Source organism: Streptomyces sp. UC4497, assembly GCF_054871485.1.
Window position 1 is genome coordinate 1 of sequence record NZ_JBTYHB010000054.1, and the last position, 50,633, is coordinate 50,633.

The 50,633-nt window shown below is 70.3% G+C and carries 42 protein-coding genes and 2 pseudogenes; 24 read left to right on the plus strand and 20 right to left on the minus strand.

What is annotated here, in order from left to right:
- Window positions 1-132 precede the first annotated feature (132 nt).
- The 3 genes from ACYSUO_RS39895 to mce all read right to left on the minus strand — a co-directional run bounded on the left by ACYSUO_RS39895 (window position 133) and on the right by mce (window position 5,930).
- Window positions 133-1,068, minus strand: a complete 936-nt coding sequence (locus ACYSUO_RS39895; protein ID WP_426900925.1) for a coiled-coil domain-containing protein — start codon at window positions 1,066-1,068, stop codon at window positions 133-135.
- Window positions 1,069-1,260: 192 nt separating this feature from the next.
- Window positions 1,261-5,247 carry a polarized growth protein Scy gene (gene scy / locus ACYSUO_RS39900; RefSeq protein ID WP_461781104.1) on the minus strand — a complete coding sequence of 1,329 codons (3,987 nt, stop codon included), beginning with the start codon at window positions 5,245-5,247 and terminating at the stop codon, window positions 1,261-1,263.
- A 242-nt stretch (window positions 5,248-5,489) separates the two neighbouring features.
- The gene (gene mce / locus ACYSUO_RS39905) at window positions 5,490-5,930 is read right to left on the minus strand and encodes a methylmalonyl-CoA epimerase (RefSeq protein ID WP_461781105.1); all 441 of its coding nucleotides are present in this window, start codon (window positions 5,928-5,930) and stop codon (window positions 5,490-5,492) included.
- A gap of 137 nt (window positions 5,931-6,067) precedes the next feature.
- Here mce and ACYSUO_RS39910 point away from each other — a divergent pair, with 137 nt between their 5' ends.
- Together ACYSUO_RS39910 and meaB are read left to right on the plus strand one after the other, a co-directional pair.
- Window positions 6,068-7,270: an acetyl-CoA C-acetyltransferase gene (locus ACYSUO_RS39910; protein ID WP_461781106.1), complete on the plus strand. Its 1,203-nt coding sequence runs from the start codon at window positions 6,068-6,070 to the stop codon at window positions 7,268-7,270.
- Between the two features lie 59 nt (window positions 7,271-7,329).
- Window positions 7,330-8,286: a methylmalonyl Co-A mutase-associated GTPase MeaB gene (gene meaB / locus ACYSUO_RS39915; RefSeq protein WP_461781107.1), complete on the plus strand. Its 957-nt coding sequence runs from the start codon at window positions 7,330-7,332 to the stop codon at window positions 8,284-8,286.
- A 632-nt stretch (window positions 8,287-8,918) separates the two neighbouring features.
- Here the strand turns inward: meaB and ACYSUO_RS39920 are convergent.
- The gene (locus ACYSUO_RS39920; protein WP_461781108.1) at window positions 8,919-9,551 is read right to left on the minus strand and encodes a PepSY domain-containing protein; all 633 of its coding nucleotides are present in this window, start codon (window positions 9,549-9,551) and stop codon (window positions 8,919-8,921) included.
- Between the two features lie 137 nt (window positions 9,552-9,688).
- Here ACYSUO_RS39920 and ACYSUO_RS39925 point away from each other — a divergent pair, with 137 nt between their 5' ends.
- Window positions 9,689-10,360 carry a response regulator transcription factor gene (locus tag ACYSUO_RS39925; RefSeq protein ID WP_404268041.1) on the plus strand — a complete coding sequence of 224 codons (672 nt, stop codon included), beginning with the start codon at window positions 9,689-9,691 and terminating at the stop codon, window positions 10,358-10,360.
- 14 nt (window positions 10,361-10,374) lie between these two features.
- Window positions 10,375-11,790: a sensor histidine kinase gene (locus tag ACYSUO_RS39930; protein WP_461781137.1), complete on the plus strand. Its 1,416-nt coding sequence runs from the start codon at window positions 10,375-10,377 to the stop codon at window positions 11,788-11,790.
- A 5-nt stretch (window positions 11,791-11,795) separates the two neighbouring features.
- On the opposite strand, the gene ACYSUO_RS39935 is transcribed toward ACYSUO_RS39930, so the two are convergent.
- The 4 genes from ACYSUO_RS39935 to ACYSUO_RS39950 all read right to left on the minus strand — a co-directional run bounded on the left by ACYSUO_RS39935 (window position 11,796) and on the right by ACYSUO_RS39950 (window position 14,489).
- Window positions 11,796-12,272, minus strand: a complete 477-nt coding sequence (locus ACYSUO_RS39935; protein WP_461781109.1) for a MarR family winged helix-turn-helix transcriptional regulator — start codon at window positions 12,270-12,272, stop codon at window positions 11,796-11,798.
- A gap of 134 nt (window positions 12,273-12,406) precedes the next feature.
- Window positions 12,407-13,153 (minus strand): AIM24 family protein, encoded by a 747-nt coding sequence (locus ACYSUO_RS39940; RefSeq protein WP_461781110.1) that lies wholly within the window; start codon window positions 13,151-13,153, stop codon window positions 12,407-12,409.
- Between the two features lie 38 nt (window positions 13,154-13,191).
- Window positions 13,192-13,851 (minus strand): AIM24 family protein, encoded by a 660-nt coding sequence (locus tag ACYSUO_RS39945; RefSeq protein ID WP_461781111.1) that lies wholly within the window; start codon window positions 13,849-13,851, stop codon window positions 13,192-13,194.
- Window positions 13,851-14,489, minus strand: coding sequence for an AIM24 family protein (locus ACYSUO_RS39950; RefSeq protein WP_426900907.1), 639 nt, complete (start codon window positions 14,487-14,489; stop codon window positions 13,851-13,853). Before ACYSUO_RS39950 ends, ACYSUO_RS39945 begins: the two co-directional genes overlap by 1 nt.
- 130 nt (window positions 14,490-14,619) lie before the next feature.
- Here ACYSUO_RS39950 and ACYSUO_RS39955 point away from each other — a divergent pair, with 130 nt between their 5' ends.
- The 4 genes from ACYSUO_RS39955 to glxA all read left to right on the plus strand — a co-directional run bounded on the left by ACYSUO_RS39955 (window position 14,620) and on the right by glxA (window position 19,195).
- Window positions 14,620-14,964 carry a DUF3817 domain-containing protein gene (locus tag ACYSUO_RS39955; RefSeq protein WP_404083748.1) on the plus strand — a complete coding sequence of 115 codons (345 nt, stop codon included), beginning with the start codon at window positions 14,620-14,622 and terminating at the stop codon, window positions 14,962-14,964.
- Window positions 14,961-15,254, plus strand: a complete 294-nt coding sequence (locus ACYSUO_RS39960; protein WP_266714193.1) for an MTH1187 family thiamine-binding protein — start codon at window positions 14,961-14,963, stop codon at window positions 15,252-15,254. Before ACYSUO_RS39955 ends, ACYSUO_RS39960 begins: the two co-directional genes overlap by 4 nt.
- A 212-nt stretch (window positions 15,255-15,466) precedes the next feature.
- The gene (locus ACYSUO_RS39965) at window positions 15,467-17,236 is read left to right on the plus strand and encodes a glycosyltransferase family 2 protein (protein WP_461781112.1); all 1,770 of its coding nucleotides are present in this window, start codon (window positions 15,467-15,469) and stop codon (window positions 17,234-17,236) included.
- Between the two features lie 3 nt (window positions 17,237-17,239).
- The gene (glxA, locus tag ACYSUO_RS39970) at window positions 17,240-19,195 is read left to right on the plus strand and encodes a radical copper oxidase GlxA (RefSeq protein WP_461781113.1); all 1,956 of its coding nucleotides are present in this window, start codon (window positions 17,240-17,242) and stop codon (window positions 19,193-19,195) included.
- Window positions 19,196-19,274: 79 nt separating this feature from the next.
- Here glxA and ACYSUO_RS39975 read toward each other — a convergent pair whose 3' ends face one another.
- Both ACYSUO_RS39975 and ACYSUO_RS39980 read right to left on the minus strand, forming a co-directional pair.
- Entirely contained in the window at window positions 19,275-20,354 is a 1,080-nt protein-coding gene (locus ACYSUO_RS39975; protein WP_461781114.1) for a glycoside hydrolase family 6 protein, read from the minus strand.
- Between the two features lie 109 nt (window positions 20,355-20,463).
- Entirely contained in the window at window positions 20,464-21,456 is a 993-nt protein-coding gene (locus ACYSUO_RS39980) for a DUF5937 family protein (RefSeq protein WP_461781115.1), read from the minus strand.
- A gap of 76 nt (window positions 21,457-21,532) precedes the next feature.
- On the opposite strand from ACYSUO_RS39980, the pseudogene ACYSUO_RS39985 reads away from it, so the two are divergent.
- From ACYSUO_RS39985 to ACYSUO_RS40025, 9 genes and pseudogenes are all read left to right on the plus strand, one after another.
- Window positions 21,533-21,814 (plus strand): annotated as a pseudogene (locus tag ACYSUO_RS39985) (MFS transporter); the annotation flags it as partial.
- Between the two features lie 162 nt (window positions 21,815-21,976).
- A pseudogene (locus ACYSUO_RS39990) lies at window positions 21,977-22,978 on the plus strand (MFS transporter); the annotation flags it as partial.
- A 21-nt stretch (window positions 22,979-22,999) separates the two neighbouring features.
- Window positions 23,000-23,509: a MarR family winged helix-turn-helix transcriptional regulator gene (locus ACYSUO_RS39995; protein ID WP_461781116.1), complete on the plus strand. Its 510-nt coding sequence runs from the start codon at window positions 23,000-23,002 to the stop codon at window positions 23,507-23,509.
- Between the two features lie 67 nt (window positions 23,510-23,576).
- On the plus strand, window positions 23,577-23,915 hold the full coding sequence (locus ACYSUO_RS40000) for a DUF3817 domain-containing protein (RefSeq protein ID WP_461781117.1): 339 nt from the start codon (window positions 23,577-23,579) through the stop codon (window positions 23,913-23,915).
- Between the two features lie 107 nt (window positions 23,916-24,022).
- On the plus strand, window positions 24,023-24,604 hold the full coding sequence (locus tag ACYSUO_RS40005) for a sugar O-acetyltransferase (protein ID WP_461781118.1): 582 nt from the start codon (window positions 24,023-24,025) through the stop codon (window positions 24,602-24,604).
- Window positions 24,605-24,614: 10 nt separating this feature from the next.
- Window positions 24,615-25,160 (plus strand): TetR/AcrR family transcriptional regulator, encoded by a 546-nt coding sequence (locus tag ACYSUO_RS40010; RefSeq protein ID WP_461781119.1) that lies wholly within the window; start codon window positions 24,615-24,617, stop codon window positions 25,158-25,160.
- Window positions 25,161-25,228: 68 nt separating this feature from the next.
- On the plus strand, window positions 25,229-26,299 hold the full coding sequence (locus ACYSUO_RS40015) for an acyl-CoA dehydrogenase family protein (RefSeq protein WP_461781120.1): 1,071 nt from the start codon (window positions 25,229-25,231) through the stop codon (window positions 26,297-26,299).
- Between the two features lie 84 nt (window positions 26,300-26,383).
- Window positions 26,384-28,084 (plus strand): acyl-CoA mutase large subunit family protein, encoded by a 1,701-nt coding sequence (locus ACYSUO_RS40020; RefSeq protein ID WP_461781121.1) that lies wholly within the window; start codon window positions 26,384-26,386, stop codon window positions 28,082-28,084.
- 365 nt (window positions 28,085-28,449) lie between these two features.
- Window positions 28,450-29,541, plus strand: a complete 1,092-nt coding sequence (locus ACYSUO_RS40025; protein WP_461781122.1) for an alpha/beta fold hydrolase — start codon at window positions 28,450-28,452, stop codon at window positions 29,539-29,541.
- Window positions 29,542-29,571: 30 nt separating this feature from the next.
- On the opposite strand, the gene ACYSUO_RS40030 is transcribed toward ACYSUO_RS40025, so the two are convergent.
- Window positions 29,572-30,234: a TetR/AcrR family transcriptional regulator gene (locus ACYSUO_RS40030; RefSeq protein WP_461781123.1), complete on the minus strand. Its 663-nt coding sequence runs from the start codon at window positions 30,232-30,234 to the stop codon at window positions 29,572-29,574.
- A gap of 334 nt (window positions 30,235-30,568) precedes the next feature.
- Between ACYSUO_RS40030 and ACYSUO_RS40035 the strand changes: the two genes are divergently transcribed.
- From ACYSUO_RS40035 to ACYSUO_RS40050, 4 genes are all read left to right on the plus strand, one after another.
- Window positions 30,569-31,540 (plus strand): tetratricopeptide repeat protein, encoded by a 972-nt coding sequence (locus tag ACYSUO_RS40035; protein WP_461781124.1) that lies wholly within the window; start codon window positions 30,569-30,571, stop codon window positions 31,538-31,540.
- Between the two features lie 646 nt (window positions 31,541-32,186).
- Window positions 32,187-32,804, plus strand: coding sequence for a DUF6230 family protein (locus ACYSUO_RS40040; protein ID WP_461781125.1), 618 nt, complete (start codon window positions 32,187-32,189; stop codon window positions 32,802-32,804).
- A 156-nt stretch (window positions 32,805-32,960) separates the two neighbouring features.
- The gene (locus tag ACYSUO_RS40045; RefSeq protein WP_461781126.1) at window positions 32,961-33,527 is read left to right on the plus strand and encodes a DUF6114 domain-containing protein; all 567 of its coding nucleotides are present in this window, start codon (window positions 32,961-32,963) and stop codon (window positions 33,525-33,527) included.
- A gap of 106 nt (window positions 33,528-33,633) precedes the next feature.
- Window positions 33,634-34,785 carry a hypothetical protein gene (locus tag ACYSUO_RS40050; protein ID WP_461781127.1) on the plus strand — a complete coding sequence of 384 codons (1,152 nt, stop codon included), beginning with the start codon at window positions 33,634-33,636 and terminating at the stop codon, window positions 34,783-34,785.
- A 109-nt stretch (window positions 34,786-34,894) separates the two neighbouring features.
- Here the strand turns inward: ACYSUO_RS40050 and pyk are convergent, their stop codons facing one another.
- The 3 genes from pyk to pta form a co-directional block, all read right to left on the minus strand.
- A complete protein-coding gene (gene pyk, locus ACYSUO_RS40055; protein ID WP_461781128.1) occupies window positions 34,895-36,325 on the minus strand; it encodes a pyruvate kinase in 1,431 nt (476 codons plus the stop codon).
- Window positions 36,326-36,399: 74 nt separating this feature from the next.
- Window positions 36,400-37,614: an acetate kinase gene (locus ACYSUO_RS40060; RefSeq protein ID WP_461781129.1), complete on the minus strand. Its 1,215-nt coding sequence runs from the start codon at window positions 37,612-37,614 to the stop codon at window positions 36,400-36,402.
- Between the two features lie 31 nt (window positions 37,615-37,645).
- A complete protein-coding gene (gene pta / locus ACYSUO_RS40065; RefSeq protein ID WP_461781130.1) occupies window positions 37,646-39,721 on the minus strand; it encodes a phosphate acetyltransferase in 2,076 nt (691 codons plus the stop codon).
- Between the two features lie 295 nt (window positions 39,722-40,016).
- Between pta and ACYSUO_RS40070 the strand changes: the two genes are divergently transcribed.
- Window positions 40,017-41,042, plus strand: coding sequence for a 6-phosphofructokinase (locus tag ACYSUO_RS40070; protein WP_422409934.1), 1,026 nt, complete (start codon window positions 40,017-40,019; stop codon window positions 41,040-41,042).
- Window positions 41,043-41,061: 19 nt separating this feature from the next.
- On the opposite strand, the gene ACYSUO_RS40075 is transcribed toward ACYSUO_RS40070, so the two are convergent.
- The 4 genes from ACYSUO_RS40075 to ACYSUO_RS40090 all read right to left on the minus strand — a co-directional run bounded on the left by ACYSUO_RS40075 (window position 41,062) and on the right by ACYSUO_RS40090 (window position 44,984).
- Complete coding sequence (locus ACYSUO_RS40075) at window positions 41,062-41,763, minus strand: helix-turn-helix domain-containing protein (protein ID WP_461781131.1); 702 nt, start codon at window positions 41,761-41,763, stop codon at window positions 41,062-41,064.
- Between the two features lie 118 nt (window positions 41,764-41,881).
- Window positions 41,882-42,718, minus strand: a complete 837-nt coding sequence (locus tag ACYSUO_RS40080) for a carbohydrate ABC transporter permease (protein ID WP_461781132.1) — start codon at window positions 42,716-42,718, stop codon at window positions 41,882-41,884.
- A complete protein-coding gene (locus ACYSUO_RS40085) occupies window positions 42,719-43,525 on the minus strand; it encodes a carbohydrate ABC transporter permease (protein ID WP_426906801.1) in 807 nt (268 codons plus the stop codon).
- A 91-nt stretch (window positions 43,526-43,616) separates the two neighbouring features.
- On the minus strand, window positions 43,617-44,984 hold the full coding sequence (locus tag ACYSUO_RS40090; protein WP_461781133.1) for an ABC transporter substrate-binding protein: 1,368 nt from the start codon (window positions 44,982-44,984) through the stop codon (window positions 43,617-43,619).
- Between the two features lie 195 nt (window positions 44,985-45,179).
- Between ACYSUO_RS40090 and ACYSUO_RS40095 the strand changes: the two genes are divergently transcribed.
- The gene (locus ACYSUO_RS40095) at window positions 45,180-46,217 is read left to right on the plus strand and encodes a YncE family protein (protein WP_461781134.1); all 1,038 of its coding nucleotides are present in this window, start codon (window positions 45,180-45,182) and stop codon (window positions 46,215-46,217) included.
- Window positions 46,218-46,239: 22 nt separating this feature from the next.
- Here the strand turns inward: ACYSUO_RS40095 and ACYSUO_RS40100 are convergent, their stop codons facing one another.
- Both ACYSUO_RS40100 and ACYSUO_RS40105 read right to left on the minus strand, forming a co-directional pair.
- Window positions 46,240-46,920, minus strand: a complete 681-nt coding sequence (locus tag ACYSUO_RS40100; protein ID WP_461781135.1) for a response regulator — start codon at window positions 46,918-46,920, stop codon at window positions 46,240-46,242.
- Complete coding sequence (locus ACYSUO_RS40105; protein WP_461781136.1) at window positions 46,913-48,694, minus strand: ATP-binding protein; 1,782 nt, start codon at window positions 48,692-48,694, stop codon at window positions 46,913-46,915. Before ACYSUO_RS40105 ends, ACYSUO_RS40100 begins: the two co-directional genes overlap by 8 nt.
- Before the next feature lie 214 nt (window positions 48,695-48,908).
- Here ACYSUO_RS40105 and ACYSUO_RS40110 point away from each other — a divergent pair, with 214 nt between their 5' ends.
- Window positions 48,909-50,246 (plus strand): cation:dicarboxylate symporter family transporter, encoded by a 1,338-nt coding sequence (locus tag ACYSUO_RS40110; RefSeq protein ID WP_461781138.1) that lies wholly within the window; start codon window positions 48,909-48,911, stop codon window positions 50,244-50,246.
- Window positions 50,247-50,633: the final 387 nt, after the last annotated feature.

The following is a 50,633-nucleotide window of genomic DNA, read 5'->3' on the forward strand; positions in this document are numbered from 1 at the left end:
GGGCCGCGGGGGGCCCCCCCCCCCCCCCCGCCCACAATGCGCGGGGGGGGCTTTAAGTGGGGCCCCCCCGCCGACGCGGTAATTCCCGCGCGGGGCCCCGGCATCCATCGGCCCCCCCGCGGCGTGGAAAAACTATCGGGACTGCTGCGCCGGAACCCCGCGGGAGATGGGCTCCTCCTCCGCCGGGGCGCCCGCCGCGGCGACCGCCGCACCGGTCAGGGTGGCCAGCATCTCGCGGACGTTGGTCAGCTGCGCGTTGATCGAGTCGCGGCGGTTCGTCAGCGCCGCCAGCTCGCGCTCGGACTCGCTACGGATACGGTCCGCCTTGGCGTTCGCGTCCGCGACGATGTCCTCGGCCTGACGCTGCGCCGTCTCCACCGTCTGGCGGGCGCGCCGCTCGGCGTCCGTGCGCAGCTTCTCGGCCTCCAAGCGGAGCTGCTCCGCGCGGTGCTCGATCTCGGCGAGGCGCTTCTCGGCCTTGGCCTGACGCGAGGCCAGGTCACGCTCCGACTGCTCGCGGCGCTTCGCCAGGTTCGTCTCGAAGTCGGCGGCGGCCTGGGCGGCCTTGGCGCGCGTCTCCTCGAAGAGGGCGTCCGCCTCCTCGCGCTTGGACTGCGCGTCCTTCTGCGCCTCGGTGCGCAGCGCGGTGGCCTCGCCCTTGGCCTTCTCGACGATCCGAACGCCCTCGTCCTCGGCCTTGGACTTGCGCTCGGCGGCGAACGACTCCGCGTCGTTGCGCACCTGCTGGGCCGCGGACTCGGCGAGCTCCCGGTGCTGCTCGGCCGCCCTGCGGGCCTCTTCGCGCAGGTCCTTGGCCTCCTCCTCGGCGAGGCGGAGGATCTTCTCGACGCGGGCGCCGAGGCCGGCGTACGACGGCTCCGCGTCGTTCACCTGCGCCTGAGCGTTCTGCGTCTCGAGGTGGAGTTCCTCGATGCGCTTTTCCAGAGCAGTGATACGGGCAAGAGCACTGTCACGGTCGGAGACGAGCTTGGAGATCCGTTCGTCCACCTGAGCGCGGTCGTACCCACGCCGCACAAGCTCGAAGCCGTAGGGGGAAGTGTCGCTCATGGGGTTCCTGTCGAATGAGACCGGTGAGGTGATAGGGGGAATCCTAGGGGGCGTAGCGGCGTGTCATCGGGCAGATGTCGTATTGATCAGCCTTCGACTCTAGAATGTCACCCCTTTTGAGTGGCGTAGGGACGGAGTGCTTGCCAGAACAGGGCCAAAGGTCCTTGGCGAGCACGGTAGTTGGCCGAAAGGCTAGCCCTCCGAGCCCTTGCCACCCGAACGTGTGGCCCCCGCGGCAGCCCCCGCCTTGACGCCGCCGTCCTTGCCTCCCCCGCCGGACGGAGCCTCAAAACTCTCCAACGCCTCCAACACGTCCTGGACACGGGAGATCTCGGCATTGATGTCCTCGCGGCGCCTGACCAGCACGTCGAGCTCCCGCTGACCCTTGTCGATCATGGCGGTGGCCTCCTGCTCGGCGTCCGCCTTGATCTTGTCCGCCTCGCGGGACAGCTCGGCCTTCTTCTGCTCGGCTTCCTTGAGAAGTCCTTCGGCCTTCTTCACGGCCGCGATCCGGACCTTGCCGGCCTCCGAATTCGCGTCGTTCAGAAGCTCCTTGGCCTTCGCCTGCGCCTCGGAAAGTTGTTCCTCCGCGGCCTTGACCAGAGCGTCGCAGCGTTCGCCCGCGTTCTTCATGGCCTCCGCCGACTCGCGGCGCGCGCGCTCGTGCAGCTCCTCGATCTCGGCCGTGATCCGGTCGCGCAGCTCCTCGGCGCGCTCCCTGATCTGCGTCGCGTCCCTGCGGGCGCCGACGAGCAGCTCGTCCGCGTCCGTACGGGCCTTCTCCACGATCGAGTTGCCCTCGACGGTGGACTCCGCGACGAGACGCTCGGCCTCCGTGCGGGCCGCGCCGACCATCGTGTCGGCCTGCGACTCCGCGTCGGCGGTCGTCTTCTGCGCCGTCTCCTGCGCCTCGCGGGTCAGCTTGTCGGCCTCGGTCGCGGACTCCGTGATGAGCTTGTCGACCTGCTCCGCGGCCTCCGTACGCCGCTTGTTGGCGTCCTTGCGGGCCTCGTCCAGCGTGCGCTCGGCCTCCTCGCGGGCGGCCGCCGTGATGCTCTCGGCCTCCGCCGCGGCGTCCGCCTTGACGCGCTCCGCCTCGGTGCGGATCCGCTCGGCGTGCTGCTGCGCGGAGGCGACCGTCTCGGCGGCCTCGGCGCGCAGCCGCTCCGCATCGCCGGACGCGTCCGAGATCAGCTTCTCGGCCTTGGCGACGGACTCGGTCCGTACGCGCTCGGCCTCGGCCCGCGTCTCGTTGGTCAACTGCTCGGCGGCGGCCGTCGATTCGGCGCGCAGCCGCTCGGCCTCCGTGGTCGCGTCGCCGACGAGCTTCTCGGCCTTCGCCGTGGACTCGGAGCGGACCCGCTCCGCCTCCGCGTTGGTCTCCGCCGTCAGGCGCTCGGCCTCGGTGGTCGCCTCGGTGATCAGCGTGTCGGCCTGCTCGGCCGCGTCGGAGCGGATCCGGTTGGCGTCCTCGCGGGCGTCCGCGCGGGTGCGTGAGGCGTCCTGGTCGGCTGCCGCGCGCAGATCGGAGGCCTCCGTACGGACCTGCTGGGCGTGCTCGGACGCGTCCGAGCGCAGCCGCTCCGCCTCGGTGAACGCCTCCGAAACCGTGCGCTCCGCCATCGCCTTGGCGGCCTCCGCCTCGGCGGTGGCCTCGGAACGGACCCGGTTCGCGTCCTCGGTGGCGCGCTCGCGCTCCGCGTAGGCGTCGGAGCGGACCCGGTCGGCCTCCTCCTGCGCCTCCGTCCTGGTGCGCTCAGCGGCGTGCTCGGCGGCGGACCGCAGCCCGGCGATCTCCTCCTGCGCCTGCTCCTGGAGCCCGGCCACGGAGTCGCGCACCTGCTGAGCCGTCTGCTCGGCGGTGGAGACCATCTCGGTCGCCCGCTGGTCCGCCTCCTCGACCAGACGTGCGGCCTCGGTCTGCGCCTCGTCCACGCGGGCGCGCGCCACGGCGAGCAGTTCCTCGCTCTGCTCGCGGGCCCGCTGGCGCTCCTGGTCGGCCTCCTCGCGCGCGCTGCCGAGCGTCTCCTCGGCCTCGCGGCGGCGCCGCGCCGCCTCCTCCTGCGCGGCGGCCAGCGTCTCGGCGGCCTCGGTGGCGATCCGCTCGGCGGCGGTCTGCGCCTCGGCGCGGATCCGGTCGGCGGACTCCTGCGCCTCCGTCTTGAGCCGCTCCGCCTCGTTGGACGCCTCGGACCGCAGTCGTACGGCGACGTTCTCGGCCTCGGCACGGGTCGTCGAGGCGTCGGCCGCGGCCTCCGTACGAAGGCGCTCGGCCTCCGTCTCGGCCTGAGCCTGCACCGTACGGGCGCGCTCGGCGGCCTCCGCGCGCAGCCGCTCGACCTCGTCGGCGGCCTCGCGGCGCAGCGTCTCGCCCTGCTCCCGCGCCTCGTTCAGCGCCGTCTCCGACGCGGTCAGGCGCTCCTCGGCCTCCGTGTGCAGGCGGGTCAGCTCGCGGGCCGCCTCCTCCTGCTTGGCCCGCATGGCCTGCTCGGCCTCGTCCTTGAGCTCCTGCGCCGCGCGCTCCGCCTCGGCCCGGGTGGCCTCGGCCTGCTCCTCGGCCTCGGTGCGGTACCGCTCGGCCTCCGCGCGCGTGCGCTCCAGGGTCTCCTCGGCCTGCTTGCGCAGCGACGTGGCCCGCTCGATGGCCTCCGTACGGACGCGCTCGCTCTCCGTCGTCGCGGCGGTCCGCAGCTCGTCGGCGTCCGCCTTCGCCTTGGCGAGCAGCTGCTCGGCGGTGCTGGCCGACTCCTCGATCTGCTGGACGGCCTCGCGGCGGGCCTCGGCCCGGATCCGCTCGCCCTCCTCGACGGCCTCGGCCCGCAGCTGCTCGGCCTCGCCGCGCAGCCTGCGCGCCTCCTCCTGGAGCTCGACGGTCTTGGCGCGGTACTCCTTGGTGTCGTCCTTGGCCGCGCCCTTGAGCTCCGTCGCCAGATCGTGCGCCTCGGCGCGCAGCCGGTCCGCCTCGGCCTCGGCGTCGGCGCGGAGCCGCTCGGCCTCGTCGGCCGCCGCCTTCGTCGTCGCCTTGGCTTCCTCGGACGCCTTGTTGAGCACGTCCTCCGCGGTGCGCGCGGCCTTCGCGAGCTCGCCCGCGGTCTCCTCGGCGGTGACCGTACGGGCCTTCTCCTTGGCCTCGGCGATCAGCTTCTCGGCCTCGGCGCGCGCGTCGGCGACGACCTGCTCGGCCTCCGACTTCGTGGCCTCCGCGTCCTTGGTGGCCTCCTGGACCAGGCGGGCCACCTGCTCCTTGGCGGTACGGGTGCGCTGCTCGTTGGTCGACTCGGCGGTCGCGAGCTGCTTGGCCGCGGCGTCCTTCGCCTCCGCGAGCACCTTGTCGGCCTCGGCGCGGGCCTCGCGCAGCGCGCTGTCCGCCTCGGCGATCTTCTGCTCGGCGGCGCGGCTCAGCTCGCCGGACCGGCGGCGGGCCTGCTCGGACTCCTCGCTCGTCGACGTCCGCAGCTGCTCGGCGTGGTCGGTGGCCTCCTGCGCCTGCGTCGACGCGGCGTTCAGCAGGCGCTCGGCGTCCTGCCGGGCGCGGGCCAGGATCGACTGCGCCTCGGCGCGCGCCTCCTCGGCCTCCGAGGTGAGGCGCCGGCGGGCCTGGTCGGCGACGCGCTCGGCCTCGGCGCGGGCGGCGGCGAGCGCCTGGTCGGCCTCTGCGCGCGACTCGTCGAGGAGGCGGCGGGCCTGCTGCTCGGTGCGGGCGCGCAGCTGCTCGGCCCACTGCACGTTCTCGTTGACGTGCGTCTCGACCGTGCGGCGGCGCTCGGAGAGTTCCTGGTCGAGCTGCTGGCGCCGGTTGACGGCCTCCGTGTGCAGCTCGGACTGGAGCCGGGACTGCTGCTCGGCGTGCTCCTGGAGGATCCGCTGGGTCTGCGCGCGGGCCTCGCGCAGTTCGCGCTCGGCGTCGGCGCGCAGCTGGTCGGCCTGGATCTGCGCGTTACGGAGGAGCTGCTCGGCCTGGTAGCCGATGTCCGACCCGTCGTAGGCAGGCCGGGACGCGAGGCTGCGGCGCGCCTCGTGCAGCTTGGCGCGCAACACCTCCACCTGGTAGCCGAGGTCCTCGGCGTGCTGGACGGCCTTCTCCCGATCGGTCTTCAGCCGGTCCATCTCGGCTTCGAACCGCGAGAGATGGTCGGTCTCAGCCGGCCGTCGGCCGTCCTGGCTCTCATAGCCCCGCACTGCGCGGTCCCATCCGTCCCCTGGTCGCAAGTTCTTCTTACGAGCCCCGCCCATCCCGCGAACGGCGCCCCCGGGGAATGGTGTCAGATCGAATGGGACGGCGCCGTCGGACCGTTACGGCTGATGCCGTGTGCTGCCCGACTTGCCCCGACCCTCGTCCCCCGATACCCGGACCCCGGCCCGCGACTGGCCGTTGGAGACGGCAGCCGCCCCACAACCCTACCGGCCCGGCTATGTGGAGGTCAGTGCTCCACCGAGTCCTTCGGGGCTGCAGTGACGAGTTCGGTCAGTACGCCGTGACAGTCCTTGGGGTGCAGGAACGTGATGCGGGAGTCCATCGAGCCGCGTCGGGGCTCGTCGTAGAGGACGCGTACGCCCTTGTTCTTGATGTCCGCGGCGTCCGTGTCGACGTCGGCCGTACCGAAGGCGATGTGGTGCACACCCTCGCCGTTCTTGGCCAGCCACTTGCCGACGGCGGAGTCGTCGCGGGTGGGTTCGAGCAGCTGGAGGTAGGTGGCGCCCCCGTCGCTCGTCTCGTTGACCTTGAGCATGGCCTCGCGTACGCCCTGCTCCTCGTTGACCTCGGAGTGGTACACCTCGAAGCCGTACGTGGCCCGGTAGAACTCGACGGTCTTGTCGAGGTCGAAGCAGGCGATCCCGATGTGGTCGATTCGCGTCAGCATGCTGTAAGTGCAGCGCGGTTCGAGGTGGTTACGCAACGTGCGCGCGATCACACCGCCGTGGCGATGACGTGCGCCATACCGGTCAGTACATTCGAGTAAACCCTCGTTCACATCTCACCTCCAAGGGGCCGTGCCTCATGTCAGGAACGACCGGTACCACGTCAGTGATCGTCGCGGGCGCGCGGACGCCCATGGGCCGTCTGCTCGGCTCGCTCAAGTCCTTCTCCGGAGCCGACCTCGGCGGCTTCGCGATCAAGGCCGCCCTCGACCGTGCGGGAATCGGTGGCGACCAGGTGCAGTACGTGATCATGGGCCAGGTGCTGCAGGCCGGGGCGGGGCAGATCCCGGCGCGCCAGGCCGCGGTCAAGGCGGGCATTCCGATGAACGTCCCGGCGCTCACGATCAACAAGGTGTGTCTGTCCGGGCTCGACGCCATCGCGCTGGCCGACCAGCTCGTGCGCGCCGGTGAGTTCGACGTGGTCGTGGCCGGCGGCCAGGAGTCCATGACGAACGCGCCGCACCTGCTGCCGAAGTCCCGTGAGGGCTACAAGTACGGCGCGGTCGAGATGCTCGACGCGATGGCGCACGACGGCCTCACCGACGCCTTCGAGAACATCCCGATGGGCGCGTCGACGGAGAAGCACAACACGCGCCTCGGCATCGCCCGTCCCGAGCAGGACGAGGTGGCCGCCCTGTCGCACCAGCGGGCCGCCGCGGCGCAGAAGAACGGCATCTTCGAGGCCGAGATCACGCCCGTCGAGATCCCGCAGCGCAAGGGTGAGCCGGTCGTCTTCAGCAAGGACGAGGGCATCCGCGCGGAGACCACCGCGGAGTCCCTCGGCAAGCTGCGTCCGGCCTTCGCCAAGGACGGCACGATCACCGCCGGCACCTCCTCGCAGATCTCGGACGGCGCCGCCGCGGTCGTGGTCATGAGCAAGGCGAAGGCGCTGGAGCTGGGGCTTGACTGGATCGCCGAGATCGGCGCGCACGGCAACGTCGCGGGACCGGACAACTCGTTGCAGTCGCAGCCCTCGAACGCCATCCAGCACGCACTCAAGAAGGAGGGCATCGGCGTCGAGGACCTCGACCTCATCGAGATCAACGAGGCCTTCGCGGCGGTCGCCGTGCAGTCAATGAAGGACCTCGGAGTGTCCTCGGAAAAGGTGAACGTCAACGGCGGGGCCATCGCGCTGGGTCACCCGATCGGGATGTCCGGCGCGCGCATCGTGCTGCACCTCGCCCTGGAGCTGAAGCGGCGCGGCGGCGGTGTCGGGGCGGCGGCCCTGTGCGGTGGCGGCGGTCAGGGTGACGCGCTGGTCGTGCGGGTACCCAAGGCATAACGCCTTCGGATTCGAATGACGTCTTCGTCGGTGTACGAGAACTGGTGAACGGAGCTGTGATGCAGGACGTCCCCACGTTGGTCGCGCAGGCGAGGGAGGGCAGGCCGCGTGCCGTGGCCCGGCTGATCTCGCTGGTGGAGGGGGCGTCCCCGCAGCTGCGCGAGGTCATGGCCGCGTTGGCTCCGCTCACGGGTGGGGCCTACGTGGTCGGGCTCACCGGTTCGCCGGGTGTCGGCAAGTCGACCTCGACGTCGGCGCTCGTGAGTGCGTACCGGCGGGCCGGGAAGCGGGTCGGCGTGCTTGCCGTCGACCCGTCGTCGCCGTTCAGCGGGGGCGCGCTGCTTGGTGACCGGGTCCGGATGTCGGAGCACGCGTCCGACCCCGGGGTCTACATTCGGTCGATGGCTACGCGGGGTCATCTGGGCGGCCTCGCATGGGCGGCGCCGCAGGCGATCCGCGTCCTGGACGCGGCGGGCTGCGACGTCGTACTCGTCGAGACGGTCGGCGTCGGTCAGTCCGAGGTCGAGATCGCCTCGCAGGCGGACACGTCGGTGGTCCTGCTGGCGCCCGGCATGGGTGACGGGATCCAGGCAGCCAAGGCCGGAATCCTGGAGATCGGTGACGTCTACGTGGTCAACAAGGCCGACCGGGACGGGGCGGATGCCACGGCTCGCGAGCTGAACCACATGCTGGGTCTCGGTGAGTCCCGCGCCCCCGGTGACTGGCGCCCGCCGATCGTGAAGACGGTCGCCGCGCGCGGGGAGGGCGTCGAGGAGGTCGTCGAGGCGCTGGAGAAGCACCGGGCGTGGATGGAGGAGCGGGGTGTCCTCGCCGAGCGGCGCGCGGCACGGGCCGCCCGCGAGGTCGAGACGATCGCCGTGACGGCGCTGCGCGAACGCATCGGCGACCTCTCCGGCGACCGCCGCCTCGGCGCCCTGGCCGCGCGCATCGTCTCCGGCGACTTGGACCCGTACCGGGCGGCGGACGAGTTGGTGGCGGGCCTGACGGGTCAGTGACCGGTGCCGGGGTCGGCGCTCGAGGTGGGTGTGGCCTGCGCCGGGGCGTTTACCTGCACCGGGGTCGGCGCCTTCGTGACGTGCGGCCTGCACCGGGGGCCGCCTTGCCCACCCTGCCGCCCAAGGCGGCAGATTGCCCAAGGCGGTGGCGGCTGACCGCAGTGGGTGGGGAGCCGTGCTTGCGGCAGATTGCCCAAGGCGGTGGCGGCTGACCGCAGCGGGTGGGGAGCTGTGCTTGCGGCGGATTGCCCAAGGCGGTGGCGGCCGACCGCAGTGGGTGGGGAGCCGTACTGGGCGGCAGATTGCCCAAGGCGCGGGGCGGCATCTCATGCCTCGCCCCGCGGTGGGTGCGCACAATCGGGCCTCAGTGGCGGGTGGGCCAATTTAAGCCCCTGCGGCGATTGAGCAGCGGAGCCCCGAGGGCGTAACGCCGGTTCAGGGTGGGAAGACGTGCGGTGCCCCGTCGGGCCGACGCCCCCGGAGGGGGCGGGTGGGTGGGAGATGGGCGGAGGCAAAGTCGTTGCCGTCAGCGGGGTGGGCTGAGCCGTCGCGCCCCGCCCCGCCCTGGGGTGGCCCAACGCGGACCGGGGCGGAGCCTCGTGGCCCCGCCCCGCCCCGGTGCCCGGTAGGCGTCAGTCGTCGTCGCCGTCGTCGTCCGACGAGTGGTCCACGGACACCGCACCCGACTGGAAGTCCACGTGCCAGTCGTGCTCCGCCCCGTTCGCCGACGTCGTCTCGACCTCCCAGACCTTGACCGAGCCGTCGTCGTCCGCGTCCACCGACGTGACCGTGCCCTTCGAGCCCGCGGCCTTCGCCGCGTCCTCGGCCGACGTCGACGCGTCCTTCAGGGTCGCCGCGACCCGGGAGGCACTGTCGTCACCGTCGTCGTCGCGCTCCGTGTGGGAGCCCAGCACCTTGCCCGTGCCCGGGTCGACCTCGACGTGCTGCCACTTGTTGCCGGAGCCGATCACGTCGACGTCCCAGACGAGCCGGCCGTCGTCGGAGTCGAGATCGGCGCCGACGGCCGTGCCGGACGTGTGCTTCAGGGCGGCGGCGATGGCGTCCTCGGCCTTCACCTGGGCGCCCTTCACCTCGTTGATCTCCTCCTGCTTGTCGCTCACGCCGTCGTCGTCCTTGACCCGCACGGACGACTGGGCCGCGCTCGACGAGCCGTCGTCGCCGGTGACCGCGAACGCGGTGGCCGTGCCTCCGCCGAGCAGGGCCACGGCGGCGATGGCGGAGATGACAGTGGTACGGCGCTTCATGAGCTTCTCCCGTGGTTGGTGGGGCGGCTTCGGGCCGCCCTGTCCGTCCTTCGAGAAACACACTGCCCGGACGACCCTGAAGCCCCGCTGAAGGACCCTGAAGGGTTCTTCAGGTTCGACCTGCCACCCTTGCTCACATGCGCTTGTTGATCGTCGAGGACGAAAAGCGGCTCGCCCTGTCGCTCGCCAAGGGGCTCACCGCCGAGGGCTACGCCGTGGACGTGGTCCACGACGGCCTGGAAGGCCTGCACCAGGCGAGCGAGGCGGCGTACGACCTGGTCGTGCTCGACATCATGCTGCCCGGCATGAACGGCTACCGGGTCTGCGCCGCCCTGCGCGCCGCCGGCAACGACGTGCCGATCCTGATGCTGACCGCGAAGGACGGCGAGTACGACGAGGCCGAGGGGCTCGACACCGGCGCCGACGACTACCTGACCAAGCCGTTCTCGTACGTGGTCCTGGTCGCGCGCGTGAAGGCGCTGCTGCGGCGCCGGGGAAGCGCCGGTGGCGCGAGCCCCGTGCACACCGTCGGGCCCTACGCCGTCGACACCGCCGCGCGCCGCGTCACCCACGCCGAGGACGGCGAAGTCGCGCTCACCACCAAGGAGTTCGCGGTCCTCGAGCAGCTCGTGACCCGCGCCGGTGAGGTCGTGTCCAAGAGCGAGATCCTCGACCACGTATGGGACTTCGCGTACGAGGGGGACCCGAACATCGTCGAGGTGTACGTGAGCGCTCTGCGGCGCAAGCTCGGCGCCTCCCTCATCCGCACGGTGCGCGGCGCCGGATACCGACTCGAGGCGCCCCGATGAGCGCGATGAGCAGGCTGAGGAGGCCCTTCAGCTCCGTACGGGCCCGCGCCGCCCTCGCCGCCACCCTCGTGGTCGCGGTGGCCCTGGTCGCGGCCGGCGCCACCGTGCTGCTCTCGCTGCGCGGCAACCTCACCGAGCAGGCGGGCCGCGACGCCGATGCCACCGCCCGCCGCGTCGCCACCTCCCTGGCCACCGGCACCGCGCCCGACGCGCTCGACCTGGACGACGAGGACCCGGTCCAGGTCGTCGACGAGGACAACAGGGTGCTGGCCACGTCCGAGGACCTGGAGAAGATCTCCGGCACCGGCGTGAGCACCGTGAAGCCCGTCGCGGCACGCCCCGACGACGACGGCGACGACGGGGGAGATCAACAGAACGAAAGCCAACAGAACGGCAGCGTCTCCAACGACACCGACTACACCGACGGCAGCGCCACCATCGACGGCGACAGCGCCGACTACCGGTTCGCCGCGGTCGAGGTCGAGGACACCGCGTACGGGGATCTGACGGTCCACGCGGGCGCCTCCCGCGAGGCCGAACAGGGCGCGGTCAGCACGGCGTTGACCTCCATGCTGATCGGTTTCCCCGTGCTGCTCGTCATCGTGGGCGGCGTGACGTACCTGGTCACCCGGCGCGCGCTGCGGCCCGTGGAGGGCATCCGCGCCGAGATGGCCGCGATCACGGCGTCGCAGGACCTGGGAAGGCGGGTGCCGGAACCGGACACCCACGACGAGGTGGCCCGGCTCGCCGGCACCACGAACGAGACGCTCGCCGCGCTGGAGTCCTCCGTGGAGCGCCAGCGCCGCTTCGTCGCCGACGCCTCGCACGAGCTGCGCAGCCCGATCGCCTCGCTGCGCACCCAGCTCGAAGTCGGCGCGGCCCACCCGGAGCTGCTCGATGTGGACGGCGCCGTCGAGGACACGGTGCGGCTCCAGGAACTGGCCGCCGATCTGCTCCTGCTGGCCCGGCTCGACGCGGGGGAGAAGCCCGGCGGCGGCGAGGTCGACCTGGGCGCCCTGGTGCGCGAGGAGCTGTCCCAGCGCGTCGGCGACCGCGTCCCCGTCGCCGTGGACGTGGCGGCGGTGCCTCAGGTCAGCGGCTCCCGCGGCCAGTTGGCACGGGTCCTCGGCAACCTCGTGGACAACGCGCAGCGGCACGCCCGCGCCGGGGTCCGGGTGGCGGTGCGCGCGGAGGACGGCCGGGTGCTGCTGAGGGTCGCCGACGACGGGCAGGGCGTGCCGGAGGACGAGCGGGAGCGGATCTTCGAGCGGTTCGTACGGCTCGACGACGCGCGCACCCGGGACGGCGGCGGGGCCGGTCTCGGTCTCGCCATCGCCCGGGACGTGGCGGAGCGGCACGGTGGCTCGCTCACGGTGCGTTCCGCGCCGGAGGGCGGGGCGCTCTTCGAGCTCGCGCTGCCCTCCGGCTGACGGATTTACGGTTTGCCGCGTTGCGAACGCAGGTGTTCCGCGATGGGGGACAGGGCCTGGCGCAGGGCGCCCAGCTCCTGCGGGGAGATCAGGTCCACGAAGTGTCTGCGGACGGACGCCACGTGGTGCGGGGCGACCTTCCGCATGGTCTCCATGCCGTAGTCGGTGAGCACGGTGTAGAGGCCCCGGCGGTCCGACTCGCAGTTCTCACGGCGGACCAGGCCCGCGTTCTCCATGCGGGTGATCTGATGCGAGAGCCGACTCTTGGACTGCAGGGTCGCGGCCGCGAGGTCGCTCATCCGCATCCGGAGATCCTCGGCCTCGGAGAGGTTCACGAGGATCTCGTAGTCGTTCATCGTCAGGCCGAAGGGCTGGAGATCCTTCTCCAGCTGGTAATTGAGCAGTCTGTTGACCTCCAGGTGGGTGCGCCAGGCGCACTGCTCCTCGTCGGTCAGCCACGGCGTGGCCGTCTCGGTCTCCATGGAATCGATTCTACCTAAGAAGTTGAAAGGCGAACGAATGTGGGGGGTGACACTGCGCACCCCGGGCACCCGAGGGGTGCGGACCAGAACGTAATGGGGTCACGCGTTCGACGTCACACTCCGCAGACTACCGCTCACAGCCCGAAGCGACGCTGGAGGTCGCCGAGCTGTCCGGGAAGACGCGGTGCCCCCGGTTGACCCGTGGACGCCCCCGGTCCACCGGGAACTCCTCCCTGGTGAGGTACGTCACCCACCGACTGTTCGGGCATCAACGACTCGCTGGATTGCAGGAGCACCGTCCCGGCGCCCACGAACTCGAACTGATGCTCCTCGCCCGAGACCCCGCCGACGCCCGTCATCGCACGTAGACCGCCGATCACGCCCGTCAGGTATCCGTGGTCGTAGTGGTGGCAGGGCGAGGGGCAGTCGGCCCAGCCGACGAGCGCCTGTGGATCAACCCGGATCGGCGGCTCCATGAACACAACCGGACCGTTTGATGCCGCGACGAATTTGCCAGTGCCAATGAGTGTGAGGAAGCCGGGAACGATGGATTGCTTCAGCGCGAGAGTTGGCTGAAAAGCGAGCAGATTTCCCGCGCGGATGGTCAGGTTCCCGTTGTCGAGGTCGTACGAGTTCACATCGAACGCCCGGTCCGCGAGCAGCATCTTGCCGCTGCCCTCCGCGACCACCCAGTCGCTCGCGTGCAGCGGCGAGTGGAACGAGGTGCGCACGAGCCGGTCGAGCCGGCCGTGCCCGATGCCGTTGAAGTCGATCCGCCCGTAGTGGGCGATCATCTTCCCCTTCTGCAGGAACCACTGGCTGCCCCGCAGCTCCACGCAGAAGGTGTACGCGTTGACGTTGTCGTCGACCGGCAGGGTCATGGGGTCGAAGATCGCCGGACCCCCGGCGGTGTGGGTGCTCACAGTTTCTCCTCCGACGCCTGTACGTACACCGCGCCGCTCCCGCTCAGCTCCAGCTGGAACGCCTCGCCGCTGCCCCGCCCCACCATGTCCCGCCAGCCGAGCGCCGTGGACAGCTTGTTGCGTACGTCGCCCTGGTGCGCCACGTACGCCTGCGGGTCGACGTGCACCGACCGGCCGGGAGTGATCGGGAGCTCGATGACCCCGCCGTGCGCCATCACCGCCACCGAGCCGTGGCCCTGCAGCGTCGTCGTGAACAGGCCCTGCCCGGAGACCTGGCCGCGCACCATGCCCATCACGCCGCCCTGCGCGCCCAGGAACATCGTCCCCTGGCGCAGCGCACCGTCGAAGGCGAGCAGGCGGTCCGCCTCCACGTACAGGGTGTCGCCGGACAGCGTGATCACCTGCACGTGGTGGCCGCCGTGCCCGAACAGCACGGTGCCGCTGCCCTCGACGGTCATCAGCGGCGTCGACTCGTTCGCGACCCGCCGCCCGATCATGGACATCACCCCGCCCTGTCCGCCCTGGACGTTGGGCGTGAAGGAGACGTCGCCCTGGTACGCGAGCATCGCGCCGCGTTGGCTGTAGAGCCGCTGCCCCGGCACGACGGTCGCCTCGACCATCTTCGAGTTGATCTCTCGGAAGCCCGGTGCCGGCATCACACATCCCCCGCGATCGTGTTCCGCTCACTGGGCTGTACGTAGACGAGCCCGTCGCCCTCGAAGAGGATCTGGAAGGCCTCGCCGCCGCCCTCTCCCAGGAACGTACGGAAGGTCACGCCCGACTGGAACGACTGCCGCAGGTTGCCCTGGTGCGCGATGTACGCGCCGGGGTCGACGGTCAGCGGGTAGTCGTGGCCGACGCGCAGCACGACGGCCGGGCCCTCGCTCATGATCGCCGCCTGCCCGTGGCCCTCGACGGTCGTCGTGAACAGGCCGTTGCCCTGGGAGGCGCCGCGGACGCCGGTGAAGGAGGTGCCGGTGCGCAGTCCCGCGTCCGTGCAGAGCAGGTTGCTCGACTCGACGTAGAGCTTGTCGCCGCGCAGTCCGACGAGGTTGATCTCGCTCGCCCGGTCCGCGAACCAGCAGGTGCCCTCCCCTTTGACCTCCATCACGGTCAGCTGCTCGCCGGTGACGCGCCGGGTCACCATGCCCCGGATCCCCTCGCCACCCCCGCTCAGCTTCTTGAACGCCATCCGGCCGTCGTAGGCGACCATCGAGCCGTTCTTCGCCTTCACGCTGTCGCCGCTCATGTCGACGGCCAGCACCTTGCTGCCCTGCAGTCGGAACGTAGCCACGAGGTCGACGGTAACCGCCAAGGAGAGCCCGCCGACAGGGCTCCATCGGCGCGATGCCACAATGGGAAAACGCTTGTGCGTACATTCACAAGATCAACGACCGTCCGCCCCGCTTAGCCGAAGGTGCACCGTGGACCTCAAGACCGCCTCCGCCCTCCGACGCCTCCGCCTGGTCTCCGCCCCGGAGGCCGTCTCCTTCCTGCTGCTGCTGATCTGCTCGGTCCTGAAGCGGACGACGGACTTCAACGCGGTGCCCGTGATGGGCATGGTCCACGGCGTCCTCTTCGTCCTGTACGTGATCTTCTGGCTCGACGCCTGGAACCGTACGAAGTGGAGCTTCGGCACGGCCGCGCTCTACTTCGTCCTCTCGGTCCTGCCCACCGGCGGCTTCTTCGCCGAGCGCAAGCTCAAGCGCGAGGGCGAGGCCGCGGTGATCGCGGGCCGCGCGCGCCAGGAAGGTGTCGTGAACGCATGATCGTCGCCTTCTCCGTGACCCCGCTCGGGGTCGGCGAGGACGTGGGGGAGTACGTCGCCGAAGCGGTCCGCGTGGTCCGCGAATCCGGCCTCCCGAACCGCACCGACGCGATGTTCACCTCCGTGGAAGGTGAGTGGGACGAGGTGATGGCGGTGGTGAAGCGCGCCGTCGCGGTGGTCGAGGCGCGCGCGCCGCGCGTGTCGGTCGTCATGAAGGCGGACATCCGCCCCGGGGTGACGGACGGCCTGACCTCGAAGGTCGACACGGTCGAGCGCCACCTCTCCGAGTAGCTGCGCGCTGCCATTCCGGCCCGGACCCCTGCGGGGTGCCGGGCCGGTCGCTTTTGTGGCCGGGGAAACCGTGCGGCGCCACCTGTCCGGCGGCTGACTGGCGTAGCCCTCCCCATACCTCACTCGTACGCGCCCCTCTGGTCGACACGCCCGGGAAAGTCCCCTTTTGTTGGGGTACCGAGACGGTCGAACACCAGATCCTGGAGGGCGCTGTGCGGCCTGACGAGGGCTATGACTACGACACCTACAGCCGGCTCGCCGGGCCGCTCACCGAGCCGCCCGGCGACGGCGATTACCGGGTGCAGTACACCTCGCTTCTGGCGAACGAGCCCCACCGAATACGAGCCGTCCTGCTGATGACGCTCGCGCCCCTGCTCACCGGGGCACTCCTCGTGTACCTGGTGTGGCCCACCCACTGGGTGGAACGCGAGGGCGGCGAGCGGTGGTTGGTCTCGCTCGACATCGTGATGCTCGTCGCGATCGGGCTCATCGAGCTGTTCATGGTCGTCAACGTCATCTCCATCGCCCACGCGACGATGGTCGCCAGGGACCCGGTCCCGGTCCGCGCCGAGCCCGGCACCCGCGTCGCGTTCCTCACCACGTACGTCCCCGGCAAGGAACCCCTCGCCATGGTGCGGGCCACCCTCGAGGGCGCCGTGCGCATCACGCACGATGGCCCGCTGGACGTCTGGCTCCTGGACGAGGGCGACGACCCGGACGTGCGGAGGCTCTGCGACCGGCTCGGCGTCCACCACTTCAGCCGCAAGGGCATCCCGGAGTGGAACCAGAAGAAGGGCCCCCACAAGACCCGTACCAAGCACGGCAATTACAACGCCTGGCTCGCCGCGTACGGCGCGGACTACGACTTCTTCGCCTCCGTCGACACCGACCACGTGCCGCACCCCGAGTTCCTGGAGCGGATGCTCGGCTACTTCCGCGACCCCGACGTCGCGTTCGTCGTCGGCCCGCAGGTCTACGGCAATTACGACTCCCCGGTCACCAAGGCCGCCGAGTCCCAGCAGTTCCTCTTCCACGCCCTGATCCAGCGCGCCGGCAACCGCTACCGCGCCCCCATGTTCGTCGGCACCAACAACGTCGTACGGATCTCCGCCCTGAAGCAGATCGGCGGGCTCGTCGACTCGATCACCGAGGACATGGCGACCGGCTTCGAGATCCACCGCCACCGCAACCCGGACACCAACGAGCGCTGGCGCTCCGTCTACACGCCCGACGTGCTCGCGGTCGGCGAGGGCCCCGCCTCCTGGACGGACTTCTTCACCCAGCAGACCCGCTGGTCGCGCGGCACGTACGAGACGCTGTTCCGGCAGTACTGGAAGGCGCCGGCCTCGATGCCGCCCGGCCGCCTCTTCTCGTACTCGATGATGCTCGTCTACTACCCGATGACGGCCGTCAACTGGCTCCTCGGCGTGCTGAGTTGCGTGCTGTTCCTGTGGACGGGCGCCTCCGGCACGCAGGTCTCCGCGTCCGTGTGGCTCATGCTCTACAGCGACGCGGCCGCCCTCCAGATCGGCCTCTACCTCTGGAACCGGCGGCACAACGTCTCGCCGCACGAACCCGAGGGCTCGGGCGGCCTCGCCGGCATGGGAATGTCGGCGATCTCCGCGCCCATCTACCTCAAGTCGCTCGGCGCGGCCCTTCTCGGCCGCCCCAGCCGCTTCGTCGTCACCCCCAAGGGCGGCGACGCCAGCGCCGACCAGCCGCTGACCTTCCGTATCCATCTGTGCTGGGCGGGCGTGCTCGCCACGTCGCTCGTGGCGTCCGTCGTCCTCGACCACACCCACGTGGCCATGCGCACCTGGGCGGTCCTCGCCCTGTGCATCGCGCTCGCGCCGCCCGTCGTGTGGTTCGCCTCGCAGCGCCGCGAGGCCGCGGCAGCCGCGACCGCCAGGAGGGCGGAGGTCGAACGGGTCCGGGCCGTGCAGCCGGCGACCCCCAGCACGTCGACCACAGGAGGCAACTGACCCATGGCCCACAGACCTTCGCGCCGGACGAGGAAGACCGTCCTCGGAGCGGGCGGCGTCGCCCTCCTCGTCGGCCTGAACGCCCCGGCCGCCTGGACCTTCGCCAGCGAGCGGTACGAGGACTGGAAGATCGCCCAGCCCGGCTACAAGGCCAAGTACGGCTCCTGGTCGCAGATCGACATCCCCGAGGAGTACCGTACCAACGCCATCCACGCCGCGCTCCTGCACACCGGCAAGGTCCTCATCGTCGCGGGCTCGGGCAACGAGCAGAAGAAGTTCGACGCGGGCACCTTTGACACCGTCCTGTGGGACCCGAAGGCGAACACCTTCAAGAAGATCCCCACCCCCGCCGACTTCTTCTGCGGCGGCCACGCCCAACTCCCCGGCGGACGGCTCCTGGTGGCGGGCGGCACCGCCCGCTACGAGCGGCTCGACGGCGAGGTCGAGAAGGCCGGCGGCGGCATGCGCGTCAAGAACGAGAGCCCCGACAAGGCGGTGCACCTGAAGAAGGGGACCACGTTCCGCTCTCCCTCCGGCACCCAGTACGTCTCGAAGTTCGACGTCACCGTGCCCAGGGCGAAGCGCACCTTCGACCGGCAGCGCAACGCCGCCGGCGTCATGCAGCCGTGGAAGACGAAGATCACGGCGAGCGAGGCCCGCGTCTTCGTCGAGGCCGCCCAGCAGGGCGAGCAGTACGTCACCGACGACAACGCCCAGTACGAGATCGAGGGCCTGCGCGGCAAGGACGCCGACAACACGTACGGCCTCTCCGAGAAGATCACCATGGAGAAGCAGGACTTCCAGGGGATCAAGGAGGCGTACGAGTTCGATCCCGTCGCCGAGCGGTACGTGCCGGTCGACCCGATGGAGAAGGCCCGCTGGTACCCCACGCTCGTCGGTCTGGAGGACGGCAAGGTGCTCGCGGTCTCCGGGCTCGACGACGTCGGCATGATCGACCCCGGCGACAACGAGATCTACGACCCGAAGACCAAGAAGTGGTCGATGGGCCCCAAGCGCTACTTCCCGACCTACCCGGCGCTCTTCCTCACCAAGGGCGGCAAGCTCTTCTACCCGGCCTCGAACGCCGGTTACGGCCCCGCCACCAAGGGGCGCGTCCCCGGCCTGTGGGACCTGAAGACCAACAAGTTCGAGAAGGTCCCGGGCCTCACCGACACGGACCAGACGGAGACCTCGTCCTCGCTGCTGCTGCCGCCCGCGCAGGACCAGCGGTTCATGATTCTCGGCGGCGGCGGTGTCGGCGAGTCCAAGAAGTCGACGTCCCGCACGGCGGTCGTGGACCTGAAGAAGGAGAACCCCTCCTTCCAGACCGGGCCCCAACTCCCTCAGGGCACCCGCTACTTGAACTCCGTCATCATGCCGGACGACTCCGTCTTCACGACGAACGGCTCCAAGGACTACCGCGGCCGCAGCGCCAGCAACATCCACAAGGCGCAGTTCTACGACCCCCAGCAGAACGCCTTCCAGGAGGCCGCCGCCCCCAAGGTCGGCCGCAACTACCACTCGGAGGCGCTGCTGCTGCCCGACGGCCGGGTCGCCAGCTTCGGCTCCGACCCGCTCTACGACAACCAGCAGAACACCAAGCTCGGCCACTTCGAGCAGCGCATGGAGATCTACACGCCGCCCGCGCTGCACCGCGGCGGCGACCAGCGGCCCGTCCTCGGCGCGGGCCCCGAGACGCTTCCGGCGAGCGGGCGGGCCACGTTCCGCACGAAGGACGCGGACGGCATCGTCAAGGCCCGCCTCATGCGGCCGTCCGCCGTGACCCACACGACGGACGTGGAACAGCGCTCGATCGCCCTCGACGTCACGAAGTCCAAGGGCTCGGTGACGCTGGACGTCCCCAAGGACAAGACGCTGGTCCCTCCGGGCTGGTACATGGTGTTCGTGTCCGACGCGGACGGGGTCTCGTCCGAGGCGAAGTGGATCCAGGTGGAGTAGACGCCGGCAAATACAGCCCCGCCGGCGATTGAGGCGCGGGGTCCGGGGCAGAGCCCCGCGACCCCGACCCCGGCGGGGCTCAGCGCTTGGCGTTTCGCGTCAACCCCAACGCGTAGTCCGCCCACCAGGTCCCCGCGGCGGGGCCGCCACGGCACTTGCCGTCCGATTCGCCCGGCCGCTTCACCCACAGGTTCGCGTCGTGCAGCGCGTCGCCCGTCCTCGTGGTCGGGGCGGAGCCGAGCGCGCGGCCCGGCGGGTTGCACCACGCGTCGCCCTGCCCGTCCCCGTAGGGCCCCGCACCGTTGCGGCTCGTGTCGACCACGAAGTGCGCGCCGTCGAGCAGACCGGACAGCCGGCGGCCGTACGCCGCGCTGGCCTTGTCCGTCTGGAAGTTGGACACGTTCAGGGAGAACCCGTCCGCCTTCCCGACCCCGGCCCGCCGCAACGGCTCCACCAGCTTGTTCGCGTCGGGGATCCACGCCGGGTTCCCTGCGTCGACGTACACCTTCGTGTTCGGCTGCCGCTTCAGCCGGTCGACCGCCGACGACATCAGCTCGTACCGCTCGTCGTCGTACTGCTTGGGAGTGCAGCCGCTGACGATGTGCGCGATCGCGTCCGGTTCGAGGACGACGACGGCCTTCGCCTTCCCGATGCCGGAGGCGAACGCGTCGATCCACTGGTGGTAGAAGTCCGCGCTGTGCGCCCCGCCCGCCGAGTGCTGCCCGCAGTCGCGGTGCGGGATGTTGTACGCGACCAGCACCAGCGTCTTGCCCGCCTTCCCGGCCTGCGCTGCGGCCTCGGAGATCGGCGGGCGCGGGTAGTCGCCCGGCGCCCACATCGCCTGCGGGTGCGCGGCGATCCGCTCGATCATGGCGGCGTCGGAGCCGCGCCCCTCCCGCTTCCACTTCGCGACCTGGTCGGCGGCGTCGGAGTCCGGGTCGACCCAGAACGGCGAGGAGTCGCTGGGGGCGCCGGACGGGGCGGTGCGCCGCGCGGCCTCCGCTGCGGAGTCGCGACCGCCGCCGCTGCTGCCCGCGCCGCCACCGCCACCGCCGTCGGAGCAGCCGATGACGAAGGTGGACAGCAGGATCGCGGCGCCGGTGAGCGCGAAGGCGCGGGTGGGGGTACGGGCGGGCGTGTGGGCGGGTGGGACGGGCATCCTGCCCCCTGGTTCGGAGCGCGTACAGGGCGTAGAAAGGCGTACGAAAGCGTAAATACCGGGCAATCGTTGCACAGGGTTGTCGTCCCGCCGTGCATTAGGCGCCGCGTCAGGCGCCCTGATCGCCCGTCACGAGCGCGCTGCCCAGGGGCGTCTGCTCGTACAGCACCTGGTGCCCGTGGCGCCGCGACGAGAGCAGCCCCGCCGCGCGCAGCGCCGCCAGATGCGCCGACACGGACGACGGCGCCCGGCCGAGCCGGTGCGCGAGCGCGCTGGTCGAGGCGGGTTCGGCGAGCGCGCACAGCACGTCGGCGCGGCCCCGGCCGAGCAGGTTCGCCAGCGAGTCGGGGGCCCTCGCGGCCGGCGCGGACCACAGAGCGCCGACACCCCGCGCCGGGTACGCGACGGTGGGTTGCCACGGCGGATCGAAGCCGCTGACCACGTCCGGCCAGCAGAAGACGCTGGGCAGCAGCACCAGACCCCGGCCGTCCAGGTCCCGACTGTGCTCGCTCGCGCGGGCGGTGAGGGTGAGCGTGCCGGGCTCCCAGCCGACCCGGGGATGCAGCTCCCGGAGCAGTCCTTCGAGGCCGACCTCGGCGAGGCGCCGCGAGTGGTGCGCCACGTCCGCTTCGAGCAGCGCCCGCAGCCGGGGCCAGTCGGGTTCGACCAGGACGTGCCAGGCCCGCTCCACGAGATCCGCCAACTCCCGTACGGCGCGCGCCGGTTCGGCGAGCAGGGAGCGGCCGAGCGGGGTGCCGGCGGCGCCCGGAGTGCACGCCAACGACTGGGTGATGCCGTGCAGCGCCTCGTCGGGCCCGGTCGCCCGCAACGCGGCGATCTCCTCGTCGAAGGTGGCCGCGGGGCCGATCGGGGGCGGGCCGAGGAAGTCGGGGGTGTGCCCCCGCTGCGGCATCAGCAGCCAGACCGGCGCCAGGTCGAGCCCCCGCGCGGCGTCCCGGATCCGGCGCAGCCACGGCAGGTGATAGCCCTGCCGGTCAGGACGCCTGAGCGTACGGATCGCCTCCTGCGTCTCCCACAGCGGCGAGATCGCGAACCGGCACCGCAGCAGATCCTCCTGCCCGAACCGAAGATGCAACGGCATCCCGCCCCCTCCCCACAACATTCGCCGCAGGCCGAAACAGTACGACCGGCGCGGAGCGGGCGGCAGGGTGCGGCCCATGACCAGCGACACGACCAGTGCAGGGGCCGGCGACAAGGCCCGCGAACGCCCCGGGTACACAAAGCTGTTCCGTATCGCCGAGTTCCGTGCGGTGTTCCTCGCGCACGCCGCCTCCCTCTTCGGCGTCGTCGTCGCGGAGATCTCGCTCAGCGTGCTCGTGTACGGGCTGACCGGGTCGCCGCTGCTCAGCGCGCTCACCTTTACGCTCGGCTTCCTGCCGTACCTCGTCGGCGGGACGCTGCTGTCCGGGATCGCCGACCGGTTCCCGGCGCGGCGGGTGCTAGGGCCTGTCGTTTGGATCAGGCCGGGCTCGCGGGGCCTGGCACGCACGCTCGCGGCGTTGTCGTCGGTCGCCGACGCTCCGCGTCGACTCCCTCCTCCGCCTTGCGATCGCACGCACCAGACCCCGCTCCCTGATCCGGCCTGATCCAAACGACAGGCCCTAGTCGTCTGCGACCTCGTGTGCGCCGGGTGCGCGGCGCTGATGGCGCTGCCGGCCAACCCGGTCGGCGGACTGCTCGCGCTGCGCTGTGTCATCGCGCTCGTGTCGCCGGTGTTCAACGGCACCCGCATGGCCACGCTCACCGATGTGCTCGGGGACGGCGATTTGTTCGTGCTCGGCCGCTCGCTGCTGCGCATCGTGTCGCAGAGCGCGGTCCTCGTCGGCTTCGGCCTCGGCGGCGTACTCCTCACGGTCGTGTCCCCGCGCGGCGCGCTCACCGTCACCCTCGTCACCTTCCTGTGCTCGGCGACCCTGCTGCGCCTGGGCACGAAGGCCCGCCCCGCGCGAGCGCGGGAAAAGGGCGAAGAGGGCGCCCTGCTGCGGTACTCGCTGGCCGGCGCCCGCCAGGTCCTCGGCCACCGCCGCATCCGCGCCCTGCTCCTCCTGCTCTGGGTGCCGCCCATGTTCGTGATCGCGCCGGAGGCGCTCGCGGCGGCGTACGTGGACGAGATCGGGGCAGGTCCGGCGGCCGTCGGGTTCCTGATGTGCTCGATGGCCGTGGGGACCGTCGCGAGCGAACTCGCCGCGGGCTCGCTGCTCTCGCCGTCGGCCCGCTCCCGTATCGCGCTGCCGCTCGCGTCGGTGACCCTGCTCCCGCTCATCGGCTACGCGGTGGTGCCCGGCCTCGCCTGGGCGGTGGTGCTCCTGCTGCTCGCCGGGGCCGGATCCGCGTACACGCTCGGGCTCGACCGCTGGTTCGTGGACGCGGTGCCCGAGGAGCTGCGCGGCCGGGCCATGACGCTGCACAACGCGGGCCTGATGACCATCCAGGGCGTGGGGACCGCGCTCGCCGGGGCGGCCGCCGAGGTCTTCGACGTGTCCACGGTGGTGGCGGGCGCGGGGCTCGTCGGCGGGCTGTGCTGCGCGGCGCTCGCCCTGGAAGTACGGGCTTCGGCGCGCTCCGTGGGCCCAAAGGCCGAGACGGGGCTGACCGCCATATGACCGCCCGGTAAGGTCGGGGACGTGCCGAAGCCCCTCTCTCTCCCCTTCGATCCGATCGCCCGCGCCGACGAACTCTGGAAGCAGCGCTGGGGGTCCGTGCCGTCCATGGGCGCGATCACCTCGATCATGCGTGCGCACCAGATCCTGCTCGCCGAGGTCGACGCGGTCGTCAAGCCGTACGGGCTCACCTTCGCGCGCTACGAGGCGCTGGTCCTGCTCACCTTCTCCAAGGCGGGCGAGCTGCCCATGTCGAAGATCGGTGAGCGGCTCATGGTGCACCCCACGTCCGTGACGAACACGGTCGACCGGCTCGTGAAGTCCGGCCTCGTCGACAAGCGCCCCAACCCCAACGACGGGCGCGGCACGCTCGCCACCATCACGGAGAAGGGCCGCGAGGTCGTCGACGCGGCCACCCGCGACCTGATGGCGATGGACTTCGGCCTCGGCGTCTACGACGCGGAGGAGTGCGGCGAGATCTTCGCGATGCTGCGCCCTCTGCGGGTGGCGGCGAAGGACTTCACGGACGAGTGATCCCCGGGAGGCGCCGTCCACCCGGCCCGCCCGAAGATCGCGCAAAACGGGCGGTTACCCTCGACCCATGAAGAAATCCGTGCTGACCCGCTACCGGATCATGGCCTACATCACCGGTGTGCTGCTGGTCCTCCTCTGCCTCGGCATGATCGCCAAGTACGCGCTCGGCATGGACGGCGCCGCGGACGTCACGCGCGTCATCGCCATCGCGCACGGCTGGCTGTACGTCGTGTACCTGGTCTTCGCCTTCGACCTGGGCTCCAAGGCCAAGTGGCCGGTCGGCAAGCAGCTGTGGGTGCTCATCGCGGGCACCATCCCGACCGCCGCCTTCTTCGTGGAGCGCAAGATCTCCGCGGAGCTCGAGGGCAAGGTCGCCGGCGACGAAGCGAACCTCGCCAAGGCGTAACCCCGGTCGGGCACCGGACTTCGCGCGCGTCCCTCTCCGGAGCGGATGCGCGCGTTTTCTCGACCAGGAGTGTACGTTCGTACGCTCCTCGGTGTACGTTCGTCCGCATGCCCACGGACCACTTCGCCGACGACCCGCGCAGCAACCTGGAACGGATGCTCGCGGGCGACCTCTACATCGCCGACGACCCGGAGATCGCCGCCCGCCAGCAGCGCGCCATGCGACTCGCCGCCCGGTACGAGGAGGCCTTCCTCGACGACCCGGGCAAGGCGGCCCCGGTGCTCGCGGAGCTGCTCGGCCCGGTCGGCGAGGGCGTCGAGCTGCGGCCGCCGCTGTACGTCGACTACGGCAGCAACATCTCCATCGGCGCCCGCACCTTCGTCAACTACCGGCTCACCGCCCTCGACGTCGCCCGCATCACCATCGGCGAGGACTGCCAGATCGGCCCCGGCGTCCAACTCCTCACGCCCACCCACCCGGTGGAGCCCGGCCCCCGGCGCGACAAGCTGGAGGCCGCGCTGCCCATCATCATCGGGGACAACGTCTGGCTCGGCGGCGGCGTCATCGTCTGCCCGGGCGTGACCATCGGCGACAACAGCGTGATCGGCGCGGGCGCCGTGGTCGTCAAGGACGTACCGGCGAACGTCGTCGCGGTCGGCAACCCCGCCCGGCCGATCCGCGACATCTGAGGCGCGCGGCATGGCCACAGGACAGGCGGACCCGAAGCGCCGCGAGCGCATTCTCGCCGCGACGCTCGACCACATCGCCGACGAGGGCGTCGCGGGGGTCTCGCACCGGAAGATCGCCGCGCGCGCCGGGGTGCCGCTCGGCTCGATGACGTACCACTTCGCCGGTATCGACGACCTGTTGCGCGAGGCGTTCACCGGGTTCGCCGACCACATCGTGGCCGTCTTCGAGCGCCACCTGGCGGGCGTGGAGACGGCGGACGAGGCGCGGGAGGCCGTCACGGAGCTGATCCACGTGCTCTCCGAAGGCCCCCGGCGCGACCTGGTCCTCACGCAGGAGCTCTACACCCTCGCCGCCCGCCGCCCGGAATACCGGGAGCTGACACGGGCATGGATGGCACGCAGCAGGCAGCTTCTGGAGCGGCACTTCACCCCGGCCACGACGCGGCAGCTGGACGCCCTCATCGAGGGGCTCGCCCTGCACCGGGCGCTGGGCGGGGCCGAGCCGTACACCCGCGAACTGACCGGTGAGGCGGTGCGGCGCCTCACGGTCATGTAGACCGCCTGTGGGGGCACGGACCTGACACCGTGTCCCCACAGGCACGTACGGCCCCGAGGAGCACCCGCATGACCGCCACCGCACCCCGCCTTGAGGACCACCCGCTGGTGGCCGCCGCCCGGCGGCTCGCCGACGACGTCCTCGCGCCCGCCGCCGAGGCCCACGACCGCACCGGGATCACCCCGGAGGCCATCGCCGCGGTCAAGGCCTCGGGCGTGCTCGGCGTCAACGCGCCTGTCGTGTACGGGGGTTCGGGGGCGCCGGCCGCCGTCGGGCGGGAGGTCGCGGAGATCCTGGCGGGCGCGTGCTGCTCGACGTTCTTCGTGCAGGCACAGCACCACTCTCCGGTACGCGACCTGGCCGCGGGCAACACGGCGGCCCGCGAGCGGTGGCTGCGTCCGCTGGCCGAGGGGGCCGCGCTCGGGGGCATCGCCTTCTCGCACCTGCGGGCGTACCCGAAGCTGCCGGTGCGGGCGACGCCGCTCGCGGGCGGTGGGGTGCGCTTCGACGGGCGGGTGCCCTGGTATACGGGCTGGGGCCTGAACGACGTGTTCCTGCTCGGCGGCGCGACCGAGGACGGCGAGGTCGTCTTCGCCGTCGCGGAGCCGCGCGAGCAGCCCGGCCTCACTCCCACCGAACCGCTCCAGCTCGCCGCGCTCACCGGCACCCGCACCGTCGGCCTGGTCCTGGACGGGCTCACGGTCGCCGAGGAGGACATCGTCGTACGACAGCCGTACGAGGAGTGGGCGCGCGCCGACCGCCCCAAGAACACCAACACCAACCCGGCCGTCTTCGGTGTCGCCCGCGCCGCCCTCGACCTGCTCGACGCGTCCGGCGACGCCGAGGCCAAGGAGACGGCGGGCGTGCTGCGCGAGGGCCTCGACGGCGCGCGCCGGGACGCGTACGCGCTGGTGGACGAGGTTCCGGCGGGGGAGCGGCTGGAGGACCGGCTCGCGGTGAAGACGCGCGCGTACGACCTGATGAGGGCGGCGACGACGGCGGCGATCGTGTCCGGGGGCGGCCGGGCCTTCGCCCTGTCGGAACCGGCCCAGCGGCTCGCCCGCGAAGGGCTGTTCCTGGTGGTGCAGGGCCAGACGGCGGAGGTGCGGGCGGCGCATCTGGCGGCGCTGCGGGGCTGAGTCGGTCCGGGGCCGCCCGGTTTTACGTCGATCGGCCGCCGTGGGCCATCGACATTTAGTAGGACGTCCAAGTAAATTTGAAGCATGGACGCTGACGCGATCGAGGAAGGCCGCCGACGCTGGCAGGCCCGCTACGACAAGGCCCGCAAGCGTGACGCGGACTTCACCACGCTCTCCGGGGATCCGGTCGAGCCCGCCTACGGGCCGCGGCCCGGGGACACGTACGAGGGCTTCGAGCGGATCGGGTGGCCGGGCGAGTACCCGTTCACGCGCGGCCTGTACCCGACCGGGTACCGGGGGCGCACGTGGACCATCCGCCAGTTCGCGGGGTTCGGCAACGCCGAGCAGACCAACGAGCGCTACAAGATGATCCTCCGCAACGGCGGTGGCGGACTCTCGGTCGCCTTCGACATGCCTACGTTGATGGGGCGGGACTCCGACGACCCGCGTGCGCTCGGCGAGGTCGGGCACTGTGGTGTCGCCATCGACTCGGCGGCGGACATGGAGGTCCTGTTCAAGGACATCCCGCTCGGTGACGTCACGACGTCGATGACGATCAGCGGCCCGGCGGTGCCGGTCTTCTGCATGTACTTGGTGGCGGCCGAGCGCCAGGGCATCGACCCGTCGGTCCTCAACGGCACACTCCAGACCGACATCTTCAAGGAGTACATCGCGCAGAAGGAATGGCTCTTCCAGCCCGAGCCGCATCTGCGCCTGATCGGCGACCTGATGGAGCACTGCGCGGAGTCCATCCCCGCGTACAAGCCGCTGTCGGTCTCCGGGTACCACATCCGTGAGGCGGGCTCGACGGCCGCGCAGGAGCTGGCGTACACGCTGGCCGACGGATTCGGTTACGTGGAGCTGGGGTTGAGCCGCGGCCTCGACGTGGACGTCTTCGCGCCGGGCTTGAGCTTCTTCTTCGACGCGCACGTGGACTTCTTCGAGGAGATCGCCAAGTTCCGCGCGGCGCGGCGGATTTGGGCGCGGTGGATGCGGGACGTGTACGGGGCGCAGAGCGAGAAGGCGCAGTGGCTGCGCTTCCACACGCAGACGGCGGGCGTCTCGCTGACGGCGCAGCAGCCGTACAACAACGTGGTGCGCACGGCGGTGGAGGCGCTCGCCGCGGTCCTCGGCGGCACCAACTCCCTGCACACGAACGCGCTCGACGAGACGCTCGCGCTGCCGAGCGAGCAGGCGGCGGAGATCGCGCTGCGGACGCAGCAGGTGCTGATGGAGGAGACGGGCGTCGGAAACGTGGCGGACCCGCTGGGTGGTTCCTGGTACGTCGAGCAGCTCACGGACCGGATCGAGGCGGACGCGGAGAAGATCTTCGAGCAGATCAGGGAACGGGGCCAGAGGGCGCACCCGGACGGGCAGCACCCGATCGGGCCGATCACGTCCGGGATCCTGCGGGGGATCGAGGACGGGTGGTTCACGGGTGAGATCGCGGAGTCGGCGTTCCGGTACCAGCAGTCGCTGGAGAAGGGCGACAAGAGGGTCGTCGGGGTGAACGTGGCGGAAGGTTCCGTCACGGGTGACCTGGAGATCCTGCGGGTCAGCCATGAGGTCGAGCGGGAGCAGGTTCGAGTGCTCGGCGACCGGAAGGCGGGGCGGGACGACGGGGCGGTGCGGGTGGCGCTGGACCGGATGCTGGCCTCGGCGCGGGACGGCTCCAACATGATCGGCCCGATGTTGGACGCGGCGCGGGCGGAGGCGACGCTCGGCGAAATCTGCGGGGTGCTGCGGGACGAGTGGGGCGTGTATACGGAGCCGCCGGGGTTCTGAGGTGGGCCGGGGCGGGGGCCGTGGGGGCTGGTGCGCGGCGCCGGGGGCTGCTTGCTCGGCCGGGGTCGGCGCCTCAGTTCGGTGCGGCCTGCACCGGGCGCCGCCTTGCCCACCCTGCCGCCCCAGGCGGCAGATTGCCCAAGGCGCGGGGCGGCAACTCACGCCCCGCCCCGCGGTGAGGTGCGCAAAATCGAGCCTCAGCGGCGGGTGGGCAAATCCAGCCCCGCCGGCGTTTGAGGCGCGGGGGCCGGGGCGGAGCCCCGTGGCGTGAGGGCGGGGGCCCGGGCCGGTGACAGGTGTCACCACGTGATCTTGGGGTAGGCGCGGACACGCCAAGTGCCCGCCCACCAACCCCAGGAGCCCCCGTGCGCCTCGCGCTCACCCGCACCACAACCACCACCGTCGGCATCGCCACCGCCGCCCTCCTCGGCGGCATCGCCATCGGCGGCACCGGCGCGGTGAGCGCGAGCCCGCCCGCCGAGCCGAAGGTGCAGAACAGCTTCGACTCGCTCGGCGCGGACGTGCACGCCGCCGACCTGTCCTCCGGCCGCACCGCGCACTACACGGACTCCGGCCCGTCCGACGGCACCCCCGTGCTCTACATCGGCGGCACCGGCACCAGCGCCCGCGCCGTCCACATGACCGACTTCATGCAGACCACCAGAGCGAACCTGGACCTCCGCATGATCACGGTCGAGCGCAACGGCTTCGGCGACACCGACTACGACCCGAAGCTCGGCAAGGCCGACTACGCCAAGGACGCCCTGGAGGTCCTCGACAAGCTCGGCGTCAAGAAGTTCAAGGTGATCGCGATATCCGGCGGCGGCCCGTACGCCGCCGAGATCGCAGCCAAGGCCCCCGAGCGGATCAGCGCCCTGCACCTCGCCGCCGCCCTCCCGCCGTACGGCACGAAGCCCGACTACTGCGGTCTGTCCGACGACCAACTCGCCGCCGCCGTCAAGGACGAGATCAAGGACCCGCGCAAGTGGTGGGCCTTCCCCGACGACAGCCCGGTCAAGTCGATCCCCGGCTTCGCCGACACCGCGTACGAGGAGGGCGCGCGGACCTACAACCAGCGCGGCCAGCAGGCCGATCCGGCGCCGCAGGTGCACGAGCAGCGGCTGTACTGCGACCGTCCGGGCCCTGACCTGGCGAAGCTGAAGGCGCCGGTCTTCCTCTACCACGGCGACAAGGACACGACCGTGCCCGCGAGCACGCTCAAGGCCTGGCGCGACAACCTGCCCGACACGGCGTCGGTGAAGACCCGTACGTACGCGGACACCGGTCACGACGTCCAGTACCGCCACTGGGACCAGATTCTGGTCGACCTGGCCGGCCGCTCCGACCGCACCGTGGTCTGCCACGACAAGCGGACGCGCGCGCTGCCGGCGGGCGAGGCGGACGCCCTGGTCGCCAAGAAGCGGGCCACGCTGGGCAGCTGCGCCTGGAACAAGTAGGGCCGCCCGTAACCCCACCCGTACACAGCACTAATCGGTCGCGGCGGCCGCGAGCCCTCCCAGCAGGAGGGCCGTGAACCGCCGCACCCACTCCGCGTCGGCCGGCTCCGCGCTCACCAGCGTGCGGTGCACGACCGCCCCCGCCGCCACGTCGAAGATGAGATCCGCCGTGGCCGCGGCGGCGGCCGGGTCGGGGGCCGGCGGGAGTTCGCCGCGGCGCTCGGCCCGCGCCCGCCCCTCCAGGACGAGCCGCTTCTGGCGGTCGACGATCGACGTACGGATCCGGTCCCGCAGCGGGGCGTCACGGGTGGACTCGGCGACCACGGCCATCAGCGCCGTCTTCGTCTCCGGCCGGTCCAGGATCGCCGCGAACTGCCGCACCACGCCCTCCACATCGGCGGCGAGCGAACCCCGGTCGGGCAGTTCCAGCTCGTCGAAGAGGACCGCGACCGCGTCCACGACGAGCTCGCTCTTGCCCGGCCAGCGGCGGTACAGCGTCGTCTTCGCGACACCCGCGCGCGTGGCCACGTCCCCCAGCGTCAGCTTCGTCCAGCCGAGCTCCACGAGCGCCGCCCTGGTCGCCTCGAGAATCGCCTCGTCCGCCGCTGCGGAACGCGGACGCCCCGTCCGTGCGTTGGAGGGGGGAGAGGCATGAGACGGGGCAGATGTGGAAGACGGAGTGCGGCTCTGCATGGTCGTCGACCATACCGGCGGGTACGGCCGAAAGATCGCGTGAGGCAGATCACCGGTTGATCACCGGGGCCCGGTTCCCGCGTCCCGCCCATGGCAGTTACGCTACGAGTCGTAGCGAAAGCTGCGAAAGCTCGATCTCGTACGAGCGTCTCGGATCTGCACCCCGGGGCGGCCCGGACGAGCGGCAACCACTAGGCGCCGGGTGGGGACCCGGTGCCGAAAGCACACCAGGCCGAGTCCGCTCCGTGCCTCCAGATGCGTCTCGCATTCCGGCGGGAGGTGCACGGGGCAGGACCCGGCCCACAACTGTCCGCGGAAGGGGGAGACTGTACGCATGCAGCCACGGAACATGTCCATGAGTGGAGTCGTCGATCTCGCCGCGGTGAAGGCGGCCCAGGAGGCCAAGGCGAAGGCGGAGCAGGCGCGCGCCGAAGCGGCCAGGAACGGCGGGGGCGGGGCCGTGTCCCCTTCGAGCCTCGTCATCGACGTCAATGAGGCGGACTTCGAGAGCGCCGTTCTGCAGCGCTCCGCCGAGGTGCCCGTCGTCATCGACTTCTGGGCCGAGTGGTGCGAGCCCTGCAAGCAGCTCAGCCCGCTGCTCGAGCGGCTCGCCGCCGAGTACAGCGGCCGCTTCGTGCTCGCCAAGATCGACGTTGACGCCAACCAGATGCTGATGCAGCAGTTCGGGGTCCAGGGGATCCCGGCTGTCTTCGCCGTCGTCGCCGGGCAGGCTCTGCCCCTCTTCCAGGGGGCCGCCCCCGAGGAGCAGATCCGCGGCACGCTCGACCAGTTGATCCAGGTCGCCGAGGAGCGCTTCGGACTCACCGGCATCGCGGTCGACCCGCAAGCGGAGGGTCAGGCACCGGTCGTGGAGGAGGCCCCGGCGGGCCCCTACGACGCGCTCCTCGAAGCGGCCGTGCAGGCCCTGGACGCGGGCGACCTCGACGGCGCCGTGCAGGCCTACAAGAACGTCCTGTCCGACGACCCGGGCAACACCGAGGCCAAGCTCGGCCTCGGCCAGGCGCAGCTCCTCCAGCGCGTGCAGGGGCTCGACCCCCAGCAGGTCCGCAGGGACGCCGCGGAGAAGCCCGCCGATGTGCAGGCGCAGATCGCGGCGGCCGACCTGGACCTGGTCGGCGGTCACGTCGAGGACGCCTTCGGGCGACTCGTCGAGACGGTGGGGCGCTCGGTCGGCGAGGACCGGGACGCGGCGCGTGTACGACTGCTCGAACTGTTCGAGGTCGTGGGGGCCGACGACCCGCGCGTGACGACCGCGCGTACAGCTCTGGCCCGAGTTCTCTTCTGAGTCGTCAGTGACCAGTTGTTAAACACTGCGGCTTGTGATGCCGGAGTGAAAGTTCTGTCCCCGGAGGCGCACAGCGGCCGCGTTTTACCAAAACTTGGTAATCGCGGCCGCTGTTACTTGGAGTAAGTCGGACTCGATCTTCTGTCCGATTCCGTCCCGTATTCAACCTGTATAAAAACTAGGTTGACTGCACCCTCAGTTGTTGTTCGGACTCGCTCCGTCCGCGTTCGGTTACCCGTCCGTTACCCGCGAGTAACGAACCCCCTTGTGTCAGCGCCTCGAATGCACCACGATCGGGCACGCTCGGTCCTCTCCCCACCGTCCGACAGCCAATCGTGCGGCGGGGTTTTTGGGTCCCCACCGGGTGGTCGACGGCGAACCAAGGGGAGCGCCGGCGGTCCAAGGACAGGGGGGTCTCAACCATCCGGTTGAGCCTGTCCGGCAGGTTGCGCGTGATGGCTCAGGTGCGACCAGTGGTTGTCGCTCGGGGGTGATCGCCGGTGATCAAGGTGCGGAACAGACCAAGCACTTCCGATGCGGGCGCTCTCCTTCCCGAGGACGTAGCACTTCTCCCATCCCTGCCCGGCTGAGCCGCCTCTAGGGGCAGTCAGGGCCGGAGATGTACGTCCGAGAAGGAGGAACAGTCATGAAGTCCGTGACTCGTGGCGGAACCAGATGGAAGCGGTTCGCCGTAGTCATGGTGCCGAGCGTCGCGGCGACTGCCGCGATAGGCGTGGCCCTGTCCCAGGGTGCGCTCGCGGCATCGTTCAGTGTGTCGGGTCAGTCGTTCAAGGTGACGGCGGACTCCCTCGACGGCAAGGGCTTTGTCCAGTACGGCGCCATCGACTCCGGCAAGACGGGTAACCACCCGGTCGCCGTCGTCGGCATGAAGACCGCGACGATCAACAACCTGTGCCAGTCGGTTGTTGTCCCCGTCCCGGTCTTCGGCGATGTCTCGATGAAGCTGTCGGCGGGTGCGGACAAGAGCGCTCCCGTCGAGGCCAAGACCCTCTACATCGACGCCGATGACCTGAAGGCCGATGCGACCTTCAAGAACATCGACATCGGTGTGGCGGCGGGTGACGCCAAGAAGGGCCCCGGTATCCACCAGGGCGACAAGGCAGACCCGAACGCGTTCTCCCAGCAGGCCGACTCGGTGCACTTCGAGAACGTCCAGCAGCGCGCGTGGGCCACGACGGCCGGCACCTTCAAGCTCTCCGGCCTCAAGATGAAGGTCCAGAAGGGCAAGCACGAGTGCTACTAGGCCCACAGGGCCCGTGTACGGGCCGGGGTCTTGGCACTTGATGTGCTGAACGGCCGGGCGCGGGGGCACTCGCAGTGACGTGGGGTCGTCCCCGTGCCCGTTTCCGGACAGCCACCATCACCACAGATCAACGCCTTTCCCGAGGAGCTGTACGACATGAGCGCCGAAGCGCACGCAGGACTGGGCCCCAAGCTTGGTCAGATGCGCCAATCGTTCCGAGGGTGGCGCGGTCAGCGCCCGTTCTGGGGCGGTCTGCTGTCAATCCTCGGCGGCCTCCCGATCATGTACTTCCCGTACGCGAACCTCGCGATCGGCAATATGACGATCAAGATGGCGACCACGGCCGGTGCCGGTTCGCTCATCATCGGCATCTTGCTGGTCGTGCTCGGCCTGACGATGTGGTTCCAGCCGCACTCCCGTGTGTTCGCGGGTGTCGCGGCGATTCTTCTCGCCCTGGTCTCCCTCGTGGTATCGAACTTCGGCGGCTTCGTCATCGGTTTCCTGCTCGCCCTCGTCGGTGGCGGCCTCGGTATCTCCTGGGCACCCGCGGAGCAGCAGGACGAGTCGGCAGGGAAGGGCGGTGACCACGCCACGTCCTCCCAGGACGCGGCGCCGGTCGTGCCGCCGGTTGCGGGAGCCACCTATCAGGTCGCGGGCGTAAACGACGACGTGTCAGGGACGAGCCCGAACAACGGGACGAACGGGAGGCACCGTGCCGGCTGACGAGGTGCACCACGAGGGCTCCGCGGAGCCCCGTGCGAGAACCGGGCCGCGGCATGCGGCGCGGCGGCATGCGGCACCAAAGAAGCATCTCTTCACCAAGATCCACATGCCTGCGGGCAAGGCGGTGGCGATCGCGGCCATGCCCACGGCCGTGCTCATGGGACTTGGTCTGACGCCGACGCTCGCGTCGGCGAAGGACAACCCGACGAAGTTCTCCGTCGACGACTACAAGGCGTGCGCCGACGCCATCGACGCGAACAAGGACGACGGGTCCGACGAGTCCAAGGACAAGGCCAATGAGTCGGCGACGCCGACGCCGTCCGCCTCGGCCTCCAAGGACGGCTCCGCGGAGAAGAAGGAGAAGGCGACCCCGACTCCTTCGCCGTCCGCCTCCGAGTCCACGGCCTCCGACGACAAGTCCGCAGAGGATTCGGCCACGCCGTCGCCCTCGGCTTCGGAGACCAAGAACCCCCTGGACCCGCTGGGCGTCGGCGACGCCCTGAAGAAGGCGTTCACGCCCGACGACAAGGAGTCCGAGAGCGCGACTCCTTCGCCGTCGGCGTCGGAGTCCTCCGGCGGCCTGCTCGGTGGCACCACCGACAAGGTGGACGACACGGTCAAGGACACGACCGGGTCGGTCAAGGACACCACCGACAAGCTCGGCGACACGGTCAAGGACACCACCGACAAGGTCAAGGACACGACCGACAAGGTGGGGGACGCGGCCAAGGACGCGACCAAGAACGTGGGCAACCCGCAGGGCTCCGGCGATGTGCCGGAGAACTGTCCCGCGGCCACGGACGCGTCGGGCGCCAACGAGGACACCCCGGCCCAGCTTCCGGACAAGACCTGGAAGCTGGAGGCCAGTTCGCTCCTGCTCAAGGGCGCGGACTACAAGGGCCTGGTGGACGTCCGGATGGCCGACGGGTCGACCAAGCGCGTCATGAAGTACATCATCTCCAAGGGCACGGACATCGGTGATCTGCACCAGATCGCCCCGGGCCCGGACGGGAAGTTCTTCCACATCCGTTCGGACAAGGGCTCCACGTCCACCATCCGTGACGGGCAGACGACGATGTACACGGAGGAGCTGTCGGGCAATCTGTTCGGGCTCGTTCCGCTGACGTTCAACGCCAAGAATCCGCCGCCGCTCAACCTGCCGACCCTGTTCTTCACGAACGTCAAGGTCACGCAGGCCTCGCAGTTCGGCGGGACCCTGCACGTGCCCGGTCTGCACACCACGGTCGAGGACAGCTGACCGTAGCCCCAAGGCCCGTTCGGGAGCCGCACACGACAAAGGGCGCCCCCCTCAAGGGGGCGCCCTTTGTCATGCGCTCAAGGTTCCGCGCTCGGGCGAGAGCAGCGCGTCAGTCGCGCTCGCTGCCGCCCAGGTGGTGCACCCGGACCATGTTGGTGGTGCCGGGGACGCCGGGGGGCGAGCCGGCCGTCATGACCACGGTGTCGCCGTCGTTGAAGCGGTTGAGCTTCACCAGCTCGGCGTCGACGAGGTCGACCATCGCGTCCGTGGAGTCCACGTGCGGGACGACGTGCGCCTCGACGCCCCAGCTCAGCGAGAGCTGGTTGCGGGTCTCGTCGTCCGTGGTGAAGGCCAGGATCGGCTGGGCCGCGCGGTAGCGGGAGAGCCGGCGGGCCGTGTCACCGGACTTGGTGAAGGCGACCAGCGCCTCGCCGCCCAGGAAGTCCGCGATCTCGCACGCGGCACGGGCCACCGAACCACCCTGCGTACGCGGCTTCTTGCCGGGCACGAGCGGCTGCAGGCCCTTGGAGAGCAGCTCCTCCTCGGCCGCCGTGACGATCTTCGACATCGTCTTGACGGTCTCGATCGGGTAGGCGCCGACCGAGGACTCGGCCGACAGCATGACCGCGTCGGCACCGTCCAGGATCGCGTTCGCGACGTCGGAGGCCTCGGCGCGCGTCGGGCGCGAGTTGGTGATCATCGACTCCATCATCTGGGTCGCGACGATCACCGGCTTGGCGTTGCGGCGGCACATCTCCACGAGGCGCTTCTGCACCATCGGGACCTTCTCGAGCGGGTACTCGACGGCGAGGTCACCACGGGCCACCATGATCCAGTCGAACGCCGCGACGACGCCCTCCATGTTGGCGACGGCCTGCGGCTTCTCGACCTTGGCGCCGACGGGGACCCGACGGCCCTCCTCGTCCATGATCTTGTGGACGTCCTTGACGTCGTTGGCGTCGCGCACGAAGGACAGGGCGACCATGTCGCAGCCCATCTTCAGGGCGAAGCGCAGGTCCTCGATGTCCTTCTCGGACAGGGCCGGGACGTTCACCGCCGCGCCGGGCAGGTTGATGCCCTTGTGGTCGGAGATGACACCGCCCTCGACGACGATCGTCTTCACGCGCGGGCCGTCGACCTCGACGACGCGCAGCTCGACGTTGCCGTCATTGATCAGGACCTGGTCGCCCTTGGAGACGTCGCCGGGCAGACCCTTGTAGGTCGTGCCGCAGATCGACTTGTCACCGGGCACGTCCTCGGTGGTGATGGTGAACTCGTCACCGCGCACCAGCTCGACGGGGCCCTCGGCGAAGGTCTCCAGGCGGATCTTCGGGCCCTGGAGGTCGGCGAGCACACCCACGGCGCGGCCCGTCTTCTTGGCGGCGGCGCGAACACGGTCGTAGCGACCCTGGTGCTCGGCGTGGGTGCCGTGGCTGAAGTTGAATCGGGCCACATTCATGCCGGCCTCGATCAGCGAGACGAGCTGCTCTTCGGAGTCGACGGCGGGGCCCAGCGTGCAGACGATTTTGGAACGGCGCATGGGGGCGATCCTATCGGTTTGTTTCGCTACGGAATATTCCGTCTGGTGGAATCTACAAATGGGCGGGTGGGCGCTCAGTCGTTGCGGTTCTGTACCAGGGCGTAGGTCTGCTGCGCGATCTCCAGCTCCTCGTCGGTCGGCACCACTGCGACGGCCACACGGGCGTATTCGGGGGAGATGAGCCGCGGTTCGTCGGAACGTACGGAATTGAGCTCTCCGTCGACCGCGAGGCCCAGCTCCTCGAGGCCCGCGACCGCAGCCTCGCGCACCGGCGCCGCGTTCTCGCCGACCCCGGCCGTGAACGCGATCGCGTCCACCCGGCCGAGCACCGCGTAGTACGAACCGATGTACTTCTTCAGGCGGTGCACGTAGATGTCGAAGGCGAGCTTCGCCTCCTCGTCGCCCTCGTCGATGCGGCGACGGATCTCCCGCATGTCGTTGTCCCCGCACAGCCCGATCAGGCCGGACTTCTTGTTGAGCAGGTCGTCGATCTCGTCCGCCGACATCTTGCCCACCCGCATCAGATGGAAGATGACGGCCGGGTCGACATCTCCCGAACGCGTACCCATCACGAGCCCCTCAAGCGGGGTGAGGCCCATCGATGTCTCCACGCACCGCCCGCCGCGGACCGCGGACGCGGAGGCGCCGTTGCCCAGGTGCAGCACGATGACGTTGACGTCCTCCGGCCGCTTGCCGAGGAGCGCGGCCGTCTTGCGGGAGACGTACGCGTGCGAGGTGCCGTGGAAGCCATAGCGCTGGACGCGGTGCTCGTCGGCCGTCTTCACGTCGATCGCGTAGCGCGAGGCCGCCTGAGGCATCGTCGTGTGGAACGCCGTGTCGAAGACGGCGACCTGCGGCAGGTCGGGGCGGAGCGCCTGGGCGGTGCGGATTCCGGTCAGGTTCGCCGGGTTGTGCAGCGGCGCCACCGGGATGAGCCGCTCCACCTCCTTGAGCACCGCGTCGTCGATCACGGTCGGCTGCGTGAACAGCTTGCCGCCGTGCACCACGCGGTGGCCGATCGCGGCCAGCTCGGGGGAGTCCAGGCCGAGCCCGTCCTTCGCCAGCTCCTCGGCGACCGCCTTGAGGGCCTCCTCGTGGTCGGCGATCGGCCGGTTCTGCTCACGGCTCTCGCCGCCGCCGGAGAGCGGCGTGTGCTTGAGCCGGGAGGTCTCCTCACCGATGCGCTCGACCAGGCCCACGGCGAGGCGGGAGTGGTCCGCCATGTCGAGGAGCTGGTACTTCACCGACGAGGAGCCGGAGTTGAGGACGAGGATGCGAGTGGCTGTCACGGGTACTGCTTTCGGTGGTGGTGGGGGGAGTTCAGTTGGCGGGCGTCTGGGCCTGGATCGCCGTGATGACGACCGTGTTGACGATGTCCTGCACGAGCGCGCCGCGGGACAGGTCGTTGACCGGCTTGCGCAGACCCTGGAGGACCGGGCCGACAGCGATCGCGCCGGCCGAGCGCTGCACGGCCTTGTACGTGTTGTTGCCGGTGTTGAGGTCGGGGAAGATCAGCACGCTGGCCTGGCCCGCGACCTCGGAGTCGGGCAGCTTGGTGGCCGCGACGGTCGGCTCGACGGCGGCGTCGTACTGGATCGGCCCCTCGATCTTCAGGTCGGGGCGGGCCGCCTTGACGATCTCCGTGGCCTCGCGGACCTTGTCGACGTCGGCGCCGGAGCCCGAGGTGCCGGTGGAGTACGACAGCATCGCGATCCGCGGCTCGACGCCGAACCGGGCGGCGGTGCCGGCCGACTGCGTGGCGATGTCGGCGAGCTGCTGGGCGTTCGGGTCCGGGTTCACGGCACAGTCGCCGTAGACGAGGACCTTGTCGGCCAGGCACATGAAGAAGACCGAGGAGACGATCGCGGCGTCCGGCTTGGTCTTGATGATCTCGAAGGCGGGCCGGATCGTGGCGGCCGTGGAGTGCACGGAGCCCGACACCATGCCGTCGGCGAGGCCCTCCTGGACCATCAGCGTGCCGAAGTAGTTCACGTCGGCGACCACGTCGTGGGCCAGCTCCGGCGTGACGCCCTTGTGGGCGCGCAGCGCCGCGTAGGAGTCGGCGAAGCGTTCCCGCAGCGCCGAGGTCTGCGGGTCGATGATGTCGCTGTCGGCGAGGTCGACGCCGAGGTCGGCGGCCTTCTTGCGGATCTGCTCGACCGGGCCGAGCAGCGTGAGGTCGCAGACGCCGCGGCGCAGGAGCACATCGGCGGCGCGCAGGACGCGCTCCTCGGTGCCCTCGGGCAGCACGACGCGGCGCTTGTCCGAGCGGGCCTGCTCCAGGAGCTTGTGCTCGAACATCATCGGGGTGAGGCGGTCGGAGGACGGCGCCTGGATGGTCTTCAGCAGCCCCGCCGTGTCGACGTACTTCTCGAAGACGCCGAGGGCGGTCTCCGCCTTGCGCGGCGTCGCCGCGTTCAACTTGCCTTCCATGGCGAAGAGTTCGGCCGCCGTGGGGAAGGAGCCGCCGGCCACCGCGATCACCGGGGTGCCGGGCGCGAGGCGCTCGGCGAGCTTGAGGATCGCCTCGCCGGGCCGCTCGTTCAGGGTGAGGATCACGCCCGCGATCGGCGGGGTCCCCGCACTGTGCGCGGCGAGCGCGCCGACGACCAGGTCCGCGCGGTCGCCGGGCGTGACGACCATGCAGCCGGGGGTCAGGGCGTTGAGGAAGTTCGGCAGCATGGCGCCGCCGAAGACGAAGTCGAGGGCGTCGCGGGCGAGCCCCGAGTCGTCGCCGAGCAGCACCTTGCCGCCCAGCGCGTGGGTGATCTGGGCGACGGTCGGCGCGGCGAGCGCGGGCTCGTCGGGCAGCACGTAGCAGGGCACCGGTAGCCGCCCCGCGAGCCGCTCGTTCACCTCGTCCCGGTCCGCCGGAGCCACGCGGTTGACGACCATCGCGAGGACGTCGCAGCCCAGGCCGTCGTAGGCGCGGTAGGCGTTGCGGGCCTCGGCGCGGACCGATTCCTCGGTCTGCTTCTTGCCGCCGACGACCGGGATCACGGAGGCGCCGAACTCGTTGGCGAGGCGGGCGTTGAGCGCCAGCTCGTCCGGGAGCTGGGTGTCGGCGAAGTCGGTGCCGAGCACGAGCACGACGTCGAAGTCGGGGGCCACCTGGTGGAAGCGGTCGACCAGGCGCGAGACCAGCTCGTCCGTGCCCTGCTCGGCCTGGATCGCGGAGGCCTCGTGGTAGCCGAGGCCGTACACCGTCGCCGGGTCCTGTGACAGCCGATAACGGGATCGCAGCAGGTCGAAGAGCCGGTCGGGGCCGTCGTGGACGAGCGGCCGGAAGACCCCCACCCGGTCGACCTGACGGGTCAGGAGCTCCATGACCCCCAGCTCCACGACCTGGCGGCCGTCGCCGCGATCGATCCCGGTCACGTACACGCTGCGCGTCACGCGTGCTCTCCGTTTCCCTCGTGGTCCTTCTCGGTCGAACCCGACTTTTACGGGTCGATTCGGTCTCTTTTGCTTCAAAAAAAGGCGCGCAATGGAAGCCGTGCCCCCTTGACAATACCTCTGGCGGTGGCTAGGTCGCCCGCCGGACAGAAGGCCTTTTCCCCAGGGGCCAAGTGCCCATCGAACCCCTGTCGAAGCTCCCTGCACAGTCGAGCGCGAGCGCGTCCCCTCCGAGAGCGTGGAACAATCGACATCGCTCACCGACGTACCAGTAGCGAGCAGGAGACACAGCACGATGCGTATCGGAGTTCTCACCGCAGGCGGCGACTGCCCTGGCCTGAACGCCGTGATCCGGTCGGTCGTGCACCGAGCCGTCACGCACTACGGCGACGAGGTGCTCGGTTTCGAGGACGGCTACGCGGGGCTGCTCGACGGGCGCTACCGCCCGCTCGATCTGAACGCGGTCAGCGGCATCCTCGCCCGTGGCGGCACCATTCTCGGCTCCTCCCGCCTGGAGCGCGACCGATTCCGGGCGGCCTGCGAGAACGCCAAGCAGCTCGCCGAGGAGATCGGCTTCGACGCCCTCATCCCGATCGGCGGCGAGGGCACGCTGACGGCGGCCCGGATGCTGTCCGACGCGGGCCTGCCGGTCGTCGGCGTGCCGAAGACGATCGACAACGACATCTCCTCCACCGACCGCACCTTCGGCTTCGACACCGCCGTCGGCGTCGCCACCGAGGCGATCGACCGGCTCAAGACGACCGCCGAGTCGCACCAGCGCGTCATGGTCGTCGAGGTCATGGGCCGGCACGCGGGCTGGATCGCCCTGGAGTCCGGCATGGCGGGCGGCGCCCACGGCATCTGCCTGCCCGAGCGCCCCTTCGACCCGTCCGACCTGGTCAAGATGGTCGAGGAGCGGTTCTCCCGCGGCAAGAAGTTCGCCGTCATCTGCGTCGCCGAGGGCGCCCACCCCGCCCCCGGGACCATGGACTACGGCACCGGCGAGATCGACCAGTTCGGCCACGAGCGCTTCCAGGGCATCGGCACCGCCCTCGCCTACGAGCTGGAGCGCCGCCTCGGCAAGGAGGCCCGCCCGGTCATCCTCGGCCACGTGCAGCGCGGCGGCACCCCCACCGCGTACGACCGCGTGCTCGCCACCCGGTTCGGCTGGCACGCCATGGAGGCCGTGCACCGCGGCGAGTTCGGCAAGATGACGGCGCTTTACGGCACCGACATCGCGATGGTGCCGCTCGCCGAGGCGGTCACCGAGCTGAAGACGGTCCCGAAGGACCGGATGGACGAGGCGGAGTCGGTCTTCTAGACCACCGGCGGCAAGGCAGCTACGGATGACGGATCCTGGACCAGAACTCGTCCAGGATCCGCTCCAGGAACTGCCGCCCCGCGTCCCCCGACCCGGAGGACATGCCACCGCCCCAGCTCAGCGTGGCGGCCATCAGCGCCTGGTACTCCAGGTGCATCTCGTGCAGTACGTCCTCCAGCTCGCGGCGCTGCACCGGCACGAGCCGGGAGATCGGCCGCACCGCCCCCTGCCAGCGCGTCCGCGCCGCGTCCCGCAGCAGCTCCGCGAGGTGCGCGTCCCGCCCGGTCACCGTCGCGAGCGCGCGCGGGGTGAGCCGCAGCGCCTCGGCGAGCGCCGTCGACTGCCGGTCGTTGCCCTGCCAGTCGCCGGTCTCCTCCATCCGCAGATACGAGTGGATCTCCAGGCCCACGGAGCGGGCCACGTCCTCGGGGGCGAGCCCCAGCGCCAGCCGGTGCTCGCGCAAGGTCCGCGGTACACCGATGAGTTCGCTCGGTGAGCACCACAACGCCCCGGCGAGCGCGGTGAGTTCACCGGACGTCGGGGCCCCTTCGCCGCGCTCCCAGGCGATGACGATCTCCGGCGTTATGTGGGCGATCCCGTACGAGGCGCGCATGCCGTACGCGACGTGCCCCGGCGCCATCCCGAGCGCTTCTCGCAGGCGCCGGGCGGCGGGGGCGTTGAAAGGTGGTGTCGGCTGATTGGGCGTGGCGTGGGGCTGCACGGGCACAAAGTAGGGGGTCACGGGGCGTTTGGCTACGGTCTGTGCGTCCCGCGTGACAACTTGGTACCTGTTGACGGAACTTGTTGCCCACCCGCCTCATGCACATGGACGAGACGGGTCACCCCTTCACCGCGCCGCCCAGCGCGAAACCGCCGCCGAAGCGCCGCGACACCAGGACGTACAGCAGCACCACGGGCGTCGAGTAGATGATGGAGAACGCGGCGAGCTGCCCGTACACGACGGTGCCCCGGTTGCCGAAGAAGTCGTTGATGCTGACCGAGGCCGGCATCTGGTCGGGGGAGAGCAGCAGCATGAAGGGGACGAAGAAGTTCCCCCACATCATCGCGAACGAGTAGACGGTGACGACGGCGACGCCGGGCCCCATCAGCGGCAGCACGATCCGCACCAGACCCTGGAAGGTGTTCGCGCCGTCCGTCCAGGCCGCCTCCTCCAGCTCCTTCGGCACGCCGTCCATGAAGTTCTTCATCAGCCATACGGCGAACGGGAGTTGGGACGCTGCGAAGAAGTAGATCGTGCCCGCCATGGTGTCGATCAGGTTCACCTGGACGAACAGCGCGTACACCGGGACCATGACCGCCGTGATCGGCAGACAGGTCGCGAACAGCGTCGTCGTGAGGAACGGGTTGTTCAGGCGTGAGCGGTAGCGGGAGAGCGGATACGCGGCGAGCGCGGCGCAGCCGACCGTGAGGGCCGTCGCGCCGCCGCACAGGATCAGCGAGTTGAGCAGCGGCGTGAAGGTGACGTCGGGCTTCAGGACGTCGTCGAAATTTCCGAACGTCAGCTGCGAGGGCCACTTCACCCGCAGATTCGCGTCCGCGTCGACCGAGGACAGGACGACCCAGGCGAGCGGCAGAATGAAGGTGAGCGCGACGAGGAGCAGCGCCGCGTCCGCCGAAAGCCGTCTGCGGACACGGGTACGGATTCGGGTCTTCACTCAGTCCTCCGTACGCAGCAGACGCATGTAGACCAGCGAGAACAGGGAGCCGACCACGAGCAGCAGCAGCGCGACCGCGGTGCCGTAGCCGATCATGCTCTTCTGGAAGGCCTGCTCGTACATGAACAGGGGCAGGGTCTGGCTGTCGTTGCCGGGCCCGCCGCGGGTCATCACCCAGATCAGGCCGAAGACCGACAGGGTCTGCAGGGTGTTCAGCATCAGGTTCGTGCCGATGGAGCGGCGGATCATCGGCAGCGTGATGTGCCACAGCCGCTGCCAGGCGTTCGCGCCGTCCACCTGGGCGGACTCGGTGACCTCCGTGGGGATCTCGGCGAGCGCCGCCGAGTACACGAGCATCGAGAAGGCGGTGCCGCGCCACACGTTCGCGAACGACACGGCCAGGATCGGAAGCGTGAACAGCCAGTTCTGGTGCGGGAGTTGGAGCCAGTCGAGGATCGCGTTGAGGGTGCCCTCGCGGCGGAAGAACGCGTACATCAAAAAGCCCGCGACGACCTCCGGCAGCACCCACGCCGTCACCACGACGGCTCCGGTGACCGTCCTGACCGGCTTCGACGCGCGCTGCATCAGCGCCGCGAGCGCGAGCCCCAGCGTGTTCTGGCCGACGATCGACGACAGGAGCGTGAAGACGAGCGTCAGCCAGACGGCGTTCAGGAACGCGGGGTCCTTGAACGCCGCCGTGAAGTTGTCGAAGCCGACGAAGGACGACTCCGCCTGCCCGGTCAGCTGAAGGTCGGTGAAGGCGATATAGGCGCAGTACGCGATCGGGCCCGCGAGGAAGAGGGCCATGAGGATGGTCGCCGGGGCGATCGGTACGAGCCGGAAGGCGGTTCTGCGACGGTTCACTGTGGCGCGGCCCTCTCCCTGAACTCCCGTACGGCTAAGGCTTCTTGACAACCTTCCCGTCCGACGCCGTCTTCACCTGCTCGTCGTACGTCGCCGCCGCCTTGTCGACCGAGGCGTCCCCGGTGGTCACCGACTCCATCGCCTCCTGGATGGCGGTGGAGACCTTCGGGTACGCGGGGTAGGCCGGGCGGTAGTGCGTGCTCGCCACGAGGTCCGTGAAGAACTTGATGCCGGGCTGCGCCTTCACGTACGCGGGGTCCTCGGCCACGTCCTTGCGGACCGCGATGCCGGAGTTGGCGATGTACCAGCGCTTCGCGTTCTCCTTGGTCTGCATCGTCTTGATGAAGTCGAAGGCGAGGTCGGGGTTGGCGGACTTGGCCGGGATCGCCCAGGTCCAGCCGCCGGACATGGAGACCTTGCCGGGCGCCTGGCCTTCTTGCGTCGGCATGTGGGCGAGGCCGAGCTTCTGCGACCACTCGGGCCACTCGTGCCCGCTGCCCTTGATCCAGTCCTGCGGCAGCCAGGAGCCGTCGAGGTTGATGCCGAGCTTGCCCTCGGGCAGCAGCTCGCCGCGCACCTGCGTGGGGAAGTTCGGGTCGAGGGAGTCGGAGACGTCGGGGCCGAGCTTCTCCTTGGAGACCGTCTCCACGAACTTCAGGCTGTCCTTGAACGCCTTCGAGCCCGTGACCCACTTGCCCGAGGCCTTGTCGTAGAGCGGGTCCGCGGAGCCGGCCCCGGTCCCGTACAGGAGCATCTGGAAGCCCTGCATCGTCGAGGCCTCGCCGGCAGGCTTTCCGGTGTAGACGTTCAGCGGGGTGACGCCGGGGACCTTCTGCTTGATGGTGCGGGCGGCGTCCAGGACCTCGTCCCAGTTCTTCGGCTGCCAGGGCACCTTGATGCCGGCCTTCTTCAGGATCGCCTTGTCGTACCAGAGGCCGCGGGTGTCGGTGCCGTCCGGGACGCCGTACGTCTTCCCGTCCCGGGCCTTCGCCGCGGTCTTCGCCGTGTCGATGAACTGGCCCCAGTCCGACCACTTCCCCAGGTAGGGGTCGAGGGGCTTCAAGTACCCGCTGGCGATGTCGGAGTTGATGAGGAACGTGTCCTCGTAGACGAGGTCGGGGGCCGTCCTGGGGGAGCGCAGCATCTGCTGGAGCTTGGTGTAGTACTCCGCGTCCGGCGCCTTGATCGGGACGAACTCCACCTTCTTGCCGGGGTTCGCCTTCTCGAACTTCTTCTTCATCGCGGCCAGGTAGTCGTCCATGACCTTGACCTTGTTGTCCGTGGACTGCTTGAAGGACACCTTGATGGTGTCCGAGTCGCTTCCGGAGCCGCCGCCGCACGCGGTGAGCGTGGCGGCGGCCAGGAGGACGGTGGCGGTGAGGAGCGGGGCGGTGGGGCGCACGGGCACGACCTCCTACGGAGCATCGCGGGCTTCGTTGCCTCGCGGGGCTGCCCGTGAACGTAAGGGCGGTGCCGATCAGGGTCAATGGGTGTGCGGCGAAGCGAGTTCCGGATTTCTCTACTTAGGTAAGGCTAAGCTAAGTTAATCTTCGGGTGGCGTCGCAACGCCCCCTTCCGCGAAGGAGATTGACGCAGCATGCCTCGAATCACGCCCAGGATCCGCCGTTCCGCGGCCGTCGCCGTGGCCCTCGTCGCGGGCGCCGCGACGGCCCCCGCCGCGCACGCCGACACCCACGCCGCCGAATCCGCCTCCGCCCCCGTCACCAAAGGCCTCTACCAGTCGGCGTACTCGGAGCGGAACCACGCTCTGTGGACCACGTCCGCGGTGGGCCGTCCACCGGTGACCACCTCCGCGCTGACCAGGCTCGACCCGGTCACGCTGAAGGTCGAGGCGACGTATACGCCGCCGGTCACCGACGCCGCCACCGGCGCGGTCGAGGCGGTCTACGGCATCGCGGTCGACGACGAGCACAACACCGTGTGGGTCACCAACACCCGCAACAACACGGTCGCCGTCTACAGCCAGAAGAACGGCGCCCACCTCGCCACGCTCCCGGACGTGAACCACGCCCGCGAGGTCGTGGTGGACGAGAAGCGCGACACGGTGTGGGCGAGCGGCTTCGGCGACGGCAGCGTCGTGGGCTTCGACAGTCGTACGTTCAAGGAGAAGAAGCGCGTCACCGTGGAGGGCGCGGGCCCGACGGGCCTCACCGTCAACGAGCGCACCGGCACGGTCTACGCCGCCGACCTGACCAACGACCAGCTGATCGAGGTCACGCGGAAATCCACCAAGCCGCGGCTCATCCCGGCCGGCGACGGGCCCCTCTCCGTGGCCCTCTCGAAGAACGGCCGCACCGCCTACACCGCCGACAACACCGCGGGCACCATCTCCGTCATCGACCTGGACAAGGGCCTGGTCACCAAGTCGGTGCCGACGGGCGCGGGCACGCTGTCCGTGGCCGCCGACGACCGCTCCGGCAAGGTCGTCGCCGTCAACCGCACCGACGCGACCGCCACCGTCGTCGACCCGCGCAAGGGCTCCGTCGTCAAAACCGTGACCACGGGCGCCAATCCCAACCACGTCGAGATCGCGCGCGGCACGGCGTACGTGGTGGACAAGTCGGGCACGGGTCCTGCGGGCGAGGACGTGCTGACGCGGTTCCGCGTCCGCTAGTTCTCCGGCTCGCCGGGCCGGGCTACTTCCAGGTGTAGACGAGCTCCGGGCGGCCCACCTGCCCGTACTGCGGGCTGCGCACGGCCCGCCCGGACTCGACCAGATGCTCCAGATACCGGCGGGCCGTGATCCGCGAGATCCCCACAGTCTCCGCGGCGGCCGCCGCCGTCAGGCCCTCGGGCGCCTCACGCAGCGTGTGCGTGACCCGCTCGAGGGTCGGCGCGCTCAGCCCCTTGGGCAGCGCGGCGGGGGCCGGCGAGCGAAGGGTCGCGATGGCCCGGTCGACCTCGTCCTGCCCGGACGCCTCGCCGGTCGTCGCGCGGTACTCGGCGTAGCGCACGAGGCGGTCCCGCAGCGTCGCGAACGTGAACGGCTTCAGCACGTACTGCACGACCCCGAGCGACACCCCCTCGCGGACCACCGCGAGATCGCGCGCGGATGTGACCGCGACGACGTCCGCCTGATGCCCGGCCGCGCGCAGCGAGCGGGCGAGCGAGAGCCCGTGCCCGTCCGGCAGGTGCAGGTCGAGCAGGAGCAGGTCCACGGGGTTGCGGTCCAGGAACCGCCGGGCCTGCGCCGCCGAGTGCACCTTGCCCACGGCCGTGAAGCCGGGGACCCGGCCGACGTACAGCGCGTGCGCGTCCGCAGCGACGGGGTCGTCTTCGACGACGAGCACCCGAATACTGCGGTCGAGGTCACTCATGGGTCCCTCTTCCTACGGTTCCGACACTTTCAGCGTCGCCATTTCCAGCTCCGTCGGCGGTTCCGGCATTTTCAGCCCCGCCGGCGATTGAGGCGCGGGGTCCGGGGCAGAGCCCCGCGGCCGTAACCCCGTCCGGGACCGAGGACTCGGGGACCCGAATGAGCGGCGCCGCGCCAATCGGCACCCGCACCGTGAACTCCGCCCCGCCCTCGGCCGACCGCTCAAGGTCCAACACCCCACCACACCTGGCAAGGGCCTGCCGCACAAGGGCCAGCCCGAGCCCCCGCCCACCCGCCCCGGAGGGCTTCGGCTTCGTCGACCAACCACGCTCGAAGACGGAGTCCACATGCGCCGGGTCGACCCCCGGCCCCGTGTCCGCCACCCGCAACAACAGGACGTCGTCCTCGGTCCGCGCCGTGACCGTGACCCGCGCACCGGGCGACCCCTGCGCCGCGTCCACCGCATTGTCGACGAGGTTGCCCAGCACGGTGACCAGATCACGCGCGGGCAGCACCTGCGGCAGCAGCCCGTCGTCGATCCGCGTATCGGCCGACACCACCAGCTCCACACCGTGCTCATTGGCCTGCGCCGCCTTGCCGAGCAGCAGCGCGGCCAGCACCGGCTCGTGCACCGCGCCCACGACCTGATCGGTCAGCGCCTGCGCCAGCTCCAGCTCGGCGGTCGCGAACTCCACCGCCTCGTCCGCCCGCCCCAGCTCGATCAGCGAGACGACCGTGTGCAAGCGGTTCGCCGCCTCGTGCGCCTGCGACCTGAGCGCCCGCGTGAACCCCCGCTCGGAGTCCAACTCGCCCATCAAGGCCTGCAGTTCGGTGTGATCGCGCAACGTCACGACGGTGCCGCGCCGATCCCCGCTCGCCACCGGCGACGTATTCACGACCACCACACGGTCGACCGTCAGATGCACCTCGTCGACCCGCGGCTCGGCGGCCAGCAGCGCACCGGTGAGCGGCGCGGGCAGCCCGAGCTCGGCGACGGACCGCCCGACGACGTCGTCCCCTTCCGCGACACCGAGCAGCACCCGCGCCCCGTCGTTGATGAGCGCGACCCGCCGCTGCCCGTCCAGCATCACGAGCCCCTCGCGCACCGCGTGCAGCGCGGCCTGGTGATACGCGTGCATCCGGCTCAGCTCGCTCGCGTTCATCCCATGCGTGTGCCGACGTAGACGGGCGTTTATGACGTACGTACCAATACCCCCGAGCACCAGCGCGGCGAGCGCGACCCCCGTCACGGCAAGGACCTGCCCCTGCGCCTGAGCGGTGATGACATCGATCGTGATGCCGGCGCTGACGAGCCCGACGACCCGGTGCCGCCCCTCGTCGTACACCGGCGTGACCACCCGCACCGAAGGCCCGAGCGTCCCCGTATACGTCTCCGAGAACGTGTGTCCCTTCAATGCGGGCCCGATGTGCCCGAGGTAGCGCTCCCCGATCTGCCGCTCGTCGGGATGCGTCCAGCGGATTCCGTCCGGATCCATGATCGTCACGAAGTCGACACCGGTGTGCCGCTGCACCTCCCGCGCGTACGGCTGCAGGCGCGCGGTCGGATCCTGCGCACCGGAGGCCGCCTCCCGCACGGACCAGGCGTCGGCGACGGCCCGCGCCGTGGCCGTGGCCTGACGCCGCGCACTGCTCTCCGCCTGCCCCCGGTCACTCACATACGTAAAGAGCGCACACCCCGCCACCACGACGGCCACCAGCACGACCTGCATCGCGAAGAGCTGGCCCGCCAGGCTGCGGGGACGGGGGAGACGCATGCGGAACAGTCTGCCTCTCGTATAAGCGCGAACTAAATGAACGGAAGGGTGACGGTCCTCACCGGGGGGAGAGATAGTCGCCAGGATTCGCAGGACGTGAGCCGCACGACCTGGTACGCCGACGTCGTCGTCAGGAGGAACCGTGGCCGATACAGAGACCGCGAAACCAGCCGCACCAGCGAAGCGGGACCGTACTCACTATCTCTACATTTCCGTGATCGTGGCCGTTCTGCTCGGTATCGCAGTCGGCTTCGCCGCACCCGACTTCGCCAAGGAACTGAAGCCCATCGGTACGGGCTTCGTGAACCTGATCAAGATGATGATCTCGCCCATCATCTTCTGCACGATCGTCCTGGGCGTCGGCTCCGTCCGGAAGGCCGCGAAGATCGGCAAGGTCGGCGGCCTCGCCCTCGGCTACTTCATGGTGATGTCGGTCGTGGCCCTCGCCATCGGCCTGGTCGTCGGCAACTTCCTGCACCCCGGCGACGGCATGCACCTGACCGAGGCGGTGAAGGGCGCGGGCCACACGGCGGCCGAAGAGGCCAACGAAGGCCCCGTCGACTTCATCCTCGGCATCATCCCGACGACGATGGTCTCCGCCTTCACCGGCGACTCGGTCCTCCAGACCCTGCTCGTCGCGCTGCTCGTCGGCTTCGCCCTCCAGGCCATGGGCAGCTCCGGGCAACCGGTCCTGCGCGGCGTCGAGCACATCCAGAAGCTCGTCTTCCGGGTCCTCGGCATGATCATGTGGGCCGCCCCGGTGGGCGCGTTCGGCGCGATGGCGGCAGTCATCGGCGAAACGGGCGTCGACGCCCTCAAGGCCCTCGCCACGATCATGGTCGGCTTCTACGTCACCTGCGCCCTGTTCGTCGGCATCGTCCTGGCGGCGATCATGCGCCTGGCGACGGGCTTCAACATCTTCTCGCTGCTGAAGTACCTGGGCCGAGAGTTCCTCCTCATCCTCTCGACCTCCTCCTCCGAGTCGGCGCTGCCGCGCCTGATCGCGAAGATGGAGCACTTGGGCGTGAGCCGCCCGGTCGTCGGCATCACCGTCCCGACCGGCTACTCCTTCAACCTCGACGGCACCATGATCTACCTGACCATGGCGTCCATCTTCATCTCCGACGCCATGGACCAGCCGATGTCCGTCGGCCAGCAGATCGGCCTGCTCCTCTTCATGATGATCGCGTCGAAGGGCGCGGCAGGCGTCTCCGGCTCCGGCGTCGCCGTCCTCGCCTCGGGCCTCCAGTCCCACAAGCCGGGCCTGGTCGACGGCGTCGGCCTGATCATCGGCATCGACCGCTTCATGAGCGAGGCCCGCGCCCTCACCAACTTCGCGGGCAACGCGGTGGCCACGCTGCTCATCGGTACGTGGACCGGAGAGGTGGACCGGGACCGCGTGAAGCGGGTCCTCGCCGGCGAGCAGCCCTTCGACGAGCGCACGCTGCTCGACTCAGGCGCCTCCTCGGACGCCTCCGACACCGACTCCGACGACGACTCGGACGTTCCGACGCCGCGCGACGGCGGGGCAAAGGAGACGGTCGGCGCCTGACCCCTCAGCGCCTCCGTAGGAGCGGGGCCCGGTGCGATGCGTCGCACCGGGCCCCGCTTTTGTGCCGCGGGGGCACGTGGCGTAGAGTCCTTCGAGTTGCCCACAGGGCGGCACCTCCAACCACATGCACGATCTCCCAGCCGGGATTCTATTCGGCGTGCCCGAATTCAATTCCGAACCCCCGATTCGCTCGGGGGCCGGGAATCCGCTAAAGTTTGGAACGTCGGAACGGCCCAACAGCCGCGAAGACAAACCCAACTGACTGGGAATCAGGCCCGAAAGGATCTGATAGAGTCGGACTCGCCGGAAAGCCGAAAGGCCGGAAAGCGAAGCGGGACCGAGGAAAACGGATCGGAAAACGATCTGATAGAGTCGGAAACGCAAAAT

Coding starts and splice junctions, on each gene's coding strand:
- ACYSUO_RS39895 (WP_426900925.1), bottom strand. CDS start 1,068: ATGAGCGACACTTCCCCCTACGGCTTCGAGCTTGTGCGGCGTGGGTAC.
- mce (WP_461781105.1), bottom strand. CDS start 5,930: ATGCTGACGCGAATCGACCACATCGGGATCGCCTGCTTCGACCTCGAC.
- ACYSUO_RS39910 (WP_461781106.1), top strand. CDS start 6,068: ATGTCAGGAACGACCGGTACCACGTCAGTGATCGTCGCGGGCGCGCGG.
- meaB (WP_461781107.1), top strand. CDS start 7,330: ATGCAGGACGTCCCCACGTTGGTCGCGCAGGCGAGGGAGGGCAGGCCG.
- ACYSUO_RS39920 (WP_461781108.1), bottom strand. CDS start 9,551: ATGAAGCGCCGTACCACTGTCATCTCCGCCATCGCCGCCGTGGCCCTG.
- ACYSUO_RS39925 (WP_404268041.1), top strand. CDS start 9,689: ATGCGCTTGTTGATCGTCGAGGACGAAAAGCGGCTCGCCCTGTCGCTC.
- ACYSUO_RS39935 (WP_461781109.1), bottom strand. CDS start 12,272: ATGGAGACCGAGACGGCCACGCCGTGGCTGACCGACGAGGAGCAGTGC.
- ACYSUO_RS39940 (WP_461781110.1), bottom strand. CDS start 13,153: ATGACCCTGCCGGTCGACGACAACGTCAACGCGTACACCTTCTGCGTG.
- ACYSUO_RS39945 (WP_461781111.1), bottom strand. CDS start 13,851: ATGCCGGCACCGGGCTTCCGAGAGATCAACTCGAAGATGGTCGAGGCG.
- ACYSUO_RS39960 (WP_266714193.1), top strand. CDS start 14,961: ATGATCGTCGCCTTCTCCGTGACCCCGCTCGGGGTCGGCGAGGACGTG.
- glxA (WP_461781113.1), top strand. CDS start 17,240: ATGGCCCACAGACCTTCGCGCCGGACGAGGAAGACCGTCCTCGGAGCG.
- ACYSUO_RS39975 (WP_461781114.1), bottom strand. CDS start 20,354: ATGCCCGTCCCACCCGCCCACACGCCCGCCCGTACCCCCACCCGCGCC.
- ACYSUO_RS39980 (WP_461781115.1), bottom strand. CDS start 21,456: ATGCCGTTGCATCTTCGGTTCGGGCAGGAGGATCTGCTGCGGTGCCGG.
- ACYSUO_RS40000 (WP_461781117.1), top strand. CDS start 23,577: ATGAAGAAATCCGTGCTGACCCGCTACCGGATCATGGCCTACATCACC.
- ACYSUO_RS40005 (WP_461781118.1), top strand. CDS start 24,023: ATGCCCACGGACCACTTCGCCGACGACCCGCGCAGCAACCTGGAACGG.
- ACYSUO_RS40010 (WP_461781119.1), top strand. CDS start 24,615: ATGGCCACAGGACAGGCGGACCCGAAGCGCCGCGAGCGCATTCTCGCC.
- ACYSUO_RS40015 (WP_461781120.1), top strand. CDS start 25,229: ATGACCGCCACCGCACCCCGCCTTGAGGACCACCCGCTGGTGGCCGCC.
- ACYSUO_RS40020 (WP_461781121.1), top strand. CDS start 26,384: ATGGACGCTGACGCGATCGAGGAAGGCCGCCGACGCTGGCAGGCCCGC.
- ACYSUO_RS40030 (WP_461781123.1), bottom strand. CDS start 30,234: ATGCAGAGCCGCACTCCGTCTTCCACATCTGCCCCGTCTCATGCCTCT.
- ACYSUO_RS40035 (WP_461781124.1), top strand. CDS start 30,569: ATGCAGCCACGGAACATGTCCATGAGTGGAGTCGTCGATCTCGCCGCG.
- ACYSUO_RS40040 (WP_461781125.1), top strand. CDS start 32,187: ATGAAGTCCGTGACTCGTGGCGGAACCAGATGGAAGCGGTTCGCCGTA.
- ACYSUO_RS40045 (WP_461781126.1), top strand. CDS start 32,961: ATGAGCGCCGAAGCGCACGCAGGACTGGGCCCCAAGCTTGGTCAGATG.
- ACYSUO_RS40050 (WP_461781127.1), top strand. CDS start 33,634: ATGCCTGCGGGCAAGGCGGTGGCGATCGCGGCCATGCCCACGGCCGTG.
- pyk (WP_461781128.1), bottom strand. CDS start 36,325: ATGCGCCGTTCCAAAATCGTCTGCACGCTGGGCCCCGCCGTCGACTCC.
- ACYSUO_RS40070 (WP_422409934.1), top strand. CDS start 40,017: ATGCGTATCGGAGTTCTCACCGCAGGCGGCGACTGCCCTGGCCTGAAC.
- ACYSUO_RS40085 (WP_426906801.1), bottom strand. CDS start 43,525: ATGGCCCTCTTCCTCGCGGGCCCGATCGCGTACTGCGCCTATATCGCC.
- ACYSUO_RS40095 (WP_461781134.1), top strand. CDS start 45,180: ATGCCTCGAATCACGCCCAGGATCCGCCGTTCCGCGGCCGTCGCCGTG.
- ACYSUO_RS40100 (WP_461781135.1), bottom strand. CDS start 46,920: ATGAGTGACCTCGACCGCAGTATTCGGGTGCTCGTCGTCGAAGACGAC.
- ACYSUO_RS40105 (WP_461781136.1), bottom strand. CDS start 48,694: ATGCGTCTCCCCCGTCCCCGCAGCCTGGCGGGCCAGCTCTTCGCGATG.